This is a genomic window from Streptomyces sp. SirexAA-E, from assembly GCF_000177195.2.
In the GTDB taxonomy this organism is placed as follows: Bacteria; Actinomycetota; Actinomycetes; order Streptomycetales; family Streptomycetaceae; genus Streptomyces; species Streptomyces flavovirens.
This window is the reverse complement of record NC_015953.1, coordinates 282,899-339,915: the sequence shown is the minus strand read 5'-3', so window position 1 is coordinate 339,915 and position 57,017 is coordinate 282,899. Positions and strand designations below refer to the sequence as shown.

Annotated in this window: 51 protein-coding genes (2 of these 51 running past the window's edge); 27 read left to right on the top strand and 24 right to left on the bottom strand. The window is 72.8% G+C overall.

All coding sequences use genetic code 11. The annotated features are described in order from the left end of the window. On the bottom strand, positions 1 to 1,089 hold the 5' portion of the coding sequence (locus tag SACTE_RS01460) for a cytochrome P450 (RefSeq protein ID WP_014044247.1). Its footprint begins 210 nt before the window's first position; 1,089 of the gene's 1,299 nt are visible here — the first part of the coding sequence; it begins with the start codon at positions 1,087 to 1,089; its stop codon lies off the left edge, out of view. Positions 1,090 to 1,282: 193 nt separating this feature from the next. On the opposite strand from SACTE_RS01460, the gene SACTE_RS01455 reads away from it, so the two are divergent. Continuing rightward, positions 1,283 to 1,813, top strand: coding sequence for a tyrosinase family oxidase copper chaperone (locus SACTE_RS01455; protein WP_014044246.1), 531 nt, complete (start codon positions 1,283 to 1,285; stop codon positions 1,811 to 1,813). Between the two features lie 18 nt (positions 1,814 to 1,831). Then, entirely contained in the window at positions 1,832 to 2,692 is an 861-nt protein-coding gene (locus SACTE_RS01450) for a tyrosinase family protein (RefSeq protein WP_014044245.1), read from the top strand. Between the two features lie 83 nt (positions 2,693 to 2,775). On the opposite strand, the gene SACTE_RS01445 is transcribed toward SACTE_RS01450, so the two are convergent. The 9 genes from SACTE_RS01445 to SACTE_RS01405 all read right to left on the bottom strand — a co-directional run bounded on the left by SACTE_RS01445 (position 2,776) and on the right by SACTE_RS01405 (position 12,598). Beyond that, the gene (locus SACTE_RS01445; RefSeq protein WP_014044244.1) at positions 2,776 to 3,057 is read right to left on the bottom strand and encodes a chaplin; all 282 of its coding nucleotides are present in this window, start codon (positions 3,055 to 3,057) and stop codon (positions 2,776 to 2,778) included. Between the two features lie 110 nt (positions 3,058 to 3,167). Then, positions 3,168 to 4,334, bottom strand: a complete 1,167-nt coding sequence (locus SACTE_RS01440) for a GNAT family N-acetyltransferase (RefSeq protein WP_014044243.1) — start codon at positions 4,332 to 4,334, stop codon at positions 3,168 to 3,170. Further along, complete coding sequence (locus tag SACTE_RS01435) at positions 4,331 to 5,014, bottom strand: LPS biosynthesis protein (protein ID WP_014044242.1); 684 nt, start codon at positions 5,012 to 5,014, stop codon at positions 4,331 to 4,333. Before SACTE_RS01435 ends, SACTE_RS01440 begins: the two co-directional genes overlap by 4 nt. After that, positions 5,011 to 6,174 (bottom strand): glycosyltransferase, encoded by a 1,164-nt coding sequence (locus SACTE_RS01430; RefSeq protein ID WP_014044241.1) that lies wholly within the window; start codon positions 6,172 to 6,174, stop codon positions 5,011 to 5,013. The genes SACTE_RS01435 and SACTE_RS01430 overlap by 4 nt, the downstream gene beginning before the upstream one ends. Next, on the bottom strand, positions 6,171 to 6,935 hold the full coding sequence (locus tag SACTE_RS01425) for a polysaccharide deacetylase family protein (protein WP_014044240.1): 765 nt from the start codon (positions 6,933 to 6,935) through the stop codon (positions 6,171 to 6,173). The genes SACTE_RS01430 and SACTE_RS01425 overlap by 4 nt, the downstream gene beginning before the upstream one ends. After that, positions 6,925 to 8,529 carry a lipid II flippase MurJ gene (locus SACTE_RS01420; RefSeq protein ID WP_226995208.1) on the bottom strand — a complete coding sequence of 535 codons (1,605 nt, stop codon included), beginning with the start codon at positions 8,527 to 8,529 and terminating at the stop codon, positions 6,925 to 6,927. Before SACTE_RS01420 ends, SACTE_RS01425 begins: the two co-directional genes overlap by 11 nt. Positions 8,530 to 8,540: 11 nt before the next feature. Next, on the bottom strand, positions 8,541 to 9,869 hold the full coding sequence (locus SACTE_RS01415; RefSeq protein WP_226995207.1) for an O-antigen ligase family protein: 1,329 nt from the start codon (positions 9,867 to 9,869) through the stop codon (positions 8,541 to 8,543). Between the two features lie 63 nt (positions 9,870 to 9,932). Continuing rightward, a complete protein-coding gene (locus SACTE_RS01410; RefSeq protein ID WP_014044237.1) occupies positions 9,933 to 11,426 on the bottom strand; it encodes an exopolysaccharide biosynthesis polyprenyl glycosylphosphotransferase in 1,494 nt (497 codons plus the stop codon). Further along, on the bottom strand, positions 11,423 to 12,598 hold the full coding sequence (locus SACTE_RS01405; protein ID WP_014044236.1) for a glycosyltransferase: 1,176 nt from the start codon (positions 12,596 to 12,598) through the stop codon (positions 11,423 to 11,425). Before SACTE_RS01405 ends, SACTE_RS01410 begins: the two co-directional genes overlap by 4 nt. A 603-nt stretch (positions 12,599 to 13,201) precedes the next feature. On the opposite strand from SACTE_RS01405, the gene pgm reads away from it, so the two are divergent. Beyond that, entirely contained in the window at positions 13,202 to 14,848 is a 1,647-nt protein-coding gene (gene pgm, locus SACTE_RS01400; RefSeq protein WP_014044235.1) for a phosphoglucomutase (alpha-D-glucose-1,6-bisphosphate-dependent), read from the top strand. Positions 14,849 to 14,884: 36 nt separating this feature from the next. Here pgm and rho read toward each other — a convergent pair whose 3' ends face one another. After that, the gene (gene rho, locus SACTE_RS01395; RefSeq protein WP_014044234.1) at positions 14,885 to 16,024 is read right to left on the bottom strand and encodes a transcription termination factor Rho; all 1,140 of its coding nucleotides are present in this window, start codon (positions 16,022 to 16,024) and stop codon (positions 14,885 to 14,887) included. A 466-nt stretch (positions 16,025 to 16,490) separates the two neighbouring features. Between rho and SACTE_RS01390 the strand changes: the two genes are divergently transcribed. Continuing rightward, positions 16,491 to 16,976, top strand: coding sequence for an SHOCT domain-containing protein (locus tag SACTE_RS01390; RefSeq protein ID WP_014044233.1), 486 nt, complete (start codon positions 16,491 to 16,493; stop codon positions 16,974 to 16,976). Positions 16,977 to 17,073: 97 nt separating this feature from the next. After that, entirely contained in the window at positions 17,074 to 17,871 is a 798-nt protein-coding gene (locus SACTE_RS01385; protein ID WP_014044232.1) for a tyrosine-protein phosphatase, read from the top strand. 69 nt (positions 17,872 to 17,940) lie between these two features. Here SACTE_RS01385 and SACTE_RS01380 read toward each other — a convergent pair whose 3' ends face one another. Both SACTE_RS01380 and SACTE_RS01375 read right to left on the bottom strand, forming a co-directional pair. Further along, a complete protein-coding gene (locus SACTE_RS01380) occupies positions 17,941 to 18,597 on the bottom strand; it encodes a hypothetical protein (RefSeq protein ID WP_014044231.1) in 657 nt (218 codons plus the stop codon). Next, positions 18,594 to 19,211 carry a hypothetical protein gene (locus SACTE_RS01375; RefSeq protein WP_014044230.1) on the bottom strand — a complete coding sequence of 206 codons (618 nt, stop codon included), beginning with the start codon at positions 19,209 to 19,211 and terminating at the stop codon, positions 18,594 to 18,596. The genes SACTE_RS01380 and SACTE_RS01375 overlap by 4 nt, the downstream gene beginning before the upstream one ends. A gap of 217 nt (positions 19,212 to 19,428) precedes the next feature. Between SACTE_RS01375 and SACTE_RS01370 the strand changes: the two genes are divergently transcribed. After that, entirely contained in the window at positions 19,429 to 19,827 is a 399-nt protein-coding gene (locus tag SACTE_RS01370) for a DUF1992 domain-containing protein (protein ID WP_014044229.1), read from the top strand. Positions 19,828 to 19,888: 61 nt separating this feature from the next. Next, on the top strand, positions 19,889 to 20,386 hold the full coding sequence (locus SACTE_RS01365; protein WP_014044228.1) for a GNAT family N-acetyltransferase: 498 nt from the start codon (positions 19,889 to 19,891) through the stop codon (positions 20,384 to 20,386). 46 nt (positions 20,387 to 20,432) lie between these two features. Here the strand turns inward: SACTE_RS01365 and SACTE_RS01360 are convergent, their stop codons facing one another. After that, a complete protein-coding gene (locus SACTE_RS01360; RefSeq protein WP_014044227.1) occupies positions 20,433 to 20,819 on the bottom strand; it encodes a VOC family protein in 387 nt (128 codons plus the stop codon). 177 nt (positions 20,820 to 20,996) lie between these two features. Here SACTE_RS01360 and SACTE_RS01355 point away from each other — a divergent pair, with 177 nt between their 5' ends. Continuing rightward, on the top strand, positions 20,997 to 21,533 hold the full coding sequence (locus tag SACTE_RS01355) for an isochorismatase family cysteine hydrolase (protein ID WP_026359062.1): 537 nt from the start codon (positions 20,997 to 20,999) through the stop codon (positions 21,531 to 21,533). A gap of 80 nt (positions 21,534 to 21,613) precedes the next feature. Further along, positions 21,614 to 22,192 carry a DUF6328 family protein gene (locus SACTE_RS01350; protein ID WP_014044225.1) on the top strand — a complete coding sequence of 193 codons (579 nt, stop codon included), beginning with the start codon at positions 21,614 to 21,616 and terminating at the stop codon, positions 22,190 to 22,192. 6 nt (positions 22,193 to 22,198) lie between these two features. Here the strand turns inward: SACTE_RS01350 and SACTE_RS01345 are convergent, their stop codons facing one another. From SACTE_RS01345 to SACTE_RS01335, 3 genes are all read right to left on the bottom strand, one after another. Next, positions 22,199 to 23,008: a VOC family protein gene (locus tag SACTE_RS01345; RefSeq protein ID WP_014044224.1), complete on the bottom strand. Its 810-nt coding sequence runs from the start codon at positions 23,006 to 23,008 to the stop codon at positions 22,199 to 22,201. Positions 23,009 to 23,112: 104 nt separating this feature from the next. Beyond that, complete coding sequence (locus SACTE_RS01340; protein ID WP_014044223.1) at positions 23,113 to 24,027, bottom strand: cation diffusion facilitator family transporter; 915 nt, start codon at positions 24,025 to 24,027, stop codon at positions 23,113 to 23,115. Between the two features lie 135 nt (positions 24,028 to 24,162). Beyond that, positions 24,163 to 24,510 carry a DUF6479 family protein gene (locus SACTE_RS01335; protein WP_014044222.1) on the bottom strand — a complete coding sequence of 116 codons (348 nt, stop codon included), beginning with the start codon at positions 24,508 to 24,510 and terminating at the stop codon, positions 24,163 to 24,165. 88 nt (positions 24,511 to 24,598) lie between these two features. On the opposite strand from SACTE_RS01335, the gene SACTE_RS01330 reads away from it, so the two are divergent. The 11 genes from SACTE_RS01330 (at position 24,599) to SACTE_RS01280 (ending at position 39,522) form a co-directional block, all read left to right on the top strand. Further along, the gene (locus SACTE_RS01330; protein ID WP_014044221.1) at positions 24,599 to 25,564 is read left to right on the top strand and encodes an LLM class F420-dependent oxidoreductase; all 966 of its coding nucleotides are present in this window, start codon (positions 24,599 to 24,601) and stop codon (positions 25,562 to 25,564) included. Between the two features lie 143 nt (positions 25,565 to 25,707). Then, positions 25,708 to 28,989 (top strand): formate dehydrogenase, encoded by a 3,282-nt coding sequence (gene fdh / locus SACTE_RS01325; RefSeq protein ID WP_014044220.1) that lies wholly within the window; start codon positions 25,708 to 25,710, stop codon positions 28,987 to 28,989. After that, positions 28,986 to 29,894, top strand: coding sequence for a 4Fe-4S dicluster domain-containing protein (locus SACTE_RS01320; RefSeq protein WP_014044219.1), 909 nt, complete (start codon positions 28,986 to 28,988; stop codon positions 29,892 to 29,894). The genes fdh and SACTE_RS01320 overlap by 4 nt, the downstream gene beginning before the upstream one ends. Then, entirely contained in the window at positions 29,891 to 30,808 is a 918-nt protein-coding gene (gene nrfD / locus SACTE_RS01315) for an NrfD/PsrC family molybdoenzyme membrane anchor subunit (RefSeq protein ID WP_014044218.1), read from the top strand. The genes SACTE_RS01320 and nrfD overlap by 4 nt, the downstream gene beginning before the upstream one ends. 11 nt (positions 30,809 to 30,819) lie before the next feature. After that, the gene (locus tag SACTE_RS01310; protein WP_014044217.1) at positions 30,820 to 31,215 is read left to right on the top strand and encodes a hypothetical protein; all 396 of its coding nucleotides are present in this window, start codon (positions 30,820 to 30,822) and stop codon (positions 31,213 to 31,215) included. Positions 31,216 to 31,254: 39 nt separating this feature from the next. Then, positions 31,255 to 31,827: a 2Fe-2S iron-sulfur cluster-binding protein gene (locus SACTE_RS01305; protein ID WP_014044216.1), complete on the top strand. Its 573-nt coding sequence runs from the start codon at positions 31,255 to 31,257 to the stop codon at positions 31,825 to 31,827. Then, on the top strand, positions 31,824 to 32,822 hold the full coding sequence (locus SACTE_RS01300) for a xanthine dehydrogenase family protein subunit M (protein ID WP_014044215.1): 999 nt from the start codon (positions 31,824 to 31,826) through the stop codon (positions 32,820 to 32,822). The genes SACTE_RS01305 and SACTE_RS01300 overlap by 4 nt, the downstream gene beginning before the upstream one ends. A gap of 42 nt (positions 32,823 to 32,864) precedes the next feature. Further along, positions 32,865 to 34,955, top strand: a complete 2,091-nt coding sequence (locus tag SACTE_RS01295) for a xanthine dehydrogenase family protein molybdopterin-binding subunit (protein WP_014044214.1) — start codon at positions 32,865 to 32,867, stop codon at positions 34,953 to 34,955. 149 nt (positions 34,956 to 35,104) lie between these two features. Then, on the top strand, positions 35,105 to 35,566 hold the full coding sequence (locus tag SACTE_RS01290; RefSeq protein ID WP_014044213.1) for an ATP-binding protein: 462 nt from the start codon (positions 35,105 to 35,107) through the stop codon (positions 35,564 to 35,566). 140 nt (positions 35,567 to 35,706) lie between these two features. Beyond that, on the top strand, positions 35,707 to 37,125 hold the full coding sequence (locus SACTE_RS01285) for an NADP-dependent succinic semialdehyde dehydrogenase (RefSeq protein WP_014044212.1): 1,419 nt from the start codon (positions 35,707 to 35,709) through the stop codon (positions 37,123 to 37,125). 9 nt (positions 37,126 to 37,134) lie between these two features. Further along, entirely contained in the window at positions 37,135 to 39,522 is a 2,388-nt protein-coding gene (locus SACTE_RS01280) for a phosphoketolase family protein (RefSeq protein WP_014044211.1), read from the top strand. An 87-nt stretch (positions 39,523 to 39,609) separates the two neighbouring features. Here SACTE_RS01280 and SACTE_RS01275 read toward each other — a convergent pair whose 3' ends face one another. After that, positions 39,610 to 40,725 (bottom strand): hypothetical protein, encoded by a 1,116-nt coding sequence (locus SACTE_RS01275; RefSeq protein ID WP_014044210.1) that lies wholly within the window; start codon positions 40,723 to 40,725, stop codon positions 39,610 to 39,612. A gap of 211 nt (positions 40,726 to 40,936) precedes the next feature. Continuing rightward, complete coding sequence (locus SACTE_RS01270; protein WP_014044209.1) at positions 40,937 to 41,746, bottom strand: endonuclease; 810 nt, start codon at positions 41,744 to 41,746, stop codon at positions 40,937 to 40,939. A 240-nt stretch (positions 41,747 to 41,986) separates the two neighbouring features. Between SACTE_RS01270 and SACTE_RS01265 the strand changes: the two genes are divergently transcribed. Both SACTE_RS01265 and SACTE_RS01260 read left to right on the top strand, forming a co-directional pair. Then, on the top strand, positions 41,987 to 42,199 hold the full coding sequence (locus SACTE_RS01265) for a hypothetical protein (protein ID WP_014044208.1): 213 nt from the start codon (positions 41,987 to 41,989) through the stop codon (positions 42,197 to 42,199). Between the two features lie 61 nt (positions 42,200 to 42,260). Continuing rightward, positions 42,261 to 43,421, top strand: coding sequence for a methyltransferase (locus SACTE_RS01260; RefSeq protein ID WP_014044207.1), 1,161 nt, complete (start codon positions 42,261 to 42,263; stop codon positions 43,419 to 43,421). A 6-nt stretch (positions 43,422 to 43,427) separates the two neighbouring features. Here SACTE_RS01260 and SACTE_RS01255 read toward each other — a convergent pair whose 3' ends face one another. After that, positions 43,428 to 43,895 (bottom strand): hypothetical protein, encoded by a 468-nt coding sequence (locus tag SACTE_RS01255; protein WP_014044206.1) that lies wholly within the window; start codon positions 43,893 to 43,895, stop codon positions 43,428 to 43,430. 162 nt (positions 43,896 to 44,057) lie between these two features. On the opposite strand from SACTE_RS01255, the gene SACTE_RS01250 reads away from it, so the two are divergent. The 3 genes from SACTE_RS01250 (at position 44,058) to SACTE_RS01240 (ending at position 48,873) form a co-directional block, all read left to right on the top strand. After that, positions 44,058 to 44,945 (top strand): oxygenase MpaB family protein, encoded by an 888-nt coding sequence (locus SACTE_RS01250; protein ID WP_014044205.1) that lies wholly within the window; start codon positions 44,058 to 44,060, stop codon positions 44,943 to 44,945. A 27-nt stretch (positions 44,946 to 44,972) separates the two neighbouring features. Continuing rightward, positions 44,973 to 47,228: a serine/threonine-protein kinase gene (locus SACTE_RS01245; protein WP_014044204.1), complete on the top strand. Its 2,256-nt coding sequence runs from the start codon at positions 44,973 to 44,975 to the stop codon at positions 47,226 to 47,228. Positions 47,229 to 47,295: 67 nt separating this feature from the next. After that, complete coding sequence (locus SACTE_RS01240) at positions 47,296 to 48,873, top strand: NAD(P)/FAD-dependent oxidoreductase (protein WP_014044203.1); 1,578 nt, start codon at positions 47,296 to 47,298, stop codon at positions 48,871 to 48,873. Positions 48,874 to 49,061: 188 nt separating this feature from the next. Here the strand turns inward: SACTE_RS01240 and SACTE_RS01235 are convergent, their stop codons facing one another. The 3 genes from SACTE_RS01235 to SACTE_RS01225 form a co-directional block, all read right to left on the bottom strand. Beyond that, a complete protein-coding gene (locus SACTE_RS01235) occupies positions 49,062 to 50,438 on the bottom strand; it encodes an endo-1,4-beta-xylanase (RefSeq protein WP_014044202.1) in 1,377 nt (458 codons plus the stop codon). 496 nt (positions 50,439 to 50,934) lie between these two features. After that, positions 50,935 to 51,576 (bottom strand): SIMPL domain-containing protein, encoded by a 642-nt coding sequence (locus tag SACTE_RS01230; RefSeq protein ID WP_014044201.1) that lies wholly within the window; start codon positions 51,574 to 51,576, stop codon positions 50,935 to 50,937. A 51-nt stretch (positions 51,577 to 51,627) separates the two neighbouring features. After that, positions 51,628 to 53,490 (bottom strand): serine hydrolase domain-containing protein, encoded by a 1,863-nt coding sequence (locus SACTE_RS01225; RefSeq protein ID WP_014044200.1) that lies wholly within the window; start codon positions 53,488 to 53,490, stop codon positions 51,628 to 51,630. Positions 53,491 to 53,770: 280 nt separating this feature from the next. On the opposite strand from SACTE_RS01225, the gene SACTE_RS01220 reads away from it, so the two are divergent. Both SACTE_RS01220 and SACTE_RS01215 read left to right on the top strand, forming a co-directional pair. Continuing rightward, on the top strand, positions 53,771 to 54,877 hold the full coding sequence (locus SACTE_RS01220; protein ID WP_019992937.1) for an ionic transporter y4hA: 1,107 nt from the start codon (positions 53,771 to 53,773) through the stop codon (positions 54,875 to 54,877). A 99-nt stretch (positions 54,878 to 54,976) separates the two neighbouring features. Continuing rightward, positions 54,977 to 56,488 (top strand): fatty acyl-CoA synthetase, encoded by a 1,512-nt coding sequence (locus SACTE_RS01215; RefSeq protein WP_014044198.1) that lies wholly within the window; start codon positions 54,977 to 54,979, stop codon positions 56,486 to 56,488. A 106-nt stretch (positions 56,489 to 56,594) separates the two neighbouring features. Here the strand turns inward: SACTE_RS01215 and paaK are convergent, their stop codons facing one another. Then, positions 56,595 to 57,017 carry the final stretch of a phenylacetate--CoA ligase PaaK gene (paaK, locus tag SACTE_RS01210; protein WP_014044197.1) on the bottom strand. The gene runs 867 nt beyond the window's last position, so 423 of the gene's 1,290 nt are visible here — the last part of the coding sequence; its start codon lies off the right edge, out of view — the gene reads right to left on this strand; the stop codon is at positions 56,595 to 56,597.

Genomic DNA, 57,017 nt, shown 5'->3' with positions numbered 1-57,017 from the left:
CGGATTCGGGGACCGGGTGATGTCGAAGACGTCGGGGGCGGTGAAGACGGACGCGTCCCGGTTCGCCGAGGCGTAGAGGAGCATCACCTTCTCGCCGGGGACGAAGACGCGGCCACCGAGCTCGTGTGCCTCACGCACCGTCCGGCGGAACTGGATGATCGGCGTCGAATGGCGCACGATCTCGTCCACCGCGCCGTCCGCGTACCGCTCGAAGTCCGACTCCAGCAGGGCTCGCTGCTCCGGATGGACGGTCAGCAGGTGGAGCCCGTGCGCCAGCGCGTTACGGGTGGTCTCCACACCGGCCACGAGCAGCAGCGAGAAGAACGCCCCCAGTTCGCGGGCGGACAGCGACCGCCCGTCGACGTCCGCCCGCACCAGCGCCGAGACCAGGTCCTCGGCCGGGCGTCGGCGCCGCTCTGCTGCCAGCCGGGCCATCACGAGCTGCATCCGGGCCAGCGACCGCAGCCCGCGCCCCGGCACCCGCAGCCGGGCCCGGCCCCGGCGCTGCACCCCGACGTACTCGGACGCGTGGTCGATCTGCGCGGCGATCTCGGGGCGGTACCGGACCGGGACGCCCATCAGGTCGCAGATCACCTCGAACGGCAGACGGGCGGCGGCCGAACGCATGAAATCCTCAGGCCGTCCCGCGACCACCTCGTCCACCAGCCGCCGCGCGGTCCCGGCGATGTTCTCCTCGGCCGCCGTGAGCAGCCGGGGCGTGAAGGCCCGCGAGATGGTCCTGCGCAGACCGGCGTGTTCGGGGCCGTCCATGTGCACCATGGAGTTGCCGAACACCGCCTTCGCCCAGCGCGCCGGTTCGGGCGTGGTGACCCCCGGCGCACTGGCGAAGACGCGCGGCTGCCGGCTCGCCGCCCTCACGTCGGCGTGCCCGACCAGGGCCCGGAACGGTTGGTGCGCGCCCGTGCGCGGGGTGAAGAGCACCGGCTCGCCGTGCTCCCGCAGCCGGGCGAAGCCCGCCAGCCGATCGGCCCTCGGCAACCGCCAGAACGACGGATCGGCCAGGTCGGGCAGACTGGCCGGGCCGGCTCCCCGCACACGGTCGGTGGACACCTGCGGCGGTGCGTTCATGGGCAGCCTCCCGGACGTACGGACCGCCATGCTGGCCCGAAGCGTTCCGCCGGACGGCCGACGTGGCCGCCGTCGGCGCGGAATTCCCACGGTCGCGTGACGCGCACAGGACGAGAACCGTTCGTCCGCCGTCTCGTTGCCCACCTCGAGAGCACGCACCACACACGAGAGTGGACGACAGACAGGAATCTTCATGGACCCGACCACAGCGACGGACGGCACGACCGCCACGGCCGTCCCGCCGGCGGACACCCCCCACAGCCCTGACGCCACCCCGGCGGGCGCCCCCGGAAGGCACCGCCCCGCCCGCCGCGCCGTACTGCGGACCGCCTTCACCGCGGCCGTCGTCGCCGGTACCGGCGGGGTACTGGCTCCGGTCCTCTTCAAGGACCCCGGCACCCCCGGGCGCGGGGAGCGCAGATCCCAGGCCCCCGAACGCTTCTCCGAGAGGTACCGGGGCCGGGACATCCGGGGCGGCGTCTCCGGCCTGGTGCCCGCCGGAGGGCAGGCACGGCCCGGCGAGGCCGCGGCGGCGTCCACCGCGACGGTCGCCGAGGTCACGATCGACGGCCGGCCGCTGCACGTGATGCGGCGCGCCGACGGCAGCTACCTCAGCGAGGTCAACCACTACGAGTCCTTCCCGACGCTCCTCGAAACGGCCCGCGCCGCGGTCGACGAGCTCGGCACCGCACAGCTGTCCGCCACCACCCCCCACACCATCTGAGGCGAAGGACGAGCACGGGTGTACAGCCGCAAGAATCAGCGCAACCTCACACGCACCGAGAAGAAGCGCCTCGTCGGCGCCATCCTGGAACTCAAGCGGTCGGGCCGGTACGACGAGTTCGTCTCGCTGCACCGGCAGTACTACGTCACCGACGCGGAGAGCCGGCCGAGGCCCGCTCACATGACCCCGTCCTTCTTCCCGTGGCACCGCAGATACCTCCTGGAGTTCGAGAAGGCCCTGCAGACCGTCGACTCCGGGGTGACCGTCCCGTACTGGGACTGGACCCAGGACAACACCCCGGCAGCCTCCCTCTGGGCGGAGGACTTCCTCGGCGGCAACGGCCGGGCGGGCGACCGCCAGGTCGTGACCGGGCCGTTCGCGTACGCGGAGGGCAACTGGAGGATCCGCGCGGGCGTCACCGACGACCGCTTCCTGCGGCGCGACTTCGGCCGCCCCTCGGCACCGGTCACCCTGCCCACGAAGGCCGAGGTGGACCGGGCCCTCGGCGACCCCGTCTACGACGCCGCGCCCTGGAACAGCCTCAGCACCACCGGGTTCCGCAACAGGATCGAGGGCTGGGGCATCCGGGGCGTACGGGGCGTCGGCAACCACAACCGGGTCCACCGCTGGATCGGCGGTTCGATGGCCGGTGCCGCGTCGCCCGACGACCCGGTCTTCTGGCTGCACCACGCCTACATCGACCTGCTCTGGACCCGCTGGCAGAAGGCGCACCCCCGAGCCCGCTACCTGCCCGACCGCGCTCCCGCGGCAGGCGACCCGCAACGGGGCCGGATCTTCGCCCTGGACGACCCGATGCCGCCCTGGGACGCGAAGCCCTCGCAGCTGCTGGACCACAGCCGCCTCTACCGGTACGTCTGAACCACCTGGCTCCGGAACGGGACCGGGCCTTCCCGCCCCGCCTGAGCGGGGAGGGAAGGCCCGGGGTGCGTCAGCTGCGGGGCTCAGTAGCCGTAGCCGTAGTCGCCCTCGTCCTCGTGGTCGTCGGAGACGTTCGCGCAGGAGTTGCCGAAGACCGGGTTCAGCAGCGCGATGACGTTGACGGTGTTGCCGCAGACGTTGACCGGGACGTGCACCGGCACCTGGACGGCGTTGCCCGAGAGGACACCGGGGGAGTGGGCGGCGACGGCCTCGGCGCCGGCGTCGGCGGAGGCGAAGCCGGCGCCACCGGCGATCAGCGCGCCGGTACCCGCCATGACAACGGCTGCCTTCGAGATGCGGGACATCAATTCTCCTTGGAAGGAATCGGAACCGGCCACAGAACGTGCCCGGCATGCCCTGACAACGCGGAAGTCGACAGACGGTCACGGATCGGAGCAAAAGTCGTAATCCAGGATCATCTCCGGACGGTGGCCGACGGCTTCGCCGACGGGAGGGCGCCCAGCCGCTCGCGCCAGTCACGCGCGGCCGGGAAACGCGTCTTCACGGTCCGCGCCGCCCGGTCCCGCACCACCACCTGGGACTCGCGCAGCCTCAGCAACGGCTCCAGGGAGGAACGCGCCAGCAGCAGACGCTGGTTGACCACCGGCTCGGGGCCCCAATGGCCCTTGTACTGCTCGGAGCCGCGCAGCAGGCTCAGCACGCCGCCGCCCGAGTCCGCCGCCTGCCGGGCCAGTTCCCGCAGCAGCATCGTCGACACATCGACCTTGCGTTCCCTCAGGCGCGGGTCCACCCCGTAGAGATAGCCGCCGGTGAGACCGGCGGAACCGAGGGCCAGATCGGCCGCCACCACCTCCCCGTCGAGCAGGAACTCCCGGACCGCCGCCTCGCCGTCGCGTACCATCCGCCCCACGGAGCGCACCAGATGGGCGCGGAACCGGGGGCGCAGGTGCTCGGGGTTGACGCCCCGGCCCCGCCACTGGAGCTCGTGCAGCCGCAGCAGGGTGCGCACCCCGTCGGCCACCCGGTCCTCGGGCAGGGCGCGGCACTCGATGCCCAGGGCGTCGATCCGCCGCAGCTTGGCCCGGGCCCGCTGGGCGCGTGAGCCCGGCATCCGGCCGATGAGCGCGCCGACCGGCTCGGCGGGCAGCTCCATGCAGGTGGAGTCGGTCAGCCGGCTGCGGGCACCGGACCATGCCGCGAACAGCGACTGGGCCGAGGCGCCGGGCCGTACCTCCCTCAGGTCCACCACGCTGTGCGCGGCCGCCCGGTGCAGCCCGCGCTCCAGGGCGGCGACCGCCTCCCCGGTCCGCTCGGCGTCGACGAGGACGTCGAAGAAGTCGGAGATCGCACCCCCCAGCGGCACGAGCAACGGCATTGGCCGGTGGACGAGCATCAGCGGGGCGGCGCCGACGAGACGGCCGTCCCGGCGCGCGAGGACGACCCTGAGCCGTCCCGGAACCCCGTACGACAGCCACCAGGAGTGGAGCCAGGCGTGGCTCTGGAACGGCGTTGCGGTCGGGCACCGGCGGTGCAGCGCGTCCCACTCACCGGCGAGCGCGGAGAACTCCCGCGGATCCCGGCACAGGGTCACACGGACGCGGCCGTGACGCTCCGGGGTCATCCCACGAGCTCCCGTTCCCCGGTGTGCAGCGCGCCGCCCGCCTGGGCCGGCCCCGGGACCTGGGCGGTGACGCCCCGGCGCCCCGGACGCGGCCGTACGAGCAGGACCAGCCCGCCGACCAGCCCCCCGGCGCTCGCGCCCACCGCCGTGCCGAGTGCCGCGGAGGGGGAGACCGGATCGGCCGGCGCGAGGGCGTGCGAGAACTCGACCAGCTTCACGCCGGTGTCCTCGGCGACGTGACCCGCACCGGCCACCACGGCCTCGGTGACCGCGTTGGCGATGTCCGCGGCCCGGTCCGGGTCGGACGACGTGCCGGTGACCGCGATCATCGGCGAGTCCGGGGAGGTCTCGGACCGGACGTGGGCGCGGAGGTCACGCACGGACTCGCCGGCGGCGCCGTGGGCGTAGGCGAGCGTCGCGTCGCTGGTCGCCAGCCGCCCGTACGACTGGGCGTACCCGAGCGCCGCCGCGGGGTCGACGCCCTTGTCGGCCGTCACCACGGCGTACCCGGTCGCGGCGTACTGCGGGGTGGCGAGCAGCCCGTACCCGAGCCCGCAGGCCGCCCCGAGCAGGACACAGGCGGGCAGCGGCCACCAGCTGGGCCGTACGAAGGAGGGCAAGGAGGGGCGGAGCCCGCGCAGCCGTCCGGGGGAGGGCTGCTGGTCGGGGGAGTCGGTCATCGGTGTGACCTCCGGGTAGAGGGGGTGGTCGAGTGGGTCGGGGCGGGTGCGGGGGAGCCGAGGACGTGCGCGTACACGTCCATGAGCCGGCGGCCGCTGAGCCGGATGTCGTAGCGGTCCACCGCCCGGGGCACCGGCAGCCTGTGCGGCCCGCCCGCCCTGTGGCGCCGCAGCACGTCCGTCAGCTCGGCGGCGGGGTCGGCCGGGGACCGCAGACGGGTGGCGCCCTGGGGGACCTGACCGGCCGGCAGGTCGTCGAGGGCGGGACAGGGGCCGTGCACGACGGGCAGCCCCGCGGACAGCGCCTCGACGACGGCGAGCCCGAAGGACTCCTCCCGGGACGCCGAGACGAAGACGTCCATGGCCGCGAGCGCCGCCGGGACGTCCGGCGCGCCGTCCACGCCGCACTCCCCGGCGAACCGGACCCGGTCGGCGATCCCCAGCCGGCCGGCGAGGGCGCGCAGCGGTCCGGCCTGCGGGCCGTCGCCGGCCAGCAGGAGCCAGGCGCCGGGCAGCGCCGCGACGGCCCGCAGCGTCACGTCGAAGCGTTTGCCGGGCACCAGACGCCCCACACCGCCCACCACGAAGGCGTCCTCGGGAACGCCGAGCAGTGCCCGGGCCGCCCGCCGCCGCCGGCCGTCGAAGCGGAACGCCGCCGCGTCGATGCCGTTGGGCACCGTGTGGATCCGGGCGGCCGGCACCCCCCAGTCCCGCAGCCGTCCGGCGACCGTGTCGGAGACGGCGACCGTCGCCGAGCCCATCCGCTCGGTCCGCAGATACAGCGCGCGGGTCCCCCGGGTGAGCGGGCGTCCCTCGATCTCGTCGCGGCCCAGCGAGTGCTCCGTGGCCACCGAGGCGGTACCGGCGAGCGAGGCCGCGATCCGTCCGTAGACGCACGCCCGGTACAGATGCGTGTGTACGAGGTCGTACCCGCCCTGCCGCACGAGCCGGGCGAGCCTCGGCAGAGCGGCCAGGTCCCGGTTGCCCCGCATGCCCAGGTGCCGCACCCGCACCCCGTCCGAGCGCAGTCCCTCGGCGACCGCCCCCGGGTTGGTGAGCGTGACGACGTCGCAACGGGTGGGCAGGTGACGCAGCATCAGCCGCAGCTGCTGCTCGGCCCCGCCGACGCCGAGACCGGTGATGACGTGCAGCACCTTCACCGGTGCCCCCCGGATACGTCCGCCGACCGGTGCCGCAGCCGGTGGCGCAGCGCCTTCGCGCGGAGGCGGGTGGACCGGTCGGCGTGGCTGACGTGGGTGCGCGGCAGGGCGAGCGGCCCGCGCAACGGGCCGGGGTCCAGGGCGCAGCCGAACGCGTACCCGGCGTCCCGCACCGAGGCGAGCACCCGTGCGTCGGCCCTGCCGTACGGATAGCAGAAACCGGCCGGCGGGACCCCGGTGACGCGGCCGAGGGCCTCCCGGCTGCCGTGCGTCTCGCGGCGCAGCGCGGCGTCGGACAGGGCCGTCAGGTCCAGGTGGACCATGCCGTGCGAGCCGATCTCCATACCGGCCGCCGCGACGGTCCGGATGCCCTCCTCGGTGAGCAGCGGCCGGCGCGGGCCCAGCGGATCCCAGTCGTTGGACCCGCCGAGCCGGCCGGGCAGGACGAACACGGTCGCCGTGCAGCCGTGTCCGAGGAGCACCGGAAGCGCCTCCTGGACGAAGTCGGCGTACCCGTCGTCGAACGTCAGCCCGACCAGCCCGCGCCGCTCGGACGCGTCCGCGCGCAGCAGCGACGCGATGCCCACCCCGGTCAGGCCCCGGCGGCGCAGCCACGTCAGCTGCTCGTCCAGGCGGTCGGCGGAGACGGTGATGCCGTACGGGTCGTCGGTCGGATCGGTCACCGAGTGGTAGGTGAGGATCCACGGCGGGGCCGGGATCGGGCGTGTCCGGGCACGGGGTGGCGATGTGTCAGCGGCCATGGGTGAACCTCTGTCGGACGAGGGCTGGCAGGTGGACGGCCTCGGGAGCCCCGAGCGCGCGTGCGGTGAGGTAGAAGACGGTGGGGACGAGCAGGCAGCCTGCCGCCAGGGAGAGCACCGCGGGACCGGGCACCAGCGGCGCGGCCAGTCGCCCGGCGGCACCGGCCGCCACCGCCGCGAGCGCCGGCCGGGCGAGCGAGAGAGCGACGGCGCGGACCCGGACGGCGACCGCGCGCGAGCCGAGCCCGAGGAGCATCAGCATCGCGGCGGTGCTGATGCCGAGGGCGTTGGCCGCCGCGATGCCGTCGACACCGAGCGGCCCGGTCAGGGCGAAACCGGCCCCCGCGGTGACCAGCAGGCCCGCGCCCATCGCGCCGAGCGGGTACCAGGTCGGCCGCCCGGCCGAGAAGTACGGCCGGCACAGCGCGCCGACCAGTGTGTGACCCAGCAGACCGAGCGCGTAGACCCGCATGACGCCGGCCGTCGCGGCGGTGTCCGCCGCGTCGAAGGCGCCACGCTGGAAGAGGACTTCGACGAGCTGCGGGGCGTACCCCATGACCAGGGCGGTGCCGAGCAGCACCACCGTCCCGGCCAGGGCGAGGTCCCGCTCCACCCTGCGCCTGGCGCCCTCGCGGTCCCCGGACGCCATGGCCCGGGCGACGACCGGGAAGGTCACCGTGCAGATCATCATCGACAGCACCATCGGCAGCTGGGCGACCTTCTGCGCGAAGTTCAGGTGGGAGATCGCCCCGTCCGACAGCGACGAGGCGAGGAACCGCTCGACGAAGACCTGCGACTGACGGCTCACCACGAAGAGCACGACGGGCGCGAGCACGGCCGCACCGAGCAGCGGGGCCGTCGCGTCCCGCTCCGCCGGCCGCTCCCCGGCCCGCACGTGCCGGCGCAGCACCAACGTCACGAAGGCGGGCAGCAGGGTCAGGATCATCAGCAGGCTGCCGGTCGCGACCCCCGCCGCGGCGGCCCGCACCCCCCACACGGAGTGCAGCGCGAGCGTCATGCCGATGATGCCGAGGTTGTACGCGATGTAGACCCCGGCCGGTGCCAGGAAACGCCCGTGCGCCCGCAGCGCGGCGCTGAAGTACCCGGTGACGCCGAAGGTGAGCACCGTGACCGCCGTCAGACGCGTGCAGTCCACCGCCAGCCCGGGGTCCTCCAGACCGGGCGCCAGCACTCCCACCACCCAGGGAGCACCCGCGATCAGCAGCGCGCCCGCGCAGGCCAGGGCGGCGGACAGCCGGGGGAAGGTGTCGGCGACGAGCGCGCGCACCGGGTCCCCAGGCGCCGTGGCCGCGGCACGGCGCGCCAGCGCGTGGCTGAAGGCCGGCACCAGGAGCAGGGCCATCCCGTCCTCGATCAGCAGGGTGGCCGCCATCTCCGGCACGGTCCAGGCCACCAGGAACGCGTCGCTGGCGTGTCCGGCGCCGAAGAGCCGGGCGACGGCCTGGTCCCGTACCAGCCCCAGCAGGGCGGCGACGACGGTCAGCCCGGCGGCCCCGGCCGCGGCCCGCGCCAACAACGGCCTGCCCGGAACACCACGCGTGGATGTTCCGGACGCCTTTCCGGCGGTCCGCACCACGGTCCCGCTCACGCGACGGCCGTCCTCTCCGGCGCGGCCAGCGCCCACCACGCGGCCAGCCCGAGCACGACGCCGGTCAGCACCGTGGAGGGGCCGCCGATGTCCGCGTACAGGAAGTCCACGCACTGCCAGACCGTCAGCCCGACGGCGGCGAGGCCGCAGTCCACGGCCGCCGCCCGCCGCGCCCGGGAGCGCACCAGCCGGCACACCCCGCCCACCAGGAGGGCGGCCCAGCCACCCACCAGCGCGGTGAAACCGACGAGCCCCTGCTCACCGAGGACCAGCAGATACATGTTGTGGGGGGAGAGCAGCGGCTGTCTGACGAACTCCTGCCCGGCGCCCTCCGTATCGCTTCCGGCCGAGAGCCCGATGGAGGCGTGCCCGTCCCGGTGCGCGGGGAAGGCCTTCAGCCCGACGCCGGTCACCGGCCGCTCCCGCCACATCCCGGCCGCCGCCGCCCACATGGTGTACCGGTCGGTGACCGAGCGGTCGGGGGCGCTCGTCACCTCGGTGATGCTGGCGAGCCGCTGCGAGAGCATCTGGGAGCCGACGCCGAAGCCGCCGACCAGGACGACGGACACCGCGGCCAGCACCGCGAGCGTGCGCAGCGCCTGCCGCGCCCCGGTCAGCGCGATCATCGCGGCCGCGCCCGCGGCCGTCGCGATCCAGGCCCCGCGGCTGAAGGAGAGCGTGAGCGGCACGACCAGCGCGGCGGCCGCCCCGAGCGCGCACGGCACCCGCCAACGGGAGCGGGCCGCCCCCGGCCGGAAGGCGTACGCGGCGGCCGCGAGCAGCCCGTACCCGACGACGGTGGCCATCCCCATCACGTCGCCCGGACCGAAGGTGCCGACCGCCCGGATCTCCTCGCCCATGTACGAGGCGCCGGACCCGGTGACGTACTGGTGCACGCCCGTCGCGCCCTGGACGAGCGCCAGCAGCACGAGCGCCCCCGTGACGATCCGGAAGTCCGCCGCGTCCCGGACCAGCAGGAGCACCGCGGCCGGCACCAGGACGAAGATCTGCAGATAGCGCACGAACCCCGGCAGCGCCGCCACCGGATCCGTCGCCGTGACGGTGGCCAGCGCCAGCCCCACCGCCGGCAGACCGAGGACCAGCGCGGAGGCCGGGGTCAGCGGACGCCGGCGCAGGAACAGCAGCCGGCCCACGCACACCAGCACCGCGACACCCGACGCAACGTCGGCCAGCGGCACGCCGTACACGGCCCCGGCCTCCGTGTCGCCGGCGGGTACGGCCAGGAGCAGCACCGCCGCGAGCAGCGGCAGCAAGGGCCATCTGCCGCGCCAGGTGCCGAAGGCGGGACGCCGGACGGCGGGCACGGCGGCCGGCGTGCCCGTGCCGGGGCGTGCGGGGGGCGCCGTGATGACGGTGGAAGCCACGGTTCAGCTGCCCCCCAGCCGGAAGACGGAGCCCGCGGTGCGCGCGAGCACGCACACGTCCTGCCAGAGCGACCAGGTCTCGATGTACCGGTTGTCGAAGCGGACCCGGTCCTCGATCGACGTGTCCCCGCGCAGCCCGTGCACCTGGGCCAGACCCGTGATGCCGACCGGCATCCGGTGGCGCGCCCGGTAACCGGGATGGATCCGGCTGAACTGCTGCACGAAGTAAGGCCGCTCGGGACGTGGGCCGACCAGGCTCATGTCCCCGCGCAGCACGTTCCACAACTGCGGCAGCTCGTCCAGCGAGGTCTGCCGGAGGAACCGGCCGGCCCGGCTCATCCGGCGGTCGGACGCCACGTTCCACCGGGTGGCGGCCTCATGGGCGTCGGACGGCCGCAGCGTACGGAACTTCAGCAGGACGAACGGCTGCCCGTGCCGCCCGACGCGCTCCTGCCGGAAGAGCACACCGGGACCGTCGCAGACGCGTACGGCCAGGGCACAGGCCGCCATCAGCGGAGCCGCGGCCACCAGGGCGACGGCGGCCAGGACGGCGTCCATGGCCCGCTTCGCCCGGTAGGCGACCGGATGGTGCGGGGGGTCGTGCAGCGGGGCCGCGGCGAAACCCCACACATGGTCCCGTGCCTGAGGTGTCGCGGGGGCCGGGCCGCTCCGGTCGGTGACCAGCCACACCCGGCAGCCGTGCCGGACGAACAGCTCGAACAGGGCGGCGCCGTCCGGCACGGATTCCGGCGCGGCGGTGAACACGGCGTGCCGCACGGAGTTCTGGATGACCGCACGGCCGACGTCCTGCCCCGTGGTGAGGACGGGCAGCGGCGCCCCCTCGGACGGCTCCGGCCCGCGCTCCCCGTCCCCTGGGGCGGTACCGCCTCCCACCCGGCCGACCGGCCGCAGCCCGTACTCCACGCGCTCCTGGAGCACCGCGGTGACCCGCTCGGCGACCGGCCCGTCGCCGATCACCAGGGCCGACCGGGGCGAGCGCGCCGCCGACCGCCGCCGCGCCCGGTACACGGCAGCACGCCCGCAGGACGCCAGCAGGACCTGGGTGCCGACCGCGCAGAGCAGCTCCGTCCAGCCGAAGACCCACCCATGGGCGCACGCGGCCAGCACCTGCCCGGTGACGCACCACTGCACGAGCGCCGCACCGAGCAGCGCGGGAAGCTCCGCGGACACGGACGGGGACAACCCGCCCCGGTACAGCCGGCGGACGGCGTGCAGCAGCACCTGCGCGGCCACCTGGGAGAGCGCGACGGCGACCGGCCACGGCACGGACGCGGGGGCCACCAGGACCGCGGCGGTCCCCACAGCCGCCCCGTCCACGGCCGCCAGCCCCGCCGGGGCCACCCACCGCGCTCGGTCCCGGGCCGCCCGGGGCAGCTCCCCGGTGCCGCCCCCGTCCCGTGGCGGATGTACGGACGCCGTACCGCGTACGGCGGTCGCCTGGGCGGCCAGGGGGATCGGTGCACTCTCCGTCGTCATCGCTCGGTGCGCTCCCTCGTGGTGGGGCGGGACTGGCCGACAAGTTCCTGGTAGAGCCGCAGGACCGCGCGGGAGGTCCTGGTCAGATCGAAGGCGGACCGGGCGTGCGCCTGTGCCGCGTCGCCCAGTGAGGCCCGCAGCGCCGGATCGCCCAGCAGGGCGGTGAGCGCGGACGCGAGCGCGGCGGGGTCCTCGGGCGGCACGAGGCAGTGGGGGTCCTGCCCCGGCGGCAGGCTCTCCCGTGCGCCGTCGACGTCGGACAGCAGCACCGGCCGGCCGCAGGCCATCGCTTCGAGGGGGGCCAGCGCCATCCCCTCCCAGCGCGACGGGAGCACCAGGACGTCGGCCGCGTGGATCCACGGCCGTACGTCCCCGCACGCCCCGGCGAACAGCACGCCCTCGGGAGCCGCACGCCGTAGTTCCCCGGCGCGCGGGCCGTCGCCGACCAGCACCAGCCGCGCTCCGGGCGCCCGGACCCGCCGCCAGGCACGCAGCAGGACGTCCTGCCCCTTCTGCCGGCTCAGCCGCCCGACGCACACCGCCAGCGGAGCCCCGGCCGGTACGTCCGCGAGCAGCCCCAGCCCGGCCCGCGCGGACCGGGCGGCCTCCGGGGAGACCGGGCGGAAGCGGCCCAGGTCGACGCCGTTGCGGATCACCGACCACCGTCCTGCGATACCCGCCCGCTGTCCGGCGCGGCGCTCCGACTCGCTGACGCAGACGATGCGGTCGCTCCACCGCGCCCCGAACCGTTCCCATGTCGTCGCCAGTCCCGCGGCGCGCCCCTCCAGTGCCTCGAAGGACCAGGCGTGCGGCTGGAACACTGTCGGGACCCGGCCCCGGACCGCCAGCCGCCCGGCCAGGCCCGCCTTCGCGCTGTGGGCGTGGATCACATCGGGCGCGCACGCGCGGACCAGACGGCTCGCGGAGGCGACCTCCCCGCCCAGCCGGGGGCCGGGCACGCGTTCCGCCGGCCAGGCCCACACCCGTGCTCCCGCCTCGGCCGCGCCGGTGGCCAGCCAGCCGTCCGGAGGGCACGCCACGACGGGCCGCAGCCCCGCCCGGACCTGTGCCGCCACGAGGTCGGTCACGACCCGCGCCACTCCGCCCTCCACGGGCTGGACCAGGTGCAGGACCGTCAGTCGGCTTTCCTCGGTGCAACTTCTCTGCAGCACGCACGGCTCTCTTCTCACACGCCCCCGAAGAGCCGTATCGGATAAAGCCCGACGGCAGGAAATGTGGCGGCGGAGATCAAGTGGATGAAAACGAAGTGCACTTTTGCAGACAGTGCGAAGAGATTCACGCATGACTCGCTCGCCGGACCGATTTGATTACGTCTCATACCGCAGGGGGTGACCGTCTCCGACCTGCTGCGGCGTGTCAGCTTCCGGTGACGCCGTACGCGTGGTCCGATGCCGCATCATCAAAGGCCTGTGTGTTTCCTCCACCGACAACTCGGCACGCATTCCCGGCGGTCCGCACGCCGAAGCGATTGCCGCGTGCCGGGAGTCGACCGGGCGCGTGTACCGCCTTCTCCGCCGGAGCCCGGTATTCCGCGTTCCGTCCTTTCGCCGCCGGGGCCCCGCGTGGCCCTCGCGAACCGGCCGTTCACCGGGAAGACGCCCGCGCCCGCCCTTCGCTCCGGATGTACCGGCAGGGTCCGGCCTCCGCCCCTCGGGTGCGATCGGACGGGCAGGATCGGGTACAACTCGTGATGATCGTCCGCCTCGTGGCGGACCGTGCGGCCGGGCCGGCCGACGAAGACACAAGGAGAAACGATGGTTCACGATCGGGCCGGTCAGCCGGCGCAGCCCGGAGACCTGGTGGACGTGGCACGGCTGGTGACCGCCTATTACGCCCTCCACCCCGACCCCTCCGAACCGGGCCAGCGGGTTGCCTTCGGGACCTCGGGACACCGCGGCTCGGCCCTGGCGGCGGCCTTCAACGAGGACCACATCGCCGCCACCACCCAGGCCATCTGCGACTACCGGACCCGGCAGGGCACCGACGGCCCGCTGTTCCTCGGCGCCGACACCCACGCGCTCTCCGAACCCGCCCGGGTCACCGCCGTGGAGGTGCTCGCCGCCAACGGTGCCACCGTCCTCATCGACGCCGACGACGGCTACACGCCCACTCCCGCCGTCTCGCACGCCATCCTCACGTACAACCGGGACCGCGACGGCGGCCTCGCCGACGGCATCGTGGTCACGCCCTCGCACAACCCCCCGGCCGACGGCGGCTTCAAGTACAACCCGCCGCACGGCGGCCCGGCCGGCTCGGACGCCACCGCCTGGATCCAGGACCGCGCCAACGCCCTGATCGAGGGCGGGCTCAAGGAGGTCCGGCGCGTCCCCTACGCCAAGGCGCTGGCCGCCGACACCACCCGGCGGCACGACTTCCTGACCGCCTACGTCGACGACCTCCCGGCCGTCCTCGACCTGGACGCCGTACGCGACGCGGGGATCCGCATCGGCGCGGACCCGCTCGGCGGGGCCTCGGTCGCCTACTGGGGCCGGATCGCCGAACGCCACCGCCTGGACCTGACCGTGGTCAACCCGCTCGCCGACCCGACCTGGCGCTTCATGACGCTGGACTGGGACGGCAAGATCCGGATGGACTGCTCCTCGCCGCACGCGATGGCCTCGCTGATCGAGCAGCGCGACGCCTACACGATCGCCACCGGCAACGACGCCGACGCGGACCGGCACGGCATCGTCACCCCCGACGGCGGGCTGATGAACCCCAACCACTATCTGGCCGTCGCGATCCGCTACCTCTACTCCCACCGGCCCGACTGGCCCGACGGCACCGGGATCGGCAAGACCCTGGTCTCCTCCTCCATGATCGACCGGGTCGCCGCGGACCTCGGGCGCCGACTGGTGGAGGTCCCCGTCGGGTTCAAATGGTTCGTCGACGGGCTGTTCGGCGGCACCCTCGGCTTCGGGGGAGAGGAGTCCGCCGGCGCGTCCTTCCTGCGCCGTGACGGCCGCGTGTGGACCACCGACAAGGACGGCATCCTGCTCGCCCTGCTGGCCTCCGAGATCACCGCCGTCACCGGCTCCACCCCCTCCCAGCACTACGGCGAACTCACCGCCCGCTTCGGGGACCCGGCCTACGCCCGGGTCGACGCCCCGGCGACCCGCGAGGAGAAGGCGGTGCTCGCCCGGCTCTCCCCGGACCAGGTCACCGCCGGCACACTGGCCGGAGAACCCGTCACCGCGGTGCTCACCGAGGCCCCCGGCAACGGCGCGGCCATCGGCGGCCTCAAGGTCTGCACCGACAGCGCCTGGTTCGCGGCCCGCCCCTCCGGCACGGAGGACGTGTACAAGGTCTACGCGGAGAGCTTCCAGGGCCCCGGACACCTGGCCGAGGTCCAGGACGAGGCCCGCGCCCTGGTCTCGGAGGCGCTGGGCGCCGGCGGCTGAGGGCGGCGGGCGGAGCGGGCGGGCGCGTCGCCGCCGTCAGGCACCGGGCACGGTGTGGCGGAGCTGCCGCAGGAAGGTGGCGTTGTCCGGTGTCCGGCGGATCGACTCCAGCAGCGCCTCCGGCGCGGTGCGGCCGTCGCGGTGGTGCAGGGCACGGCGAAGCGTCCGTACGCCCGCCAGCTCGCCCGCGGACAGCAGGAGTTCCTCACGGCGGGTGCCGGAGGCGTTGATGTCCACGGCGGGGAAGACGCGCCTCTCCGCCAGCGCGCGGTCGAGGCGGAGTTCCATGTTGCCGGTGCCCTTGAGCTCTTCGAAGAAGTAGTCGTCGGCACGGGAACCGGTCTCCACCAGCGCGGTCGCGAGGATGGTCAGCGACCCGCCCTCCTCGGCCGCGCGGGCGGCACCGAAGAGCTTCTTGGGGCCGAGGAGGGCCGACGCGTCCACGCCGCCGCTCAGGGTGCGGCCGCCGGATCCGGCGGCGTTGTTGTGGGCCCGGCACAGCCGGGTCAGCGAGTCGAGGAGGATCACCACGTCGCGGCCCTGCTCCACGAGCCGCTTCGCCCGCTCCACCGCCAGGTCCGCGAGCGCGATGTGCTCCTTGGCGGGCCGGTCGAAGGTGGACGAGTAGACCTCGCCCCGCACGGAACGGCGCATGTCCGTGACCTCCTCGGGGCGTTCGTCGAGGAGGACCACCATCAGGTGGGCCTCGGGATGGTTGGCGGCGACGGCCGCGGCGAGCTGCTGGAGGAGCACCGTCTTGCCGGTCCTGGGCGGTGCGACGATCAGGCCGCGCTGCCCCTTGCCGACGGGTGCCACGAGGTCGACCACGCGGGTGGCCGGCGCTCCGCCGGGTGTCTCCAGGCGCAGCCGCTCACGCGGGTGCAGCGGGGTCAGGTCGCGGAAGTGGGGCCTGCCGCGCAGGGCGGGCGTGGGGAGGCCGTTGACGGAGTCGACGCGGGACAGGGCCCGCGGACGGTCGCAGACGCCCTCGACGAGGTCGCCCTTGCGCAGTCCGTGCTGCCGGACGAGGGCCGAGGGCACCTGGACGTCGCCGGGGGTCGGACGGCCGCCGACGGTGCGCAGGACGGCGTTCCCGCCGCCGACGGTGTCGAGGACACCCACGGCGGTGACGGGGCGGTTCTGCTGGGTGACGGGGCGTTCGAGTGTGCTGGTCATGGATGAGTCCTTTCGCGGACATGGCGAACGGGAGGTCCGGCGAAGGCGAGGCGGCATGATCACGCCTCGTGCGACGGGCGGATGAGCCCGGGCCGGAGTGAGGAAGAGCTGGATCGCCGGACGTCACAGGACGGGGGCGACAGCGGAAGATAAGAAACGGCATCGGCGCCCGGTGAAGGGGCGTACACATATGTCGTTGTTCGGAAGATACCACGCGCCACCGGATCCGGGAAGCCCCTCTGCCCGGCAGCTTCGCCCGGCATCCGCAACAGGCCTGGAGGGCAACGGAGTTCGTCGCCGCACCCGCGCTCCGTCCGGGGAGCAGGACGGCGTGCGACCGACCGACAGAGAGGTGGCGGTGTCAGGTTCCGTCCTCTTCGCCGCGAATCCTCACCAGGCGTCAACCCTTGCCCGAAGTTAAGCTGCTGGCGATCCAGCACCGCAGCTGAAAGGACGCGTCGTGCCCATGGGACCCGTGGAATACCTCGTCGTCACCTTTCCGGGCAGCCGGTTCGCCGACACGGTCGCGCCCGTGCTCGCCGAGGCGCTCTCCGCGCAGGCGGTGCGGATCCTCGACCTCGCGTTCGCCCGGACGGCCCAGGACGGCACGACCGAGACCGTCGAGCTGAGCGAACTCGATCCACGGGGCCTGGTGGCGTTCGAGCCACCCGGCGAGTCACCCCGGGGGCCCGACCTCACCAGGATCCGCGCCCTGGAGGACCTGCCGGCCGGCAGCCTCGCCGCGCTGATCGTGTGGGAGGACCTCTGGTCCGTGCCCCTGACCGGGGCCGTCCGCACGGCGGGCGGGCAGCTCGTGGCGCACGAGCGCGTACCGGTGGACGGCGAGGACGACGTCATCACGCTGCTCGAACGGCTCGCCGCGCTCCGTGAACAGGGCGCGCTTACCGACGAGGAGTTCGCCGCCCAGAAGACCAGGATCCTCGCCGACTGACAGCGGCACGGTCCCGAAGCCTTCTTTTGTCGATCTCCGCGCCCCATGCGACGTTGTCCCTGACCTGTGCAGGCCGTCGGGAAAGAGGCAGTTCATCGTGCAGACCGCCCGGGCCGTACCGGCCTCCACCGTCGTCAACCTGCGCGACCTGGGCGGTATCGCCTTGGGACGCGACCGCCGCCTGCGGCAGGGGATCCTCCTGCGCTCGGGCCAGCTGAGCGAATTCGACGCGGAGCACGACGTGGCGGTGTCCGCCCTCGGCATCCGAACCGTCGTCGACCTGCGCACGGCCGACGAACGCCAGTGGGCGCCCGACCGGCTGCCCCGCGGCGCCAGGCTCTTCGTCGCCGACGTGCTCGGCGACAACCCCGGGGTCCTCCAGGGCCGCTTCAAGGCGCTGCTCCGTGACCCGGACGGAGCAGCCGCCGCGCTCGGCGGCGGCAGGGCGGAGGAACTGTTCGCGCAGACCTACCGCAGGATGGTTCTCACGCCCGGCGCGTCGGCCGCCTACCGGGCTCTTCTGGAGACGGCGGCCGACCCCGCGGCGAGGCCCCTGCTCTTCCACTGCGCCACCGGCAAGGACCGCACCGGATGGGCGACGACACTGCTGCTGATGATGGCGGGCGCCTCGCGCGAGGTCGTCCGGGCGGAGTTCCTCGCCGTGAACCGGGTGGCCCGGCGGGCCCTCGGACCGGAAGTCCGCCGCTACCTGGAGGCGGGCGGCGACCCGGACATCGCCACCGCGATCGTCGAGGTCCGGCCCCGGTACCTCGATGCCGCGCTGGACGCCATGGACGAACGCTGGGGCGGCCTCGACGGGTACCTCCGCGACGGGCTGCGGCTCCCGGGGTCCGTGGTGGAGCGGCTGCGCGCCGACCTGGTGGTCACGGCCTGACACAGGAGACGGCCCGGGGCCAGGTCCGTGAAGACCTGGCCCCGGGCCGCCGTGCGTCCCGAGCCGCGCTCAGATGCGCAGAAGCTGTTCCCCGGCGTCACGGTAGTGCTGAAGGGCCACCCGCAGCTCCTCCGTACGCGCCTCGGAGCCCTCGCCCTGCCAGCTCGCCCGCAGGGTGCGCCTGCGCTCGTCGAGAGCCTCCGTGAGGTCCGCCACGATGCTGTCGAAGGCGCTGTCCGCCTCCTCGACCGCCTGGCGCGGGTTCTCGACGAAGTCGCTGACCGCCTGCCGCATCCGCAGGGACAGGGCGTCCCGCTCGTGCGCCGGCATCAGTGGGCGGTCGGCGGCCGCGTCGGGGTCATGGGTCCCGGCCCGGTCCTGCCGCGGCGATGCGGCGGCGTCCGCGTGCCGGTCCGACGCGGCGGTCTGGGCAGGGGGTGTCGCCGGCCGGTCCGCCGGAGTGGCCGGACCCGTGCGGGAAGCGGACGGGGCGCCGCGGCCGTCGTCGTCCGAACCCGGCGTCGTGGCCGCGCCCCGGTCCGCCACGTCACCTCGCGACGTGGCTCCGGGCGCCGCGGTGCGCCGCATCTCGGGTGCGGCCTCCTGCGGTGCGACGGGCTCGGTGCCGGTGGCCGGTCGTGCCGTCGGTGTACCCCGCCGGCTACCCGGTGCGGGCCTGGACGTCTCGGTGGCGGACAGATCGGTGCGTTCGGTGTCATGCGTCATGCCGTGGTCCTTCCCTTGGTCCCGTGCAGGTTCTCGGTCTCGTTCAGGTTCTTGGTCTCGTGCCGTCCACGCCGTCCGGAGTCGGACGGCGTGTCACCGAGCAGTACGTCGAACAGCGCCCGCGCCTCGATCAGCGCCGTACGCATCTCCTCCGTGCTGCTGTGGTCGTGCACCGCCGTGTGCACCCGGCGGTAGCCGTCGAGCTCTCCCGCGTGGTGCACGGAGAGGGCGGCGGTCTGCTCCTCGAAGCTGTCACCGTCCGGGAAACCACGGTCGCGGGCCAGCCGCGCCAGCAGTGCGTCGGCCTCGGCGACCGCCTCCCGCGGCGAGTCGATGAAGGTCTCCTGGACCATCGCCCAGCGACCTGCGTAGCCCTCGCGGGCCTCGGGGGAGAGGGGCTGCTCGTGCAGCGAGCCGTGCAGCTTCACCCGCTCGGCGAGCTCGTGCTCGGCGGCCTTGGTGTCCCCGCCGTGCTCGGCCACCGTACGTTCGTACTCGGGCCCGAAACGCCGTCGCAGGCCCTGCCCGCCGCGCGTCCTGCCGCGGACGAGGAAGAAGCCCAGTACCGCCAGCACCAGGACGACGGCAACGATGATCACCACGGTTGTCGTCATGACCGACGCTCCTGTCGGTCAGCGGTCGGTGCGTCGTTCTGTCCCACTCTCCTCAACCCCTTTCGGATCGGGCCCGACCGGACTCCGGCCGGGCGGTGCGCAGCAGTCGTGTACCCCCTCACCGCCGTTCAAGCCGAACAGGTGCTCGGTATCGTGGAGAGTGCCGAGAACGGCCGAACCCCGCTGCTCGCGGGACGAGTTCTGAGAGGGGCGCACGGTGACGGAGCGCAAACCCGCCGGTGTCAGCTTCGAGTCATGGGTGGACAAGCAGATCCGCGAGGCGGAGCAACGCGGAGACTTCTCCCATCTGCCCGGCTTCGGGAAGCCGCTCCCCGGTCTCGAACGGCCCTACGACGAGAACTGGTGGATCAAGGCGAAGCTGGAGCGCGAGGGCGTCTCGGTGCTCCCGCCGTCGCTGGCCCTGCGCAAGGAGGCCGAGGACGCCAGGGAAGAGGCGCTGGGAGCCAGGTCCGAGCGAGAGGCGCGGCGCATCCTGGCCGAGGTGAACGACCGGATCCGCGAGGCCCTGCGCACGCCCCCGGAGGGCCCGCCGCTGAACATCAGGCCGCTGGACGTCGAGGCGGTCGTGGCTCAGTGGCACGAGCGGCGCGCCTGACGGGACGGCGCACCCCCGTCCCCGCGCCCGGGCGTTCTGCCGTGTGCGCGATACTCGGCGTATGAGAGTGAGCAGGGCGTACCGGCGTGCGCCGGCCGGTCCTCCCGAGGGGATCCGGATCAGGCGGGCCGTCGCCCGGGACGCCAAGCGGCTCACCCGCCTGGTCACCACCTCCCGCGCCTACGAGGGCCCGTACGCCCCGATGGTCACCGGTTACCGGGTCGGCCCGGACTACATCGAGGCGCACCGCGTCTTCGCGGCCGTGGACCCCGACGAGCGCGTGCTCGGCTTCTACGCGCTGCTCCTGGCCCCGCCGGAGATCGACCTGATGTTCGTCGCCGACGAGGCCCAGGGGCGGGGGATCGGGCGCCTGCTCGCCGGTCATCTGCGGGACGAGGCACGCCGGGCGGGCCTGACCCGGGTACGGGTGGTCGCGCACCCGCCGTCCGAGGGTTTCTACCGCGCCGTGGGCGCCGAGCGCACGGCTACGGTTCCGGCCGATCCGCCGGCGGTCATGTGGGACCGCCCGGAACTGACCTTCACGATCGACGGGGTCTGAGCCCGCCGGAGAACCGGGTGGCCCGGCCGGGCCACCCGGATGTCCGCTACGACCAGCCGCCGTAGGGGCGCGTGATCAGCTCCATCCCGTGACCTGCGGGATCGAAGAAGTACACCCCCCGTCCGCCGTCGTTGTGGTTGATCTCGCCGGGCAGTTTCCGGTGGGGATCGGCGTAGTACGTGATTCCCCGCGCCTCGATCCGCTCGAAAGCCGTGTCGAACTCGGCCTCCGACACCAGAAACGCGTAGTGCTGCATGGTGATCGATTCGGCAGGAATCGTCGCGAAGTCCAGTGTGACGCCGTTCGCGAGGACGAGAGGAATGAAGGGGCCCCATTCCTCCCCGGTGCTCAGATTCAGAATGTGTGCCAGGAACTCGGCGGACTCACGGTTGTCCCGGCTGTGAACGATGGTGTGATTCAACTCGACCGACATTGTGGAATGCCTCCAACGGGCATCTCACGGGCTACCTCCACGCCTCACCCGGCCGGTGACCGACGCGCGATGCCGTGCCGATGATCCTAAACGCCTCGTCCGCGCGCGTCGAGGGCCTGTCCTGACGTGGGACCGGCCTGTGTGGTGCATTCCGGGACGGCTGCGACCATGGAGGACATGGGTAAGCGCGCCGTCGTCGTCATCGACATGATCAACAGCTACGACCACCCCGACGCCGACCTGCTCGTCCCGTCCGTCTCCCGGTGCGTCCCCGCGATGGCGGAACTGATCCGGAGGGCCCGGGAGCAGGAGGTCCCCGTGATCTACGTCAACGACAACTTCGGCGAGTGGCGCTCCCACCACGGGGAGATCGTCGACCAGGCGCTCGCCGGGGCCCACCCGGAGCTCGTCGAACCCCTCCTGCCCGACGACGCCTCCCTCTTCGTGGTGAAGGCCCGCCACTCCGTGTTCTACGAGACGCCGCTGCCCTATCTGCTCAACCAGCTGGGAGTGGACCACGTCATCCTCTGCGGCCAGGTGACCGAGCAGTGCGTCCTCTACTCGGCACTCGACGCCCACATCCGGTACCTGGGCGTCACCGTCCCCGAGGACGCCGTCGCCCACATCCACCCGGACCTCGCCGACGCGGCACTGACGATGATGCGCCGCAACATGGGCGCCGACATCCGCACCGCGGACACCGTGGAATTCTGACCGGCGCCGACCGGATTCACCGGGCGGGCGCGGGGCACCCGTACGGCCCAGCTGACTCGCACGACGTGGCGGAGGCACCGATGGGACGAATACCAGCCGGCGGCAGAGACCGGGACACCCCGAAGACCAGGGCAACCGGGCGGGAGGAGACCGAGGACGAGCGGGCGGACCGGCGCTGGGGCGATCTGCTCCAGGAGCTCCGGGTCGCCCAGACCGGCGTGCAGATCCTCTTCGGCTTCCTGCTCGCCGTGGTCTTCCAGTCGCGGTTCGCCGACCTCCCCACGGCCGACCGCAACATCTACGTCGTGACCGTCATGCTGGGCTCCGCCACGGCTGCCGCCCTCATCGGCCCGGTCTCCTACCACCGGCTGCTCACCGGGAGGCGGATGAAGCCGCAGACGGTCACCTGGGCCTCCCGGCTGACCGTGCTCGGGCTCGTACTGCTCTTCTGCACGATGTGCAGCACCCTGCTGCTCATCCTCCGCGTGGCGCTCCACAACACGCTGGCCCTGTGGCTGGTGGGGGCCATGGCCCTGTGGTTCCTGCTCTGCTGGTTCGTCTTCCCCGTGTGGGCCCTGATCCGCGGCAACGCACCCGCCGACAGGGAGGACCGGACCTCGGGCGAGGACGGGGAGCACCCCGGACCGGACGAGGACTGACGCCGTTCAGCCGTCGTCGGAGTCGGCGGGGCTGCGTACGTCCGTCACGGTGAAGTGCCCGCCGTCGGGATCGCGCAGCGTGGCCTCACTGCCGTGGGGCACACCGCGCCGTTCCAGCACCGTACCCCCGTGCCGCTCCGCCTCGCGCACCGTCGCCGCCACGTCGTCCACCGGGAACTGCACCTGCCAGTGCGGGCGCACCATGGGGTCGGGCGCGGACTCGACGGCACCCGAGCTGATCCGGGCCAGCGGGCGGCCGTCGCAGCGCACGAGCACCTCTTCCTTCACGTACGCGACCTCGCAGCCGCCGGGCTCCCCGCTCTCCCAGCCGAGCACCTCGCCGTAGAAGATCGCCGCGTCGAAGGCGTTCCGGGTGCGCAGCCTGAGCCAGGCGTGGGCCGGGCTGCCGTTGGGGGCCAGTGCGGCCGCGCGGCCGGTCCACTCCCAGACACCGAAGGACGCCCCGTCCCGGTCGGCGGCCAGCAGAGCACGCCCCAGGCCGAGCGCCAGCGGGCCCACCGCGACCGTGCCGCTGCGCTCACGGATGCGGTCCGACGCCACGTCGGCGTCCCGCACCGAGAAGTACGGTGTCCACGCGACGGCCACGTGGTAGGCGGAGGCGACCGCGCCGATCCCCGCAACCGGCACACCGCCGGAGCGAGCCATGACGAAGTCGTCGCCCATCGCCCCCGGGCGGAACGTCCAGCCGAGAACGGCACCGTAGAAGCGTCGCGCCGCGTCCAGCTCCCGGGTCACCAGATGTACCCAGCACGGCGCGGAGGCGCCGGTCAGCGGTGCCGGTTCGGTTGGGGTCATGGTCCCACTGCCTTATCGGTTCTGCGGCACGACTTCTTCGGTGCCGCGGGGCCAGAACCAGCGTGGTGCGCCCGGGCCGCTCCCGCAACACGCGGACGCGGTGCTCACACACCACCGGGCGGCGGGGCGTTGGTGATGTCGAGGAAGATGTGCTCGGCCTGCGGCCACTTGTCGGCCACGGCCTTCCTGATGCGCATCGAGACCCGTTCGATCTCCTCGCTGTCGATGCCCGGGGCGAGGTCGATCCGGGCGGCGACGAGGACCGAGTCCATGCCGAGCCGCATCGTCAGCAGCGCCGCCACGTTGTCCACCTCGGCCTGGGCACCGAGGAGTTCCTCGACGCCGTGGCGGAGATCCGGCTCGGCGGACTCCCCGATCAACTGGTCGCGCGCGTCGCGGCCGAGCCGGAAGGCGACGTAGACCAGGAGCAGCCCGATCCCCAGTGAGGCCGAGGCCTCCCACACGACGTCACCCGTGACGAGATGGAGAACCATGCCGGCCATCGCCAGCACCACACCGAGTACGGCCGTGCTGTCCTCGGCGATCACGGTCCGCAGTGCGGGATCGCGTGCCCCGGCCTTCTCGCCGCGGAGCTGGAGCAGCGCCCTGACCAGGGAACCGCCCTCGGCCAGGAAGGCGACACCGAGGACGATCAGCCCGGCCGTGTATCCGCTCGGCGATTCCCGCGCGTTCTCACGCAGCGCCTCGAAGCCCTGGAAGAAGGAGAAGCAGCCGCCCATCACGAAGATGCCGACGGCGGCGAGCAGCGACCAGAAGTAGCGCTCCTTGCCGTACCCGAACGGGTGGCGGGCGTCGGGCGGACGGCGGCTGCGACGCAACGCGGCCAGCAGGAATATCTCGTTGAGGCTGTCCGCGACGGAGTGCGCCGCCTCGGACAGCAGGGCGGGGGAGCCCGAGATGAAGCCCCCCACGGCCTTGGCCACCGCGATCACGAGATTGGCGGCGAGCGCGACCAGGACGGTGACGCGCGTCCTGCGGTCGGACTCCGGCCTCTTCATAGGTCCCCCCGCTGTTGTGTCCCCGTTCAGATGGATGAGGGGCGCACCGGTGGTCCCGGGCGCCCGTGCCCCGCCAGCCACGCCGCGGGACCGGACCGGTGAGCGGCCGGTCCGGTCCCGCGGCGCGGCGGCGGATCAGTCGCGCCGGGGCTCGTCGCGGCGCGTGTCGTCCTCCGGCGGGATCGCCTCGTTTCCGTGGTCACTGAGTTCGTACGGGGTCAGGGCCCGGCCGTCCTCGGGGAAGTGGTCCGACCCGTGCACGTCGGTCTCCTGGATCTCGGTCCGGTGGGCCGGGCGCTGCGGCTGCTCGTCGGGGCGCGGCGGCCGGGACTCCTTGTCCCGCCGCCGCATGCCCCACCAGAAGGCGCCGATCAGTACGAGCACCACGGCGATCCCGACGACGCCGACGACCACACCCACAGCGCCCCGCCCGTCGGCGAGAGTCGCGGCGAGCGAATCCTTTGCTCCATTCGTTACGTCCATGCATGGCGCATACCCCGAGGACCCGCTCGCAGACAGCCATTGACATGAATTCATGTTTTATGGCGATGTCAGAGTAAAAGAGTTTCATATGGTTCAAATCGGCTACACGATGATGACCGAGCAAGCTGGTCCCCGCGAACTCGTCGCGGATGTGGTCGCCGCCGAAAAGGCCGGCTTCGACTTCTCCGTCACCTCCGACCACTACTTCCCCTGGCTGGTTTCCCAGGGGCACGCGCCTTATGCCTGGTCGGTGCTCGGAGCCGCCGCCCAGGCCACGTCCCGGATCCCGCTGATGACGTACGTGACGTGCCCGACCACCCGCTACCACCCGGCGGTGGTGGCCCAGAAGGCGGCGACGGTCCAGCTGCTGGCCGAAGGCCGCTTCCGGCTCGGCCTCGGGTCCGGCGAAAGCCTCAACGAGCACGTAGTGGGCGCCGGTTGGCCCGCGGCGCACGTACGGCTGGAGATGCTCGAGGAAGCCGTGCAGATCATCCGCGCACTCTTCGACGGAGACTACGTCAACCACCACGGCACCCACTTCGACGTGGAGAACGCCAAGCTCTGGGACCTGCCCGAGCAGCGCGTCCCGATCGGCATCGCGGTCTCGGGGGAGCGGTCCTGCGCACTCGCGGGCCGGCTGGCCGACCTGGTGATCGCGACCGAACCCAAGAGCGAACTGCTGAGCGGATTCGACCGGCACGGCGGCAGCGGCAAACCCCGCGTGGGCCAGGTGCCCGTCTGCTACGACCCCGACCGGGACGCGGCGATCGCCCGCGCCCACGACCAGTTCCGCTGGTCCCTCGGCGGCTGGAAGGTCAACTCCGAGCTGCCCGGCCCGTCGGCCTTCGACCAGGCGACCCGCTTCGTCGGCACGGACGACGTCGCCGACGCCATCCCCTGCGGTTCGGACGTCGACGCGTTCGTCGAAGCCGTACGCCCCTACCAGGAGGCGGGCTTCACCGAGATCGCCCTCGTCCAGATCGGCGGCGGTCACCAGCGGCCCTTCATCGACTGGGCGCGGAGCACGCTCCTGCCGGCGTTGCGGGAGCTCTGAGCGGTGCCGCGCATGTTTCGCCCGGGCCCATGGGGTAGGCGGCTCGCCGGGAGCCCCTCGCGGGACGGGCACGGCGCTCGTGTCGCCGACCCGGGGCCGTGGGGTGAGCCTTGAGTGAATCCCCGGATCGCTGGAGGAACGCGATGGGAGTGCACAACCTGCTCGGCCGCTGGCCCGCCTACCGCCAGCTGACCGGCACCGATCCCCTGGGCAGAGGACGGGCGGCGATGTCGTCCGCCACCGAGGAACTGCGCCCGCGCACCGCCACGGCCGACCGGGTCGTCAAGTCCGTCTGCCCGTACTGCGCGGTCGGCTGCGGCCAGCAGGTGTACGTCAAGGACGACCGGGTCGTCCAGATCGAGGGCGACCCGGACTCGCCCGTCAGCCGCGGCCGGCTGTGCCCCAAGGGCTCGGCGACCCTGCAGCTGACCACCGGATCCGCCCGGCGCCACCAGGTCCTCTACCGGCGCCCGTACGGCACCGACTGGGAGCCGCTCGACCTGGAGACGGCCATGGACATGGTCGCCGACCGGGTCGTGGAGACACGGCGCCGGACCTGGGAATGGGAGCACGACGGGCTGCGGACGGCCCGCACCATGGGCATCGCCAGCCTCGGCGGAGCGACCCTGGACAACGAGGAGAACTACCTCATCAAGAAGCTCTTCACCGGACTCGGCATCGTCCAGGTGGAGAACCAGGCACGGGTCTGCCACAGCTCCACCGTCGCGGGCCTGGGCACCTCGTTCGGCCGGGGCGGCGCCACCACCTTCATGCAGGACCTCCAGCACGCGGACTGCATCGTCATCCAGGGCTCGAACTTCGCCGAGGCCCACCCCGTCGGATTCCAGTGGGTGATGGAGGCGAAGGCACGGGGCGCCCGCATCATCCATGTGGACCCGCGCTTCACCCGCACGAGTGCACTGTCCGACCTCTTCGTGCCGATCCGGGCCGGCAGCGACATCGCCTTCCTCGGCGGCATCATCAACCACGTCCTGACCGAGGAGAAGGACTTCCGCGAGTACGTCCTCAACTACACCAACGCCGCCACACTGGTCGGCGACGAGTTCCAGGACACCGAGGACCTCGACGGGATCTTCTCCGGGCTGGACGAGGAGCGGCACCACTACGACACCGAGACCTGGCAGTACCGCGGCACCGAGGTCCAGGCCCCCTCCGGAGACGTCGACGAGCTCTACGCCCGCCGCAACGGGGACACCGAGAGCGCCGAGGACCACGAACGCATCCACGAGGCGGCCGAGTCCGAGACGCACGGGTCCGGCGGCGCGCAGACCGAGGCCCTCCCTCCGCGCGACGAGACGCTGCGGGACCCCCGGTGCGTCTACCAGATCCTCAAGCGCCACTACGCCCGCTACACCCCCGAGATGGTCGAGAAGATCTGCGGCATCGGACGCGAGGCGTTCCAGGAGGTCTGCGACGCCCTGACGTCCAACTCCGGCCCCGACCGCACCAGCGCCTTCGCCTACGCGGTCGGCTGGACCCAGCACTCCACCGGCTCCCAGTGCATCCGCGCCGCCAGCGTCCTCCAGCTCCTCCTGGGCAACATCGGGCGGCCCGGCGGCGGCATCCAGGCCCTGCGCGGACACGCCTCCATCCAGGGTTCCAGCGACATCCCGACCCTGTTCAACCTGCTCCCGGGCTACCTTCCGATGCCGCACGCGCACGCCCACGAGAACCTGGACGCCTTCATCCGGGCGACCCGCACGGACAAGGGCTTCTGGGGCAACATGCGGGCCTACTTCGTCAGCCTGCTCAAGTCCTACTACGGGGACGCGGCGACGGCCGGGAACGACTTCTGCTTCGACCACCTGCCCCGCCTCACCGGCTCCCACGGCACGTACGAGACGGTCATGGCCCAGCTCGACGGGGCGTGCAAGGGCTACTTCCTGATGGGGGAGAACCCGGCCGTCGGTTCCGCCAACGCGCGGCTGCAACGGCTCGGCATGAGCCGGCTCGAATGGCTGGTGGTCCGCGACTTCTCGCTCATCGAGTCCGCGACCTGGTGGCAGGACGGCCCGGAGACCGAGACCGGCGAGATGAAGACCGAGGACGTCGGCACCGAGGTCTTCTTCTTCCCCGCGGCCGCGCACACCGAGAAGTCCGGCTCCTTCACCAACACCAACCGCTGGCTCCAGTGGCACCACGCGGCGGTCGAGCCCGAGGGCGACGCGCGCAGCGACCTCTGGTTCATGTACCACCTCGGCCGCCGCATCAAGGAGCGGCTCGCGGCTTCCACCGATCCGATGGACCGCGCCGTGCAGGACCTCACCTGGGACTACCCCGTCGACGGCCCGCTGGAGGAGCCCGTCGCCGCGTCCGTCCTCGCCGAGATCAACGGCCACGGCCCGGACGGCGCGCCGCTGTCGGCGTACACCGAGCTCAAGGACGACGGCTCCACCAGGTGCGGCTGCTGGATCTACTGCGGCGTGTACGCGGACGGCGTCAACCAGGCCGCCCGGCGCAAACCGCACACCGAGCAGGACTGGGTCGCCTCCGAGTGGGCGTGGGCCTGGCCCGCCAACCGGCGCATCCTCTACAACCGTGCCTCCGCCGCCCCCGACGGCACCCCCTGGAGCGACCGCAAGGCGTACGTCTGGTGGGACGACGCCGAGAAGCGCTGGACCGGCCACGACGTCCCGGACTTCGTGCCCGACCGGCCCCCCGGCCACGTGCCGGAACCCGGCGCCACCGGCCCGGACGCCCTGCGCGGGAACGACCCGTTCATCATGCAGGCCGACGGCAAGGGCTGGCTGTACGCCCCCGCGGGCCTGGAGGACGGGCCGATGCCCACCCACTACGAGCCGCAGGACTCGCCCTTCACCAACGCCCTGTACCCCTCGCGTTCGCGATCGCCGGTGCGACAGCTGCACCCGCGCAAGGGCAACCGCTACCACCCGAGCGGGGACGAGCCGGGTGCAGGCGTCTACCCGTACATCGTCACCACCCACCGGCTCACCGAGCACTTCACCGCGGGCGGGATGAGCCGCTGGTCGCCCTACCTGTCCGAGCTGCAGCCGGAGTTCTTCTGCGAGATCTCCCCCCAGCTCGCCGCCGAGCGCGGCCTGGAGCACGGCGGATGGGCCACGATCGTCACGGCGCGCAACGCCGTCGAGGCCCGGGTGATGGTCACCGGCCGGATCACCCCGCTCACCGTCCACGGCCGCACCGTCCACCAGATCGGGCTGCCCTTCCACTGGGGACCGAACGGCATCTCCACCGGCGACGCCGCCAACGAACTGGTCGCCATCGCGCTCGACCCCAACGCCCTGATCCAGGAGGACAAGGCGCTCACCGCAGACATCCGGCCCGGCCGCCGGCCCCGGGGCCCGGCCCTCCCCGAGCTCGTCGCGGAGTACCGCAGGCGGGCGGGCATCACGGAGACGACCGGAACGCAGGAGGCGACGTGAGGGACGACCTGTTCAGCGGGCCCGAGCCCGACCCGGCACGGGACGCGGGGCACCAGGACGCCCCGGAGCGCGTCGGCTTCTTCACCGACACATCCGTCTGCATCGGCTGCAAGGCGTGCGAGGTCGCCTGCAAGGAGTGGAACGCCATCCCCGAGGACGGGATGTCGCTGACCGGCATGTCGTACGACAACACCGGCGGGCTCGGCGCCTCCACCTGGCGGCACGTCGCCTTCGTCGAACAGCCGGTGCCGGCCGGCCGTACGGAGCTGCCGGTCGTCGAGCCGGACACCCGCGCGGAAGGCGAGGCGGCCGACTCGGGCATGCGGTGGCTGATGTCCTCCGACGTCTGCAAGCACTGCACGCACGCCGCCTGCCTGGACGTCTGCCCCACCGGTTCCCTCTTCCGCACCGAGTTCGGCACGGTCGTCGTGCAGGAGGACATCTGCAACGGCTGCGGTGTCTGCGTCCCCGCCTGCCCGTACGGGGTGATCGAGCAACGCCCCACCGACGGGCGGGCGTTCAAGTGCACCCTCTGCTACGACCGGCTCGGCGCGGGGCAGGAACCCGCCTGCGCCAAGGCCTGCCCCACCGAGTCCATCCAGTTCGGCCCGCTCGACGAACTCCGTGAGCGCGCCGCGCTGCGGGTCGACCAGCTCCACGAGGCCGGGGTCACCGAGGCCCGGCTCTACGGGCACGCACCGGACAACGGCGTGGGCGGGGACGGCGCGTTCTTCCTGCTCCTGGACGAACCGGAGGTGTACGGACTGCCTCCGGACCCCGTCGTCACCACCCGCGACCTGGGCGCCATGTGGCGTCACGCCGGACTGGCCGCGCTGTCACTGGCCGCGGGAGCCGCCCTGTCCTTCGCGCTTCCCGCGCTCACCCGAACGAAGGGGCCCCGATGACCTCCGGCCCGCCCGCCGCCCGCACCGACTCCTACTACGGCCGGCCGATCATCAAGGCGCCCTCCTGGGCACCCCACGACATCGCCGGATACTTCTTCCTCGGCGGACTGGCGGGAGCCGGATCCGTCCTCGCCGCGGGCGCCCATCTGACCGGCCGGCCCACGACCGCGAAGGCGCTGAAGGTCTCCTCGCTGGCAGCCGTGAGCCTCTCCGCGGCCGCCCTGATCCACGACCTCGGCAGGCCCTCGCGCTTCCCCAACATGCTGCGTGTCTTCAAGCCCACCTCCCCGATGAGCATGGGCTCGTGGCTGCTCTCCGCCTACGGGCCCGCCGCCGGAGCGGCCGCCCTCACCTCCGTGACCGGGCTGCTGCCCAGGGCAGGCGCGTCGGCCACCGCGGCCGCCGCCGTGCTCGGCCCCGTCCTGGCCACCTACACCGCGGTGCTCGCCGCCGACACCGCCGTACCCGCCTGGCACGGGGCACACCGCGAACTGCCCTACCTCTTCGCGGCGTCGGCGACCGCCGCCGCCTCCGGGATGGCGCTGGTCACCGGGCCCCTGCGCGAGAACACCCCGGCCCGGTACGGGGCCGTCGTCGCGGCCGTCGGGGAGGACGCCGCCCTCCGGGCCGCCGAACGCCGGCTGGGCTCCGTCGCGGTCACCTACCGCGAAGGCCGGGCCGGGCGCCTGATGCGGGCCGCCCGTGCCCTCACCGCCGCCGGAACCGCGGGCGCCGTCCTGTTCGGCCACCGGAGCCGGACGGCCGCCGCCACCGCGGGGATCGCCCTGCTCGCCGGCTCCGTCTGCACCCGCTTCGGGGTCTTCGCCGCCGGAATCGCCTCCGCCGAGGACCCCGCACACACCGTCGGCCCGCAGCGCGAGGCCGTCGCTCGACGCACCACGCTCTCCCAGTGAAAGGAACCGAAGTGAACAACTCGGACGCACACGCACAGGAACACCAGGAGAGCGGCGACGTGGTCGTGGAAGTGACCGGCTGCCCGCAGGAGGACGCGCGGGCCGTGTTCGACGTCCTGCGCCACTCCTTCGTCTCCGACCGCCCCGCGGACGACGTCCCCGAGAGCGAGTCGGAGACCCGCCCGACCGTGTGGACCGCGACCGTCGACGTGTCGGAGACGCGCCAGGACGCGCGGCCCGCACGGCTCTCCGGCCCCGTCACCCTCGAGGCGCAGGGCGGCTACTGGGCGGTCGACCGGCTCCGCCGCCGCCTCTCCGACACCTTCACCGTGAAGGTCGTCGGGACGGCCTCCGGCGACCAGGAGCAGGAGGTCCGGCTGCGGCTGGAGAGCCGCGACGCCGCCTGAGACCCCGTACGAACCGCACCCCGGAAGGTACACGCGCACATGGACACCATCGCCTGGCGGGACGTCACGGACGCCGGGGAGCCACCGCCCTCCGACGACCGCTCGACCTTCACGCTGCACATCAACGGCAGCGACCGGAAGCTGACCCTCGACCACCGGACCACCCTGCTGGACGCCCTGCGGGAACACCTCGGGCTCACCGGTGCCAAGAAGGGCTGCGACCACGGCCAGTGCGGCGCCTGCACGGTGCTCGTCGACGGCCGCCGCGTCAACAGCTGCCTGCTGCTGGCCGTGGCCCAGGAGGGCGCCCACATCACCACGATCGAGGGGCTCGCCGACGGAGACCGGCTGCACCCGCTCCAGGAGGCCTTCCTGGAACGGGACGCCCTCCAGTGCGGCTACTGCACCCCGGGGCAGATCTGCTCGGCGCTCGGCATGCTCGACGAGGCCGCCGACGGTTCCCCGTCCTACGTCACCGAGCCGGGCACGGCGGCGGCCGGCGGGCCGGTGCCACTGGACGCGGAGGAGATCCGCGAACGGATGAGCGGCAACCTGTGCCGGTGCGGCGCATACCCCCGCATCGTCGAAGCGATCGAGGATGTGGCCCCGTGAAACCCTTCGCCTACCTGCGCCCCGGATCCGTCGCCGAAGCCGTCCGGGTGAGCGCCGAGCGCCCGGAGTCCCACTTCCTGGGCGGCGGCACCAACCTGGTCGACCTGATGAAGCTCGGCGTGGAGTCGCCCGGCCTGCTCATCGACGTCAGCCGCCTCCCGCTGGACCTGGTCACCCCCACGGACGACGGCGGCCTGCGGATCGGCGCGACCGTACGCAACAGCGACCTCGCCGCCCACCCCGTCGTACGCGAGCGCTACCCCGCCCTCTCGCAGGCCCTGCTGGCGGGTGCCTCCGGGCAGCTGCGCAACGCCGCCACCACCGGCGGGAACCTGCTCCAGCGGACCCGGTGCCCGTACTTCCAGGACACCTCCAAGCCCTGCAACAAACGGGCCCCGGGCACCGGCTGCCCGGCACGTGAGGGCGCCCACCGCGATCTCGCGGTCCTGGGGCACTCGCCGGACTGCGTGGCCACCCAGCCCTCGGACATGGCCGTCGCCCTCGCCGCGCTCGACGCCACCGTGCACCTGCACGGACCCGAGGGCGAACGGGCCGTGTCCGCCACCGAGTTCCACCGGCTGCCCGGTGACAACCCGGACCAGGACACCGTCATCAGGCCGGGCGAGCTGATCACCGAGGTGGTGCTGCCGCCGCCGGCCGAGGGGGCCTTCTCCCTCTACCGCAAGGCCCGCGACCGCGCCTCGTACGCCTTCGCGCTGGCCTCCGTCGCCGCCGTCCTGACCGTGCGCGACGGGCGCGTCGCCCACGCGGCTCTCGCCTTCGGCGGACTCGCGCACCGGCCCTGGCGTGCCCGCGCCGCCGAGGACGTGCTGCGGGGCGCGCCCGCGACCGAGGAGACCTTCGCCCGCGCGGCGGACGCCGAACTCGCCGCGGCCGAGCCCCTGCGCGACAACGGCTTCAAGGTCGCCCTCGCCCGCAACCTGGCCGTCGGCGCGCTCGCCGAACTGACCGCCCGGGCGGACCGGTCCGGCTGAACCCCGCGATCCGCACACCCCGACGAACCGAGGACTTCCGCCATGAGCCACGCCCCCCAGCCGCTGGGCGAGCCCGTCGTCCGCCGTGAGGGCCGGGAGAAGGTCACCGGCACCGCCCGCTACGCCGCGGAGCACCACCCGGCCGGCCTCCTGTACGGCCGGATCGTGCCCGCCACCGTCGCGAGCGGCCGGATCACCGCCATCCGCACCGCCGACGCGCTCGCCGTGCCGGGCGTGCACACCGTGCTGACCCACGAGAACGCGCCACGGATCGAGGAACCCGACGACCCGGTCCTCGCCGTCCTCCAGAACACCCGCGTCCCGCACCGGGGATGGCCCGTCGCCCTGGTCGTCGCCGAAAGCCTGGAAGCCGCCCGCGCCGGCGCCGAGGCCGTCCGCGTCGAGTACGACAGCGCCGACCACGACACCGTGCTCACCTGGGACCACCCGGGGATGTACACCCCCGAGAAAGCCAACGGCGGCTATCCCGCGGTCCGCGAACGCGGCGACGCGGAGGCCGCCCTCGCCGAGGCACCCGTCACCGTCGACGCCACCTACACCCTGGGCGGGCTCCACAACCACCCCATGGAGCCGCACGCGTCGAGCGCCCGGTGGGCCGACGGGCACCTGAGCGTCCACGACTCCAGCCAGGGGTCGACCACCGTACGCGACACCCTCGGCCAGGCTCTCGGGCTCGGCGACGACGAGGTCACCGTCGTCTCGGAACACGTCGGCGGCGGCTTCGGTTCCAAGGGCACCCCGCGCCCCCAGGTCGTCCTGGCGGCCATGGCCGCCCGCCTCACCGGGCAGCCCGTCCAGGTCTCCGTACCCCGGCGGTACATGCCCGCGCTCGTGGGGCACCGCGCACCCACGGTGCAGCGGGTCCGCCTCGGCGCCGACCGCGACGGCACCCTCCGCGTGGTCTCCCACGAGATCGCCACGCACACCTCCCGGATCAAGGAGTTCGTCGAGCAGGCCGCCGTCCCCGCCCGCATCATGTACGCCTCCCCGCACAGCAGCACCGTGCACCGGGTGGTCCCCCTCGACGTGCCCAGCCCGTCCTGGATGCGCGCCCCGGGGGAGGCCTCCGGGATGTACGCCCTGGAATCGGCCATGGACGAGCTCGCGTGCGCCCTGGGCATCGACCCCGTCGAGCTGCGGCTGCGCAACGAGCCGGCGACCGAGCCCGACAGCGGCCGCCCCTTCAGCAGCCGCGGTCTCGCCGGCTGTCTGAACGAGGGCGCCCGGCGCTTCGGCTGGTACGAGAGGGACCCGCGCCCCGCCGCCCGGCAGGAGGGCCGCCTGCTGCTCGGCACCGGCGTCGCCTCGGCGACCTATCCGGTCCTGCTGTCGCCGTCGGCCGCCTCGGCACACGTCGCACCGGACGGCCTGTACACCGTCCGGGTGAACGCCACCGACATCGGCACCGGAGCGCGCACCGTGCTCGCCCAGATCGCCGCCGCCGCGCTCGGCACACCCCAGGACAACGTCACGATCGAGATCGGCAGCAGCGACCTGCCCTTCGGCTCCGTCGCCGGCGGCTCCTCCGGCACGGCGTCCTGGGGTACCGCCGTGCACAAGGCCGCCACCGCCCTGGTGCGCCGACTGGCCGAAGGCGGCACCGTACCGCCCGAGGGAGTCACCGTCACGGCCGACACCGAGGAGGAGGCGTCCCAGGACTCGCCGTACTCCCGGCACGCCTTCGGGGCGCACTTCGCCGAGGTGGCGGTCGACTCGCTCACCGGCGAGGTCCGGGTGCGCCGGATGCTGGGGGTCTTCGCGGCCGGGCGCATCCTCAACGCCCGTACCGCGCGCTCCCAGTTCATCGGCGGCATGGTCATGGGACTCGGCATGGCACTCACCGAGGGAAGCACCATGGACCCGGTCTACGGTGACTTCACCGAGCGCGACCTCGCCTCCTACCACGTGCCGGCCTGCGCGGACGTGACCGACCTCCAGGCGCACTGGATCGACGAGGACGACCACCACCTCAACCCCATGGGCAGCAAGGGAATCGGGGAGATCGGCATCGTCGGCACGGCGGCCGCCATCGGGAACGCCGTACGCCACGCCACCGGAGCCCGGCTGCGCTCCCTCCCGCTCACGCCCGACAAGCTGCTCCCTTACCTCTGACACCTGGCTCCGCGCCGCCGCGGTTGCGCGAACGGCCCCCTCGGGTCACCCTGATGAGTGACCCAGAAGTGATCATTGCTCACGCTTCGTGTTCGGGGGTCGTTGGTTCGAACGGGGTGGAGTAGACCTCGCGGTGAGGAGCCTCGACGATGACCGTTCCACTCGACCGGCACTATCTGGCCGAACTGCAGGTGTCGGCAGAGCGCATTTCCCAGATGCGGCGCATCGTCGCCGCACACCTTCGCCACTGGAACCTCGATCTGCAGGTCCGGCCCGTGTGCCGGGCCGCTGAGGAGCTCCTGACCAACGTCCGGCGGCACGTCGGCGACGACAACCGGTGCGTCGTCGAGCTCCGCTGGTCCGGCCGGCACCTGACGGTGTCCGTGGCCGACGACGATTCCCGGATGCCCCGGCTGCTCGACGGCGGTGGCGGCGGCCTGAGCCGCGTCATGGCCCTGAGCGACAGCTGGGGCACCTGCCGGACCGACGGCGGCAAAGTCGTCTGGTTCACGCGCTACGCCGAGACTCCGGTCCCCACCGAGCTCCTGCCGCGCACACCCCTGCCCGGTGGCCTCACCTCCCGGAGGCGGCCCGCCGCCGCACTCGTGTGAGCGCAGCCCGGCCGGTGCGGACGGCGTGCCCCAGGCACGCATGATCCGCACCGGCCGGGTACGTGTGCAGCACAGAGCCGCGTTGCGCGGCAGGGCGCGGCGCGGCACGGTCGAAGAACCGATGCAAGGAGGCCACAGCCATGCCCATCGCGACGGTCAACCCCGCGAACGGCGAAACACTCAGGACGTTCGACGCACTGGGCGATGAGGAGATCGAACGCAGGATCTCCGCCGCCGCGAGCACGTTCCGTACCTACCGCACCACCGGCTTCGCGGAACGGGCCCGGCTGCTGAACAGGGCGGCCGACCTCCTGGACGAGGACCAGCAGGACATCGCGCGCACCATGACCACCGAAATGGGCAAGCCGCTGGCCGCCGCCCGTGCGGAGGCCGCCAAGTGCGCCAAGGCGATGCGCTGGTACGCCGCCCACGCCGAGCGGCTGCTCGCCGACGAACACCCAGACGACGCCGACGTCAAGGACTCCGGGGCGACGAAGGCCCTGGTGCGCTACCGCCCGCTGGGTACCGTCCTCGCCGTGATGCCGTGGAACTTCCCGCTCTGGCAGGTCGTGCGCTTCGCCGCCCCGGCCCTCATGGCGGGCAACACCGCACTGCTCAAGCACGCCTCCAACGTCCCGCAGACCGCCCTCTACCTCGGAGACCTCTTCAGCAGGGCGGGGTTCCCGGACGGCTGCTTCCAGACGCTGCTGGTCGGCTCGGGCGCCATCGAGGCGATCCTGCGCGATCCCCGGATCGTCGCGGCGACGCTCACCGGCAGTGAACCCGCCGGCCGCTCGGTCGCCTCCGTCGCCGGGGACGAGATCAAGAAGACCGTGCTCGAACTGGGCGGCAGCGACCCCTACCTCGTCCTGCCGACGGCCGACGTCGTGAAGGCGGCCGAGACCGCGGTGACCGCCCGGGTGCAGAACAACGGGCAGTCCTGTATCGCGGCGAAGCGCTTCATCGTCCACACGGACGTCTACGACGAGTTCGCCGAACGCTTCACCGCCCGGATGCGCGAGCTGACCGTCGGCGACCCGCTGGAGGAGTCCACCGACGTAGGCCCCCTCTCCAGCGAACAGGGCCGCTCCGACATCGAGGAGCTGGTGGACGACGCCGTCGGCCAAGGCGCCACCGCGCTGTGCGGGGGCCGCCGCCCCGCCCACCTGGGCGGCGGGCTGGAGCGGGGCTGGTTCTACGAACCGACCGTCCTGGCCGGGATCACCCCGGACATGCGCATCCACCGGGAGGAGACGTTCGGCCCGGTCGCCACGCTCTACCGGGCCGCGGACCTGGACGAGGCACTGGAGATCGCCAACGACACGTCGTTCGGCCTGAGCTCCAACGTATGGACCCGTGACGAGGCGGAGATGGACCGCTGTGTGCGCGACCTGGAGGCGGGCGGCGTCTTCTTCAACGGCATGACCGCCTCCCACCCCGCGCTGCCCTTCGGCGGCGTGAAGCGCTCCGGCTACGGGCGCGAGCTGGCCGGACACGGCATCCGCGAGTTCTGCAACGCCACCACCGTCTGGTACGGCCCGGGCCCGGACGCCCGCTAGGAGACGCAGATGACCGACGCCACCGCACCGCCCACCACCTCCGAGCTCTCCGCCACCGACATCGAGGACCTCGACGCGCACTGGCGCGCCGCCAACTACCTCGCCGTCGGCCAGATCTACCTGATGGCCAACCCCCTCCTGACCGAACCCCTGGCCCCGGAGCACATCAAGCCGCGCCTGCTGGGACACTGGGGCACCTCGCCCGGGCTGAACCTGGTCCACACCCATCTCAACCGGGTGATCAGGCAACGCGACCTGCGGGCCCTGTGCGTCTGGGGACCCGGCCACGGCGGCCCCGCCGTGCTCGCCAACTCCTGGCTCGAGGGCAGCTACTCCGAGACGTACCCCGACATCAGCCGGGACGCCGCCGGTATGGGGGCGCTGTTCAAGCAGTTCTCCTTCCCCGGCGGTGTGCCCAGCCACATCGCGCCCGAGACGCCGGGCTCCATCCACGAGGGCGGGGAGCTGGGCTACGCGCTCACCCACGCCTACGGCGCCGCCTTCGACCACCCCGACCTGCTCGTCGCCTGCGTGGTCGGTGACGGCGAGGCGGAGACGGGCCCGCTCGCCGCGTCCTGGCACTCCAACAAGTTCCTCGACCCCGTCCACGACGGTGCGGTCCTGCCCATCCTGCACCTCAACGGGTACAAGATCGCGAACCCCACCGTGCTGGCCCGGCTGCCCGAGGAGGAACTGGACTCCCTGCTCCGCGGCTACGGACACGATCCGATCCACGTCGAGGGAGACGACCCGGGGACCGTGCACCGCGCGCTTGCCGCCGCCATGGACCTCGCCCTCGACCGCATCGCCGGCCACCAACGGGCCGCCCGCACCGAGGGCGCGACCGAACGCCCGCGCTGGCCGATGATCGTCCTGCGCACCCCCAAGGGCTGGACCGGCCCGAAGGAGGTCGACGGACTGCCCGTCGAGGGCACCTGGCGCTCCCACCAGGTGCCGCTCTCCGGTGTCCGGGACAACCCGGGACATCTCCGCGAACTCGAGGAGTGGCTGCGCTCCTACCGCCCCGGGGAACTCTTCGACTCCTCGGGCCGGCCCACCGAACAGGTCCTGCGCTGGGTGCCCGAGGGCGCCTCCCGGCTCGGCGCGACCCCGTACGCCAACGGCGGCCTCCTGCTGCGCGACCTGCCCGTACCGCCGCTCACGGACCACGCCGTACGCGTCGACAAGCCCGGCACGGTCATGCACGAACCCACCCGCGTCCTCGGCGGCCTGCTCGAGGACGTGATGGCGGCGACCGCCGACCGCAGGGACTTCCGTGTCGTCGGCCCCGACGAGACGGCGTCCAACCGCCTCGACGCGCTGTACGGAGCCACCGGCAAGGCGTGGCAGGCCGAGACCCTCCCCACCGACGAACACCTCTCCCGCGACGGCCGGGTGATGGAGGTGCTCTCCGAGCACCTGTGCCAGGGCTGGCTGGAGGGGTACCTGCTGACCGGTCGGCACGGCCTGTTCTCCTCGTACGAGGCCTTCGCCCACATCGTCGACTCGATGGTCAACCAGCACATCAAGTGGCTGCGCACCTCGCGGAGGCTGGTCTGGCGCCGCCCCATCGCCTCCCTGAACTATCTGCTCACCTCCCACGTCTGGCGCCAGGACCACAACGGTTTCTCGCACCAGGACCCCGGCTTCGTGGACCACATCCTCAACAAGTCGCCCGAGGTGGTCCGGGTCTACCTGCCGCCGGACGCCAACACGCTTCTCGCCACGGCCGAGCACGTCCTCGCCAGCCGCGACTACGTCAACGTGGTCGTCGCGGGCAAGCAGCCGAGCTTCGACTGGCTCACCCTCGACCAGGCACGCGCGCACTGCGCGCGCGGAGTCGGGGCGTGGGAGTGGGCGGGTACCGAGGACGGCAGCCGCGAGCCCGACGTCGTCCTCGCGTGCGCCGGTGACGTACCGACCCTGGAGGCCCTCGCCGCGGCCGGTCTGCTGCGGCGCCACCTTCCGGAACTCGCCGTGCGGGTGGTCAACGTGGTGGACATGGCCCGGCTGCTGCCGCGCGAGGAGCACCCGCACGGGATGCCGGACGCGGAGTACGACGCCCTGTTCACCCGGGACAAGCCGGTGATCTTCGCCTACCACGGCTATCCGTGGCTGGTGCACCGGCTCGCGTACCGGCGGGCCGGCCACGCGCACCTGCATGTGCGGGGCTACAAGGAGGAGGGCACCACCACCACGCCGTTCGACATGGTGCTCCGCAACGACCTGGACCGCTACCGCCTCGTCATGGACGTCATCGACCGGGTGCCCGGCCTGGGCGTCCGGGCCGTGGGCGTGCGCCAGGCGATGGCGGACGTGCGCAGCCGCCACCACGACTGGATCCGTGAGCACGGCACCGACCTGCCCGAGGTGGCCGACTGGACCTGGGAGGGCTGACCCGCGGGCGGACACACCTCGGCCGGCTCGCTGTCGTGCGGGCCGGCCGAGGTGTGTCCGCCCGCCTCCGGGGCGGCGGGGATGCCGTCAGAAGCGCAGGACGGCGGCGAGGCGTCCGTGGTCGGTGAGGGAGTCGTCGGCGACGAACGCCACCTCACCGCCGTTGTCCAGGACCGTCTCGATGAGCTCGTCCACGATGTCCTCGCGGATCCCCTCGTCCCCGGGCCCGACGTCCGCCGGGTCCACCGCCTCCAGGTGCTCGTCGGTGACCCTGACCGTCCGCTGGAAGTGCTCCTCGACCGCGACCAGGGCGACGCGGCCCTCCCGGGCGGCCGCCCACACCTCGTCGAGGCCGCCCGCGAAGGACTTGGCACCGCGTGCGGTGTCGAGCCTGCCCAGGGCGGCGGCGACCCGCTGCTCGCGCCAGTCGTCCAGCGCGGGCGCCAGCTCCTTGGCCAGCTCGGTCGCGGTCGTCTCCGCCGTCGTCCCCTTCGCGACCTTGCAGGCGGCCGTCCTGGCGCACTCGCCTACGTCCTCGATCAGCGAGATCGCCTGCGGCAGACCGATCAGGAACAGCGGCCGGGAGTCCGCCGCCAGCACACCGCGCAGCTTCTCGTCGACCGTGCGGAAGAAGTTGCGCGTGTCCTCGTTGGCGTAGATGCTCGGCGCGTCGCCGCTCCGGGCCTGTCGCTCCGGGTCGAAGTTCTGGTGCGGAGGGCGCAGCGGGAAACCGTGGGCGTCCTCCCTGCGCAGCCCCTCGTTCGTGCCGGACCATAGCGTCGCGTGCTCGGCCGAGATGCTCAGCACCCAGAACAGCCGGGCCCCCGCCTTGGCCGCGACGAGGTTGCGCGTGAGGTAGGAGTCGCTGACGACGACGCGCTCGGGGGCGGTGCGCGGCAGCTGCCAGATCTGGTACTCGTCCGTGTCGGCCAGGACGACCAGGGACTCCAGTGCCCGGCGCGGGTCGACGTCGGCGGCCGCCCTCTCCAACTGCGCCCTCACCGCGTCCCGCGCCTCGCGGGACACCCGGGGGTCGGCGTCCAGCCGGTTCGCGGCCTCCGTCACCAGGTTGCGCAGCCGTACGGCGTCCTGGGTGTTGTCCGGCGCCCGGCGGTGGGTCGGCATCGTCAGGGACACGGCGGGGTAGGGCCTGGTCGCCCGTAGGTTCTGCAAGGTGCCGGCAGTCAGGGCGTCCGTATCCATCGTTCCCTCCCGGAGGGCTCGGGGTCCGCGGTACTGAGCCCGCTCCGGGGTGAGGAGCGGATGGCTCAACGAGTCAATTCATACCTTTCGATCCCCATAGGGGCGAATTATTCGGCTCGTTTCGGACGGGCCGCGCTCCCGCTGTCCGCCGGGCGGCCTCCGCGCGGCCGGGCCGGGCCCGCAGGGCGGCCGACCCGGTCGCGCGTGGGGGTCACCAGATGGCCTCGACCCATTCCGGGTGGTCGATGAACGGGTTCCGGTTGTGCTGGAACTGCTCGAATATGACGTCGTTGCGCTTCCGTTCGAAGCTGTCCGGCGGGTCCTCCTGGCTCCACTCCTTCAGGACGGACAGCCGGCCGATGTTCGGGGCCGATCCGTTGCTCACCTTGTCGTTGGGCTCCAGGTCGGCGAAGGCGTCGTCGCCCTCGTACCGCACGGCCATGTAGAGGATCATCCGCGCGACGTCGCCCTTGACGGCGTCGCGCGGTTCGAAGGAGTCGCCGTCGGTGTAGTTGCCCGGGGCGCCCGACACGGCGCTGCCGCCGTTGTCGAAGTCCTTGTTGCCTCGGACGGAGTTGACCTGGACGTCCTCCGGGCGCAGGTGGTGGATGTCGGTGCCCGGGCCGGTCGAGGTGCCGAAGTTCCCGTGCGACTTGGCCCAGACGTGCTCCCTGTTCCAGTCCCCGGTGTTGCCGCCGTTGTCGTTCTTCGACTGCGAGCGGCCGGTGTACAGCAGGATCACGTTGGAGGGGTTCGCCGGGTCCTCGTCGGTGGCCTTGAGGGCGTCCCAGACCTGTGCGTAGGTGAGCGTGGTCTGGTCGCTGATGATGGTGTGCAGCGAGCTCTTGAGGGCGGCGCCGGTCTTGCCGACGGCGTCCTGGTAGTAGGTGTCGTCCAGGGCGGTGGCGGCCGCGGGGGTCGCGACCGCGGGCGCGGTGCTGGCCGCGAGGCCGGTGAGCACCGCGATCGAGGTGGCGGTGGCCAGTAGTGGACGCGCGTAGAAACGGCGGCGGACGGACATGTGGTGTCCTCTCCCGGGAAAGGGGACCGCTCCGCCGCCACCGGGGGTGCGTGGGGGAGCGGTGCCGGATGGCAGGTCGATGTCTGGTCAGCCGGGAGCCTCGCACACGCACGGTGCCGCTGTGTGAACGTGGCGTATTCATCATGTGCAAGTCAAGTGACGCTCGACGGCGGGCCTACGGGCCTCAGATGCGGCGCCGCCGGTCGGGGGCGAGAATTGCCGCAAGGACGAGGAGGCGGTATGAGCGAAGAGTCCGAATCCCTATCCGCACCCGCGCCGGACGCGCGGGAGGCGACACCCGACCGTCTGCTGCACACCGGCGGCGACGGACCGCCCAGCGCCGAGGACCTGGTCCTCGCCTCCGGGCGCGACCTGACCCCGGAGAACGTCGAATGGGCCGAGCGCAGACTGGCCGAGGAGGGCCGGTCGGCCATCGACAAGCGGCTTCCTTGAGGAGAGCCGGGGCGGGGAGCGTGCGGAGCGCTCCCCGCCCCTCGGCTAGCCTGAACGCGATATGAACCGTTTGACGACGTCACAAGGCGTGTTCGAGCTCACCCGTTATCCCGAGGACCCTCGCGACCGGCTCCGTGCCTGGGACGCGGCCGACGAGTACCTGCTGCGGCGGCTGGAGGGCCCCGAGGACGGCGAGCCGGCTCCGGAGGCCGGCGGGACGGTCGTCGTGGTCGGTGACCGGTGGGGCGCCCTCGCCACCGCGCTGGCCGGGTACCGGCCGATACAGATCACCGACTCGTACCTCGCCCAGCAGGCCACGCGGGACAACCTCGCCCGCAACGGAGCCGACCCGGACGCGGTACGGATGCTGTCGGCGCGCGACACCCCTCCGGAGCGGATCGACACCCTGCTCCTGCGGGTGCCCAAGAGCCTCGCGTTCCTGGAGGACCAGCTGCACCGGCTCGCTCCCGCGGTGCACGCCGGGACCGTCGTGATCGGCACCGGCATGGTGAAGGAGATCCACACCTCCACCCTCCAGCTCTTCGAGCGGATCCTCGGCCCCACCCGCACCTCGCTCGCGGTGAAGAAGGCCCGGCTCATCCACTGCACGCCTGATCCCGGACTGCCCATGGCCCCCAGCCCCTGGCCGTACCGCTACGAGCTGCCCGAGGACATCGGTGTGATGTCCGGCCGGACGGTCACGAACCACGCCGGGATCTTCTGCGCGGACCGTCTCGACATCGGCACCCGCTTCTTCCTGAAGCACCTGCCCCGGAGGTCGGGCCCCGACCGCGTCGTCGACCTCGGCTGCGGCAACGGTGTGGTGGGCACGGCCGCCGCACTGGCCGCCCCCGAGTCCTGTGTCACCTTCATCGACGAGTCGTACCAGGCGGTCGCCTCCGCCGAGGAGACCTTCCGGGCCAACGCGCCGGCCGGTGCCGAGGCCCGTTTCGTCGTCGGCGACGCGATGGCGGACGTACCCGAGCAGAGCGTCGACCTCGTCCTCAGCAATCCGCCCTTCCACTCGCACCAGGCGGTCACCGACGCCACCGCCCGGACCATGTTCCGCGGTGCCCGCGCCGCGCTGCGCCCCGGCGGGGAACTCTGGGTTGTGGGCAACCGGCACCTCGGCCACCACACCCAGCTGCGAAGGATCTTCGGCAACTGCACCACTGTGGCCGGCGACCCGAAGTTCGTGGTCCTGCGGGCCGTCCGGCGCTGAGCGGGCTCAGGACAGGTCGTCACGTCCCAGCCAGGACGGCACCTGCGGCACGTCCGCGTCCCAGACGGGCGGCGGGCCGGGATCCGGCTCGGGGGCGCGGCGGGGCGGTTTCCGTTCCGTGGTGCGCCGCCTCGGCTTCCGGGCCGGCTGAGGGGGCTCGGGCGGGGGCTCGGGCGAAGCGGCGGCCGGGGGCTCGGGCGGATGGCTGTCGTACAGCTGTTCGGCGACGCGGAAGCGGCAGTGGAACGTCCTCCAGAAGCCCTTGACGACCAGCAGGAATCCTTCCGCCTCCTGGTAGAGCTCCCGCCGCTCCGGATTGGCGGGGTGGTGCGGCTCGAACCGCTCGGCCCGTGCCCGGAGCACGTCGAGCGCCTCCTGACGGGTCCCGTCCACGTGGCCCAGCACTTCGACGGACCAGATCTGCCCCTTGCCGTACCCCATGTTCTGTTCGACGATCAGCCCCCATCTGGCCACGCCCGTCCACCCCTCCCGTTCCGCGCCCGGCTGCCGTCTGCATCTGTCGGGGCGCGGAGCGCCATACTAGGATCGCCCGTCCGACGCGTACGACCGCGCCCCCGGCACGACGCGCCCCGCGAGGCCTCCCCGTCGCCACCGCCGAGCGGAAGGTACGAGCCGATGAGTGAAGCCGACCCGGGACTGTTCGGGCCCCGGTCCGTGACCTGGCAGATGCATGCCGACCCCATGATGTGGGTCGCCGGGGTGCGCGCCCTCTACCTCCAGGCACTGCACCCCCGCGCCGTCCGCGGGGTGATGGAGAACTCCGACTTCCGCAAGGACGCCTGGGGGCGTCTGATGCGTACGGCCGACTTCGTCGGCACCGTCACCTACGCCCGCACCGGGGACGCCGAGAGGTACGGCGCACGGGTCCGCAAGATCCACCGTCTGCTGAAAGCCACCGACCCCCGCACCGGCGCGACCTACGGCATCGACGAACCGGCCCTGCTCCTCTGGGTGCACTGCGCCGAGGCCGACTCCTACCTCCAGGTGCAACGCCGCTCCGGCTTCCCGCTCACCGACGCCCAGGCCGACCGCTACGTCGACGAGCAGCGCGAGGCGGCCCGCCTGGTCGGCCTCGAGCCCTCGGGGGTGCCCGCCACCACGGCGGCGCTGGAGGCATACTTCGCCCGGGTCCGCCCCGAGCTCGCCGCCGGACCGGACGCCCGGGACGTCGACGACTTCCTGCGCGAGCCGCCGGTCCCCTTCCCGCTGATCCCGGCGCGCGCGCTGCTGTGGCGGCGCGTGGCGGCACTCGCCTACGACGCGCTGCCCGCGTACGCCCACGAGCTGTACGGCAGGCCCGCGCCGCCCCCGGCCGCCGTCGACCGGCGCCTGCGGGCCGCCGGTACCGCCCTGCGACGCATACCCGCACGTCTGAGGCGGCGTCTGCCGCCGGGACACGTCGCCGAGGCGATGGCGCGACTCGGCCCCGGAAGCCGCCCCTCCCCGTACAAACTCCGCAGACAGGCCGCCATACTGGACGGGCCGGGGAGGGCGCAGCGGTAGGCGACACGACGGGGGCGACTGCGGGAGATGGCGGAGACCAGGCTGCTCCAGAGCCGGTACCGGCTGCTCGATCTGATCGGACGCGGCGGCATGGGCGAGGTGTGGCGTGCCCGTGACGAGTCCCTGGGCCGGCAGGTCGCCGTCAAATGCCTCAAACCGATGGGCCCTGAGCAGGACCGGTCCTTCACCCGTGTCCTGCGCGAACGCTTCCGCCGCGAGGCGCGGGTGGCGGCCTCCCTGCAACACCGGGGCGTCACCGTCGTGCACGACTTCGGCGAGTCGGAGGGAGTCCTCTACCTCGTCATGGAACTGCTGGAAGGGCGCAATCTCAGTCAGCTCCTAGAGGACAACCGGCAGCATCCGCTGCCGGTGCCCGACGTCGTCGACATCGCGGAACAGGTCGCCGACGCCCTCGGCTACACCCACCAGCAGGGCATCGTGCACCGGGACCTCAAGCCCGCCAACATCATGCGGCTGCCCGACGGCACGGTGAAGATCTGCGACTTCGGCATAGCCCGGCTCGGGCACGACATCGGATTCACCTCGCGTCTCACCGGCACCGGCATCGCCATGGGTACCCCGCACTACATGTCGCCCGAGCAGATCAGCGGAGAGGACGTCGACCACCGCAGCGACCTGTACTCCCTGGGCTGCGTGCTGTACGAGATCGCCACCGGCGTCCCCCCGTTCGACCAGGAGGACGCCTGGGCGGTCCTCGTAGGACACCGCGACACGCAGCCCGAGCCCCTGCGTACCCACCGGGCCGACCTGCCGGGGTTCTTCGACCGGGTCGTGCTGGACCTCCTCGCCAAGACCCCCGACGGCCGGCCCGCCGACGCCGGCGACCTGCGGCAGCGCATCGCCGTCGGCCGGACCGGCGGGCAGACCCAGGTGCCGGCCACCGGAGGTGTCCTGCTCGCCCCGCCCGTCCCCGTCACACACCCCGCCCCGCACGAGCCCCCACTGCCCCCCTGGACCCGGAACATGACCACAGGGCACAAGGCCGTCGGTGCCGCACCCCCGGGGACCGCGCCGGTCGACCACTCGGCGGGCCTCACCGGGACGTGGACGACCGGGACACGGACACGGGCCCTGTCCGGAGTGTTCCCGCCCGCGGGCACCGTGCGCGCCACCCCGTCGCCCGAACTGCTCGCCACCCTGGCCAGCCGGCACAGCGCCGGCCTCGACCTCGCCCGTCTGGGCCACTGGGCGGAGGCCGGTGAGGTCCACCGGTCGGTCGCCGCGACGCGCGAGCACGCGCTCGGACCCGACCATCCCGACACCCTCGCCAGCCGTTACGAGATCGGGTTCACCCTCAGCCGTATGGGACAAGCCGCCCAAGCCCTGCGCGAGTTCGGCACGGTGGCCGACGGCCGCGAACGCGTCCTGGGCGCCGACCACCCGGAGACGCTCGCGGCACGGCAGGAGACGGCGTACGTCCTGGGACAGCTCGGCCGGCACTTCGAGGCCCACCAGGTCTACGCCGCGGTGCTCGCCTCCCGGGAACGCACCATGGGCCCGGACCACCCGGACACCCTGCGCTGCCGCCACAACCTGGCCTTCAACCTGGGCAGGCTGGGCCGCCTGGAGGACGCGTACCGGATGGCCCGCGAGGTGGTCGGGGTCCGCAGCCGACTGCTCGGCGCGGCACACCCCGACACGCTGGTCACCCTCTACGAGGTGGCGTACACCCTCGGCCAGCTGGACCGGTGGGGGGAGGCGCTGGAGACCTACCGTGACGTCGCCCGGGCCCGGGCCGCCGCGCTCGGGGCCGACCACCCGGACACCCTCGCCGCCCGCTACGAGATCGGCATCAGCCTCGGGCGGCTGGGCCGCAGCGCCGAGGCGCTGGAGCTGTACCGCGTGCTGGTCGAGGACCGATCCCGCGTCAGCGGACCGGAGGACCCCGAGACCCTGCGTGCCCGGCACGGCCTCGGAGTCAACCTGGGACGGATGGCACGCTGGGAGGAGGCGCTGGACGAGGCCCGCGACGTGTGCGCCGTCCGCGAACGCGTCCTGGGCCCCGACCACCCCGACACGCTCGTCAGCAGACGCGAGATCGCCGTCGGCCTCGGCTGGCTGGGCCGATGGGCCGAGGCCCTCACCGACTACCGCGAGGTCGCCGACGCCCGCGAACGCCTCCTGGGCGCCGAGCACCCCGACACCCTCGCCGGCCGCAACGACGAGGCGCACTGTCTGGAACAGCTCGGCCGCGACACGGAGGCGGTGGAGCTGTACCGGCAGGTCGCGGCCGTGCGCCGACAGCACGGCACGACACCGTGAGCCGCCGTCCCCTTCCTGGGCCGCCCGGCCTCTGGCCGGGTGCGAGCGAGGCGTGTTACGAAGGGACATGTCCGCAGACGAGACCCACACCCCCGGCCCGCCCGCGTACGGCCGCTACGACGCGGTGATCGTCGGCGGCGGCCACAACGGCTTGGTCGCCGCCGCCTACCTGGCCCGCGCCGGGCAGTCCGTCCTCGTCCTGGAGCGCCTCGCCGGTACCGGCGGCGCGGCCGTCTCCGCCCAGGCGTTCGACGGGGTGGACGCCCGGCTCTCGCGCTACTCCTACCTCGTCTCGCTGCTGCCGCAGAAGATCGTCGACGACCTGGGTCTCGACTTCGCGGTGCGCAAACGCTCCGTCTCGTCGTACACCCCGGCCGTACGCGGCGGGAGGCACACGGGACTGCTCGTCGGCGGGGAGGGCACCCGGGACTCCTTCGCCGCCCTCACCGGCGACGACCGGGAGTACGAGGCCTGGCAGCGGTTCTACGGGATGACCCGGCGGGTCGCCGAGCGGGTCTTCCCGACGCTCACCGAGCCACTGCCGGACCGTGACGCCCTGCGGGCCCGAGTCGACGACCGGGACGCCTGGCGCGCGTTGTTCGAGGAGCCGATCGGTGCCGTCGTCGAGCGGAACTTCAGGGACGACCTGGTCCGCGGAGTCGTCCTCACCGACGCGCTGATCGGCACCTTCGCCGACGCCCACGATCCGTCCCTGGTCCAGAACCGCTGCTTCCTGTACCACGTGATCGGCGGCTCCACCGGGGACTGGGACGTCCCGGTCGGAGGCATGGGCGCGCTCACCGACGCCCTGGCCGGTGCGGCACGGGCGGCGGGGGCCGAGATCAGGGTCCTGCACGAGGTCACCCGCATCGAGACCGACGGCACCCGCGCCGAGGTCACCGTCCGCTCGGCGGACGGTGAACAGGTCGTCGCCGCCCGCAGGGTCCTCGTCAACGCCTCGCCGCAGACGCTGGCCGCGCTTCTGGGCGAAGCACCGCCCGCGCCGGCCGCCGAAGGCGCGCAGCTGAAGGTGAACATGCTGCTCACGCGGTTGCCCCAGCTGCGCGACCGGTCCGTCGACCCGCGGCAGGCGTTCGCCGGGACGCTCCACGTGGCCGAGGGATACGGGCAGTTGGCCGACGCCTACCGGGAGGCGGCGGCCGGACGGCTGCCCGCCGCTCCACCGTCCGAGATCTACTGCCATTCGCTGACCGACCCCTCGATCCTCGGCCCCGGACTCGCGGCCCGCGGGTACCACACCCTCACCCTCTTCGGCCTGCACACCCCCGCACGGCTCTTCGCCGCGGACAACAGGACGGCCCGGGCGGCCCTGCTGGACGCGACGCTCGCGCAGCTCGACGCCCATCTGGAGGAGCCGCTCGCCGAGTGCCTGGCCTTCGACGGGGACGGCCGGCCGTGCATCGAGGCGAAGTCCCCGCTCGACCTGGAACGGGACCTGGGCCTGCCCGGCGGCCACATCTTCCACGGAGACCTCTCCTTTCCGTACGCCACCGGGGCGGGCGGCCGGTGGGGCGTGGAGACCGCGCACGCCAACGTCCTGCTGTGCGGTGCGGGCGCCGCCCGCGGGGGCGGGGTCAGCGGGGTGCCCGGGCACAACGCGGCCATGGCGGCGCTGGGCCGCTGAACGGACGGCCACCTGGGGCCGGGTACGGCTTTCCCTCCAGCTCAACTTCAGGGTGAGGGTCGGGCCGTGGGCGGGGTGCCGACGCGGACCGCCCCGCCCGGCCTGCGGAACCGGGCGGGGCTGACATCGGGACGGGCGGGGCGGCTGCGGGTCCCACCGCGCCCGTCCCGGCGAAGGGCGCCTCGTGCTCAGGAGGCGGTGCAGGCGCCGACGGCGGGCGCCGAGGTGTTGCCGTTCGTCATGACGGTGAACCCGAAGCTCGTCGAGGCACCGGCCGCCAGGGTCCCGTTGTAGGTGGGCTTCACCGTCATCACGGTGTTGCCGGCGTTCCACGTGGGGGCGCCGTTCCAGAGGGCGGAGACCTGCTGGGACGAGGGCACGGTCACCGGCACCGACCAGGTGGTGATGCCGGAGGAGCCTGCCTTGACCGTCACCTCACCGTTGTACCCGCCGTTCCACGTGGCGGTCTGCGTGTACGTCGCCGTGCAGCTGCCGGTGTTCCCGCCGCCGTTGTCGCCGCCGCCGTCGTCACCGCCACCGTCGGGGGTGCCGCCGAGCGCGGCGAGCACCGCGTCGTACGCCGGCTTCTTGTTGTAGTCGCCGTCGAAGAGCAGCGGCGTGCCGCTGCTGCGCCAGGAGTACTTGTCGGTGACACCCCAGACGGTGAGGCCGGTGCAGCGGGTCACGGCCAGGCACGCGTTCACGACGCTCGTGTAGTTCGCGGCCTGGGCCGAGCCGGAACCCTCGATGTCCAGTTCGGTGATCTGGACGTCGAGACCGAGGTCGGCGAAGCGCTGGAGATTGGCCCGGTAGTCGGAGGGCACGGGGGAGTTGCTGTTGAAGTGGGACTGGAAGCCCACGCAGTCGATCGGCACACCGCGCTGCTTGAAGTCCTTCGCCATGGCGTAGACCGCGTCGCTCTTCGCGTTCCGGCCGTCGGTGTTGTAGTCGTTGTAACAGAGCTTCGCGGTCGGATCGACCGTACGGGCGGTGCGGAACGCCTCCTCGATGAAGCCGTCACCCAGCTTGTCCTGGAAGGGAGAGCTGCGCCGGGCACCGCTGTTGCCGTCCTGGAAGGCCTCGTTCACCACGTCCCAGGAATGGATCTTGCCCTTGTAGTGCGTCATCACCTGGGTGATGTGGTTGTTCATCGCCGCGCGGAGGTCGGTGGCGCCCAGGCCGCCGACCCAGCCCGGCAGCTGCGAGTGCCACACCAGGGTGTGCCCGCGCACCTTCATTCCCTTGCTCTGGGCGTGACTGACGATCTGGTCGGCGGCCGTGAAGGTGAAGGAGTTGCGGCTGCCCTCGACCGCGTCCCACTTCATCTCGTTCTCCGGGGTGACCGAGTCGAACTGGGCGTCCAGCGTGGACGCGTACGGTGCCTCGCCGAGGTGGTTCGCCGCGACCGCGGTGCCGAAGTACCGGCCCTTCGCCGCCGCCGCGTCACCCAGGGTGCCTGCTGCCTCGGCCGTGCCGGCGAGCGAGACGACGCCGGCGGCGGCGAGCACGCCCGCCGTCAGGACGGAGAGTGCCCGTCTGGCACGGGCGGGGATTTTCTTGGCCATCACGTTGTCCAGCCTCTTCTTCCGGTTGCCGGGCGGAGGGAACGGAGCGGTGCGCCCGGGCAGGGGGATGCGGACCGTTCGAGGTGCTGTACAGCCGCCCGCCGGGGCGATCCGCGCAGAGCGCCTCGGCGGGAGGACGAGAGGTGAAACAGGGGAGCGAGGGAGAGTATGCGCCTGGGGCGTGTTCACGTCAACGCTGCATTTCCGAAATATTTCCGAGCTGATAACCGCTCGGCTGTCGGCAGTTGATGCTCCCACCTGCACGGACGGCTCTGTCCCGGTGCGGGGAGGGCGGTTGGCGGCCGGAGGGGGAGTCTCGGTGGTCGGGCGCCGCGAAAGCTGGTCAGCGTTCCGGGCGAAAGTTTCGGAAGGGCGGAAGGGATGCGTTCCGACCTGCCCGCCGGTGGGGCCGACAGCGGCGGCCACCGGACACGGAGGGCGCGGACCGCCCCTCCCCGGGACGGGCCGCGCCCATGACCGTACGGTCCGTGTGTGGTCAGTCGTCGAGGAGGGAGAAGCCGAGCAGGACACCCGCCGACACGGTCACCTTTCCCGGCGTCAGGTCGCCCTCGCCGCCCCCGCCCTGGGAGCTGTGGCCGCGGTAGCCCTGCGTCTGCCCGGCGTCCACGTCGGTGATGTGGACGACCGGTCCGAGCCGTGCCCCGGCTGCCTCGGCGTACAGCACGGCCTTCTCGCGTGCCGCGGCCACCGCTCCGGCCCGGGCCCGTGCGCGCAGTTCCTCCTTGCGGCGCACGTCGAACTCCACGCCCGCGACCTGGTTGGCCCCCGCGTCGACCAGGTCGATGAGCACGGTCTCCAGGACGTCCAGCTCCCGCAGCTCGACGACGAACGAGGCGGTGCATTCGTAGCCGAGGAACCGGCGGGAATCGCCGTAGCTCCACCTCGACTCCAGGTTCAGGCGGGACGTCGACACGGCCGCCTCGGGCACCCCGTGTCCCCGCAGCACCTCCCGGACACGGTCGACGCCGCGGCGGGTGGCGGCGAACGCCTCGGCCGGCGTGTCCTCGGTCTGCTCGATCGCCACGCGCAGGCGGGCCAGGTCCGGCACGGCGTCCTCACTCGCCGTGCCGGACACCGATACGCCCCACGGGGTCCCTATGTGCTGGTCAGTGTTCATGGCGGCCATCCAAGCAGCCGGTGCCCGCCCGGTCACCGGTTCGAGCCCGGTTCAGTCGGCGGACACGGCCCATCCGGAGACCTTGACGCGGCGCGCGTCCGCGGGCCTCTCACCGTCGAAGAGGGTGCGTCCACCGTCCTCGACCCGGACCGCGTCCACGTACACGCCGCGTCCGACGTACAGCTGGTCGGTCGTGCAGCGCCAGCGCAGCCGCACCTCGGTGCCGCGCCAGGCGGCCAGGTCCGCCTCCAGCCGGTGCCAGACGCGGCCCGACCAGCCGGACACCGAGCCCTCCGGATGCGGACGAGGCGTGCCGGGAGCCCCGCCGTTGCCCGTCGCCCGGGTGGTGAACGGCACCGGCCGCCAGGTGGCCCCGCCGTCGCCGGACGCCTCCAGGAACAGGAAGTCCGACGCCGGTTCCGTGTCCCACCACAGCGCGCAGCTCAGCACCGCACGGGAGGAGGCGGGGCGCAGCGCGGGCAGCGCCAGCGTGGTGGTGGCCGCGCTCTCCATGCCGGAGAACCACGCGACGCCGCCGTGGGCGGGCTGGACGGGCACCGCACGCGCCATCCGGTTGGCGGTGGCGACCCGCGGCGCGCTGCCGGAGCGCCAGGTGCGCACCGGGTGCACCGAGTTGCCCAGGACGATCAGGAACGAGTCCGTCGACGGATCCAGGACGAGGCTGGTGCCGGTGAAACCGGTGTGTCCCGCAGTACGGGGCGTGGCCATGGCACCCATGTACCAGTGCTGGTAGAGCTCGAAGCCCAGCCCGTGGGCGTCGCCGGGGAAAGCGGTGTTGAAGTCGGTGAACAGCAGCTCCACCGACTCTTCGGACAGGATCCGTGAGCGGCCGTAGACGCCGCCGTTGAGCAGTGTGCGGGCCAGCACGGCGAGGTCCCAGGCGCAGGAGAAGACGCCCGCGTGGCCCGCCACCCCGTCGAGGCTGTACGCGTTCTCGTCGTGCACCTCGCCCCAGACCAGACCGCGCTCCAGGCCCGACCACGGCAGTCGCGCGTCCTCGGTCGCGGCGATCTTCGGCTTCCACGAGGCGGGTGGGTTGTAGCGGGTGCGGCGCATCCCCAGCGGAGCGGTGATCTCCTCGCGGAGCAGTACGTCCTGGGTGCGGCCGGTGATCTTCTCCAGAACCAGCTGGAGCGAGATGAGGTTGAGGTCGGAGTAGAGGTACACCGTGCCGGGAGCGGACGCCGGGACCTCGTTCCACAGCAGCCGGAGCTTGCCCTCCCGGGTCGGCTCGCCGTACAGCGGGATCCATGACCGGAAACCCGAGGTGTGGGTCAGCAGCTGACGGACGGTGATGTCCTGCTTGCCACCGCCCGCGAAGTCCGGGAGGTACGAGGCGACCGTGGCCTCCAGCTCCAGCCGGCCCCGCTCGATCTGCTGCACGGCGAGGATCGAGGTGAAGAGCTTCGACACCGACGCCAGGTCGAAGACCGTGTCCCGGGCCATGGGAATCTGCCGGTCGGCGGGGAACTCCACTCCGGTGTCGGTCTTCTCGTCGTACGCCGCGTAGCGCACCGCCTTGCCGATCGGCCGGTGCAGGGCGACGGTGCCGCCGCGCCCGGCCAGCAGGACCGCACCGGCGTACCACGGGTGCTCGGGGGAGCCGGTCAGATACTTCTCCGCGTCGGTCACGAGCAGGTCGAGCTGCTCCTGGAGGAGGCCGGCCCGCGCGGCCGGACCCCGGCTCAGTGTGGGTCTGTGCGGCCCTGATCCCATGCCCGTCCCGGTGGCCGATGGTGTGCCGGCGGATCCGCCTCCCCGCTCCGCCCCCTCCGCGGACCCGGCCACCCGCGCGAAGGGGACCGGCGCGAGCGCGAGCGCTCCGCCCAGCGCCAGTATCCCGCCGCCCAGCCTCCGGCGGCTCATTCCCCCGCCCGACACGTACCCGGTCATCCGGAACCCCTTCCCCTCGTGGCGTCGGCGCGACACCGGCGCGAAAGTAACTTTCGAAACCCGGTCCGAGTGTGAAACTTCCTGCCGAGGCAGAGATTACTGTCGGCCCCGCCGTCCCGTACGCCCTTGGCCGGACAAAGAACCTGACGGGTAATCAGCTGCGGTGCCGGACCGTGGCCGGGTCTGGTTCGCGACCGCGAACCCGACCCCCGGCGAGATTCACCGCCCCCGCGCCATGTCCACCGGGCGATCCCCGGCGCCCTCTGGCAGCCTGTGGGCCATGAACGCGAGCGCGACGGCACGGGCCCTGGCCGACCGGTGGACCGTCGCGGTGCCGGTGATCGCGGCACTGGTCCTCGCGCTGAGCTGGGGACGCGACCTGGGCCCGGTCGCCGTCGCCCTGATCGCGCTCTGCCTCGCGGGCTCCGTACTCGCCGCCGTCCACCACGCCGAGGTCGTCGCCCACCGGGTCGGTGACCCTTACGGCTCCCTGATCCTCGCCGTCGCCGTGACCGTCATCGAGGTGGCCCTGATCGTCACCCTCATGATCGACGGAGGTCCGAAGGCGTCGTCCCTGGCCCGCGACACGGTCTTCGCGGCCGTCATGATCACCTGCAACGGCATCGTGGGCATCTGCCTCCTGGTCGGGGCCGTACGCAGCCGGGTCGCCGTCTTCAACGCGGAGGGGACCGGCGCGGCGCTGGCGACGGTGGCGACCCTCGCCACCCTCAGTCTCGTGCTGCCGACCTTCACCATCGGAAAGCGGGGCCCGGAGTTCTCCCCGGCGCAGCTCGGCTTCGCAGCCGTCGCCTCCCTGCTGCTGTACGGACTGTTCGTCGCCGTGCAGACCGTCCGGCACCGCGAGTACTTCCTGCCGCTCACCCAGGACGGCCGGCTCCGCCCGGACGACGACCCGAGCGCCCTGCCCGGCCGCAGGGAGACCACGCTCAGCCTGATCATGCTGCTGGTGGCACTCGTCGCGGTCGTCGGCAACGCCAAGTCGGTCTCGCCGGCCGTCGAATCGGGCGTCGACGCCGTCGGCATGCCGCAGGCGGTGGTCGGCGTCGTCATCGCACTCCTGGTCCTGCTGCCGGAGACGCTCGCCGCCGTACGGGCCGCACGGCGCGAACGGGTGCAGACCAGTCTCAACCTGGCCCTCGGCTCGGCGATGGCCAGCATCGGCCTCACCATCCCCACCATCGCGCTCGCCTCCATCTGGCTGGACGGACCGCTGCACCTCGGGCTGGGCGCCACGCACATGGTGCTGCTGGTGCTTACCGTCGTGGTGGGCGCCCTGACCGTCGTACCCGGCCGTGCGACCCTGCTCCAGGGCGGCGTGCATCTGGCGATCTTCGCCGCTTTCGTCTTCCTGGCGATCAGCCCCTGACCCCTCCGGCACATCGCCGTGTCCGCACACCGCGCCCGTGCGCCGCGCGGGTCCGTCCGGCCCCTTGACCCCTGACGCCCGGCCACCCAGGATCACGCCATGAACGGTGTACGCAGCAGCACGGTCGACGGTGTAGTGGCACGCAGCGCACGGCGCACCCCCGGGCGCACCGCCGTGCGGTACGCCGACCGGACCTGGACCTACCAGGCCCTGGACACGGCGGTCGGTACGGCGGCCGCCGTACTCACCGCCGAACACGGCCTGCGCCCGGGCGACCGGGTCGCCTCCTACGCCCACAACTCCGACGTCTACCTGATCGCCTATCTCGCCTGCGCCCGCGCCGGACTGATCCACGTGCCGGTCAACCAGAACCTCACGGGCGAGGACCTCGCGTACATCCTCGGCCAGTCGGGGAGCTCCCTGGTCCTCACCGACCCCGACCTGGCCCCGCGCATCCCCTCGGCGTACGCCGTGCGCGCGCTGCGCGACGCCCCCGACTCGCTCCTCGGCGCACTCGACACCCCCCGCCCCTTCCTGACCGGACACGCCCCGGGCGCCGACGACCTCGTACAGCTGCTGTACACGTCCGGCACCACCGCACAGCCCAAGGGCGCGATGATGACGCACGGAGCACTGGTCCACGAGTACGTCAGCGCCGTCACCGCGCTCGACCTGCGCGCCACCGACCGGCCCGTCCACTCGCTGCCGCTGTACCACTCCGCGCAGATGCACGTCTTCCTCCTGCCCTATCTCGCGGTGGGAGCCGAGAACACCATCCTGGACGCCCCCGACGCGGGCCGGATCCTCGACCTCGTCGAGGCCGGAGAGGCGGACAGCCTCTTCGCCCCGCCGACCGTCTGGATCGGCCTCGCCAACCACCCGGACTTCGCCACCCGTGAGCTCGGCGCCCTCCGCAAGGCGTACTACGGGGCGTCGATCATGCCGGTGCCGGTACTGGAACGCCTGCGTGCCCGACTGCCGGAGCTGGCGTTCTACAACTGCTTCGGACAGAGCGAGATCGGGCCGCTCGCCATGGTCCTGGGCCCTGCCGAGCACGACGGCCGCATGGACTCCTGCGGCCGCCCGGTGCTCTTCGTCGAGGCCGAGGTCGTCGACGAGGAGGGCGCCAGGGTGCCCGACGGGACGGTCGGCGAGGTGGTCTACCGCTCGCCCCAGCTGTGCCAGGGCTACTGGGACAAACCCGACGAGAGCGCGGAGGCGTTCCGCGACGGCTGGTTCCACTCCGGCGACCTCGCGGTACGCGACGGCGACGGCTACTTCACCGTGGTCGACCGGGTGAAGGACGTCATCAACTCCGGCGGTGTCCTCGTCGCCTCCCGCCAGGTGGAGGACGCCCTGTACACCCACCCGGCGGTGGCCGAGACCGCGGTGGTGGGGCTGCCCGACGCACGCTGGATCGAGGCGGTCACCGCGATCGTCGTCCTCCGGGCGGCGGTCACGGAGCAGGAACTGATCGAGCACGCGCGTGAGCAGCTGGCCCACTTCAAGGCACCCAAGAAGGTCCTGTTCGTCGACGAGCTCCCGCGCAACGCCAGCGGCAAGATCCTCAAGCGGGAGCTACGGAACCGCTTCTCCACGGCACCGGCCTGACCGGCCGGGCGGGGGAGCGCCCCGCGCACATGGCTCCCGGGGCGCCCACCCGGGCGCACGGTCCTCACCCGAACGGGCGGCGGTGCGCCCCGAGCGTCGGTAGGCCTCATCCCGCACCCCTCGCGTCCACGATCCGCTTGATCTTCCCGACCGACCTCTCCAACGCCTCCGGATCCACGATCTCCACCTCCACACTCACCCCGACCCCGTCCTTCACCGCGGCGGCGATCGACCGCGCGGCCACCGCACGCTCGTCGGCCGTCGCGTCCGCACGAGCCTCCGCCCGCACGGTCAGCGCGTCCAGACGGCCCTGCCGGGTCAACCGCAACTGGAAGTGCGGAGCCACCCCGGGCGTGCGCAGCACGATCTCCTCTATCTGAGTGGGGAAGAGGTTCACCCCCCGGAGTATCACCATGTCGTCACTGCGCCCGGTGACCTTCTCCATACGCCGGAAGGCGCGCGCCGTCCCCGGCAGCAGCCGCGTCAGATCACGCGTCCGGTAGCGGATCACGGGCATGGCCTCCTTGGT

Coding starts and splice junctions, on each gene's coding strand:
- SACTE_RS01380 (WP_014044231.1), bottom strand. CDS start 18,597: ATGACGCATGACACCGAACGCACCGATCTGTCCGCCACCGAGACGTCC.
- SACTE_RS01260 (WP_014044207.1), top strand. CDS start 42,261: ATGAACCGTTTGACGACGTCACAAGGCGTGTTCGAGCTCACCCGTTAT.
- SACTE_RS01455 (WP_014044246.1), top strand. CDS start 1,283: ATGGACCCGACCACAGCGACGGACGGCACGACCGCCACGGCCGTCCCG.
- pgm (WP_014044235.1), top strand. CDS start 13,202: ATGGTTCACGATCGGGCCGGTCAGCCGGCGCAGCCCGGAGACCTGGTG.
- SACTE_RS01220 (WP_019992937.1), top strand. CDS start 53,771: ATGAACGCGAGCGCGACGGCACGGGCCCTGGCCGACCGGTGGACCGTC.
- fdh (WP_014044220.1), top strand. CDS start 25,708: ATGGGAGTGCACAACCTGCTCGGCCGCTGGCCCGCCTACCGCCAGCTG.
- SACTE_RS01335 (WP_014044222.1), bottom strand. CDS start 24,510: ATGGACGTAACGAATGGAGCAAAGGATTCGCTCGCCGCGACTCTCGCC.
- SACTE_RS01350 (WP_014044225.1), top strand. CDS start 21,614: ATGGGACGAATACCAGCCGGCGGCAGAGACCGGGACACCCCGAAGACC.
- SACTE_RS01265 (WP_014044208.1), top strand. CDS start 41,987: ATGAGCGAAGAGTCCGAATCCCTATCCGCACCCGCGCCGGACGCGCGG.
- SACTE_RS01295 (WP_014044214.1), top strand. CDS start 32,865: ATGAGCCACGCCCCCCAGCCGCTGGGCGAGCCCGTCGTCCGCCGTGAG.
- SACTE_RS01285 (WP_014044212.1), top strand. CDS start 35,707: ATGCCCATCGCGACGGTCAACCCCGCGAACGGCGAAACACTCAGGACG.
- nrfD (WP_014044218.1), top strand. CDS start 29,891: ATGACCTCCGGCCCGCCCGCCGCCCGCACCGACTCCTACTACGGCCGG.
- SACTE_RS01225 (WP_014044200.1), bottom strand. CDS start 53,490: ATGACCGGGTACGTGTCGGGCGGGGGAATGAGCCGCCGGAGGCTGGGC.
- SACTE_RS01290 (WP_014044213.1), top strand. CDS start 35,105: ATGACCGTTCCACTCGACCGGCACTATCTGGCCGAACTGCAGGTGTCG.
- SACTE_RS01445 (WP_014044244.1), bottom strand. CDS start 3,057: ATGTCCCGCATCTCGAAGGCAGCCGTTGTCATGGCGGGTACCGGCGCG.
- SACTE_RS01425 (WP_014044240.1), bottom strand. CDS start 6,935: ATGGCCGCTGACACATCGCCACCCCGTGCCCGGACACGCCCGATCCCG.
- SACTE_RS01250 (WP_014044205.1), top strand. CDS start 44,058: ATGAGTGAAGCCGACCCGGGACTGTTCGGGCCCCGGTCCGTGACCTGG.
- SACTE_RS01440 (WP_014044243.1), bottom strand. CDS start 4,334: ATGACCCCGGAGCGTCACGGCCGCGTCCGTGTGACCCTGTGCCGGGAT.
- SACTE_RS01230 (WP_014044201.1), bottom strand. CDS start 51,576: ATGAACACTGACCAGCACATAGGGACCCCGTGGGGCGTATCGGTGTCC.
- SACTE_RS01270 (WP_014044209.1), bottom strand. CDS start 41,746: ATGTCCGTCCGCCGCCGTTTCTACGCGCGTCCACTACTGGCCACCGCC.
- SACTE_RS01360 (WP_014044227.1), bottom strand. CDS start 20,819: ATGTCGGTCGAGTTGAATCACACCATCGTTCACAGCCGGGACAACCGT.
- SACTE_RS01355 (WP_026359062.1), top strand. CDS start 20,997: ATGGGTAAGCGCGCCGTCGTCGTCATCGACATGATCAACAGCTACGAC.
- SACTE_RS01275 (WP_014044210.1), bottom strand. CDS start 40,725: ATGGATACGGACGCCCTGACTGCCGGCACCTTGCAGAACCTACGGGCG.
- SACTE_RS01410 (WP_014044237.1), bottom strand. CDS start 11,426: ATGACGACGGAGAGTGCACCGATCCCCCTGGCCGCCCAGGCGACCGCC.
- SACTE_RS01305 (WP_014044216.1), top strand. CDS start 31,255: ATGGACACCATCGCCTGGCGGGACGTCACGGACGCCGGGGAGCCACCG.
- SACTE_RS01365 (WP_014044228.1), top strand. CDS start 19,889: ATGAGAGTGAGCAGGGCGTACCGGCGTGCGCCGGCCGGTCCTCCCGAG.
- rho (WP_014044234.1), bottom strand. CDS start 16,024: ATGACCAGCACACTCGAACGCCCCGTCACCCAGCAGAACCGCCCCGTC.
- SACTE_RS01340 (WP_014044223.1), bottom strand. CDS start 24,027: ATGAAGAGGCCGGAGTCCGACCGCAGGACGCGCGTCACCGTCCTGGTC.
- SACTE_RS01245 (WP_014044204.1), top strand. CDS start 44,973: ATGGCGGAGACCAGGCTGCTCCAGAGCCGGTACCGGCTGCTCGATCTG.
- SACTE_RS01330 (WP_014044221.1), top strand. CDS start 24,599: ATGGTTCAAATCGGCTACACGATGATGACCGAGCAAGCTGGTCCCCGC.
- SACTE_RS01280 (WP_014044211.1), top strand. CDS start 37,135: ATGACCGACGCCACCGCACCGCCCACCACCTCCGAGCTCTCCGCCACC.
- SACTE_RS01235 (WP_014044202.1), bottom strand. CDS start 50,438: ATGGCCAAGAAAATCCCCGCCCGTGCCAGACGGGCACTCTCCGTCCTG.
- SACTE_RS01390 (WP_014044233.1), top strand. CDS start 16,491: ATGGGACCCGTGGAATACCTCGTCGTCACCTTTCCGGGCAGCCGGTTC.
- SACTE_RS01375 (WP_014044230.1), bottom strand. CDS start 19,211: ATGACGACAACCGTGGTGATCATCGTTGCCGTCGTCCTGGTGCTGGCG.
- SACTE_RS01240 (WP_014044203.1), top strand. CDS start 47,296: ATGTCCGCAGACGAGACCCACACCCCCGGCCCGCCCGCGTACGGCCGC.
- SACTE_RS01215 (WP_014044198.1), top strand. CDS start 54,977: ATGAACGGTGTACGCAGCAGCACGGTCGACGGTGTAGTGGCACGCAGC.
- SACTE_RS01435 (WP_014044242.1), bottom strand. CDS start 5,014: ATGACCGACTCCCCCGACCAGCAGCCCTCCCCCGGACGGCTGCGCGGG.
- SACTE_RS01345 (WP_014044224.1), bottom strand. CDS start 23,008: ATGACCCCAACCGAACCGGCACCGCTGACCGGCGCCTCCGCGCCGTGC.